Source organism: Flavobacterium gilvum, from assembly GCF_001761465.1.
Classification (GTDB): Bacteria; Bacteroidota; Bacteroidia; order Flavobacteriales; family Flavobacteriaceae; genus Flavobacterium; species Flavobacterium gilvum.
Genome location: NZ_CP017479.1, coordinates 1,094,597 through 1,152,267, shown reverse-complemented (window position 1 = coordinate 1,152,267; position 57,671 = coordinate 1,094,597). Strand labels below are relative to the sequence as shown.

Annotated in this window: 39 protein-coding genes and 1 pseudogene (2 of these 40 running past the window's edge); 18 read left to right on the top strand and 22 right to left on the bottom strand. The window is 35.3% G+C overall.

All coding sequences use genetic code 11. From position 1 onward, the window contains the following. Together EM308_RS04905 and EM308_RS04900 are read right to left on the bottom strand one after the other, a co-directional pair. Positions 1-74: the beginning of a TM2 domain-containing protein gene (locus EM308_RS04905; RefSeq protein ID WP_035641422.1), read on the bottom strand. It extends 205 nt beyond the left edge of the window; only the first 74 of its 279 coding nucleotides appear in the window; the start codon lies at positions 72-74; the stop codon falls past the left edge of the window. Positions 75-391: 317 nt separating this feature from the next. Then, positions 392-1,342, bottom strand: a complete 951-nt coding sequence (locus EM308_RS04900; protein WP_035641424.1) for a 2-hydroxyacid dehydrogenase — start codon at positions 1,340-1,342, stop codon at positions 392-394. Positions 1,343-1,537: 195 nt separating this feature from the next. Between EM308_RS04900 and nhaA the strand changes: the two genes are divergently transcribed. From nhaA to EM308_RS04870, 6 genes are all read left to right on the top strand, one after another. Further along, positions 1,538-2,686 carry a Na+/H+ antiporter NhaA gene (gene nhaA / locus EM308_RS04895; RefSeq protein WP_035641411.1) on the top strand — a complete coding sequence of 383 codons (1,149 nt, stop codon included), beginning with the start codon at positions 1,538-1,540 and terminating at the stop codon, positions 2,684-2,686. 159 nt (positions 2,687-2,845) lie between these two features. Beyond that, positions 2,846-3,742, top strand: a complete 897-nt coding sequence (locus tag EM308_RS04890; RefSeq protein ID WP_070261789.1) for a hypothetical protein — start codon at positions 2,846-2,848, stop codon at positions 3,740-3,742. Positions 3,743-3,821: 79 nt separating this feature from the next. Continuing rightward, positions 3,822-4,640: a hypothetical protein gene (locus tag EM308_RS04885; RefSeq protein WP_035637922.1), complete on the top strand. Its 819-nt coding sequence runs from the start codon at positions 3,822-3,824 to the stop codon at positions 4,638-4,640. A 303-nt stretch (positions 4,641-4,943) separates the two neighbouring features. Then, positions 4,944-5,837, top strand: a complete 894-nt coding sequence (locus tag EM308_RS04880; RefSeq protein ID WP_070261788.1) for a hypothetical protein — start codon at positions 4,944-4,946, stop codon at positions 5,835-5,837. 79 nt (positions 5,838-5,916) lie between these two features. Beyond that, on the top strand, positions 5,917-6,738 hold the full coding sequence (locus EM308_RS04875; RefSeq protein WP_156101401.1) for a hypothetical protein: 822 nt from the start codon (positions 5,917-5,919) through the stop codon (positions 6,736-6,738). Positions 6,739-7,010: 272 nt separating this feature from the next. Continuing rightward, positions 7,011-7,529 (top strand): outer membrane beta-barrel protein, encoded by a 519-nt coding sequence (locus tag EM308_RS04870; protein ID WP_035640850.1) that lies wholly within the window; start codon positions 7,011-7,013, stop codon positions 7,527-7,529. Positions 7,530-7,613: 84 nt separating this feature from the next. Here EM308_RS04870 and EM308_RS04865 read toward each other — a convergent pair whose 3' ends face one another. The 3 genes from EM308_RS04865 to EM308_RS04855 form a co-directional block, all read right to left on the bottom strand. Continuing rightward, a complete protein-coding gene (locus tag EM308_RS04865; RefSeq protein WP_070261787.1) occupies positions 7,614-8,069 on the bottom strand; it encodes a hypothetical protein in 456 nt (151 codons plus the stop codon). Between the two features lie 243 nt (positions 8,070-8,312). Further along, a complete protein-coding gene (locus EM308_RS04860) occupies positions 8,313-8,852 on the bottom strand; it encodes a DMP19 family protein (RefSeq protein ID WP_035640845.1) in 540 nt (179 codons plus the stop codon). A 97-nt stretch (positions 8,853-8,949) separates the two neighbouring features. Further along, positions 8,950-9,870, bottom strand: coding sequence for a hypothetical protein (locus EM308_RS04855; RefSeq protein WP_035640842.1), 921 nt, complete (start codon positions 9,868-9,870; stop codon positions 8,950-8,952). Positions 9,871-10,095: 225 nt separating this feature from the next. Here EM308_RS04855 and metG point away from each other — a divergent pair, with 225 nt between their 5' ends. From metG to EM308_RS04820, 7 genes are all read left to right on the top strand, one after another. Beyond that, complete coding sequence (gene metG / locus EM308_RS04850; RefSeq protein ID WP_035641232.1) at positions 10,096-12,156, top strand: methionine--tRNA ligase; 2,061 nt, start codon at positions 10,096-10,098, stop codon at positions 12,154-12,156. Between the two features lie 285 nt (positions 12,157-12,441). Then, on the top strand, positions 12,442-13,809 hold the full coding sequence (locus EM308_RS04845) for an AAA family ATPase (protein WP_051877615.1): 1,368 nt from the start codon (positions 12,442-12,444) through the stop codon (positions 13,807-13,809). After that, positions 13,810-14,496, top strand: a complete 687-nt coding sequence (locus EM308_RS04840; RefSeq protein ID WP_035633421.1) for an RloB family protein — start codon at positions 13,810-13,812, stop codon at positions 14,494-14,496. Positions 14,497-14,522: 26 nt separating this feature from the next. After that, entirely contained in the window at positions 14,523-15,404 is an 882-nt protein-coding gene (locus EM308_RS04835) for a DMT family transporter (RefSeq protein WP_035633419.1), read from the top strand. A gap of 81 nt (positions 15,405-15,485) precedes the next feature. After that, a complete protein-coding gene (locus EM308_RS04830; protein WP_035633417.1) occupies positions 15,486-16,193 on the top strand; it encodes an HAD family hydrolase in 708 nt (235 codons plus the stop codon). A 102-nt stretch (positions 16,194-16,295) separates the two neighbouring features. After that, positions 16,296-16,925, top strand: a complete 630-nt coding sequence (locus tag EM308_RS04825; RefSeq protein ID WP_035633414.1) for a chloramphenicol acetyltransferase — start codon at positions 16,296-16,298, stop codon at positions 16,923-16,925. A 70-nt stretch (positions 16,926-16,995) separates the two neighbouring features. Beyond that, on the top strand, positions 16,996-18,384 hold the full coding sequence (locus EM308_RS04820) for a hypothetical protein (protein WP_035633412.1): 1,389 nt from the start codon (positions 16,996-16,998) through the stop codon (positions 18,382-18,384). Positions 18,385-18,535: 151 nt separating this feature from the next. On the opposite strand, the gene EM308_RS04815 is transcribed toward EM308_RS04820, so the two are convergent. Next, the gene (locus EM308_RS04815; RefSeq protein ID WP_197056102.1) at positions 18,536-19,069 is read right to left on the bottom strand and encodes a PsbP-related protein; all 534 of its coding nucleotides are present in this window, start codon (positions 19,067-19,069) and stop codon (positions 18,536-18,538) included. A 23-nt stretch (positions 19,070-19,092) separates the two neighbouring features. After that, positions 19,093-19,674: an LOG family protein gene (locus EM308_RS04810; RefSeq protein ID WP_035633406.1), complete on the bottom strand. Its 582-nt coding sequence runs from the start codon at positions 19,672-19,674 to the stop codon at positions 19,093-19,095. A gap of 609 nt (positions 19,675-20,283) precedes the next feature. On the opposite strand from EM308_RS04810, the gene EM308_RS04800 reads away from it, so the two are divergent. Then, positions 20,284-20,679 carry a hypothetical protein gene (locus EM308_RS04800; RefSeq protein WP_035633401.1) on the top strand — a complete coding sequence of 132 codons (396 nt, stop codon included), beginning with the start codon at positions 20,284-20,286 and terminating at the stop codon, positions 20,677-20,679. A 97-nt stretch (positions 20,680-20,776) separates the two neighbouring features. Here EM308_RS04800 and EM308_RS04795 read toward each other — a convergent pair. The 3 genes and pseudogenes from EM308_RS04795 to EM308_RS04785 all read right to left on the bottom strand — a co-directional run bounded on the left by EM308_RS04795 (position 20,777) and on the right by EM308_RS04785 (position 23,318). Continuing rightward, positions 20,777-21,429: pseudogene (locus tag EM308_RS04795) on the bottom strand (HD domain-containing protein). 154 nt (positions 21,430-21,583) lie between these two features. Further along, positions 21,584-22,570: an acyl-ACP desaturase gene (locus EM308_RS04790; RefSeq protein ID WP_035633396.1), complete on the bottom strand. Its 987-nt coding sequence runs from the start codon at positions 22,568-22,570 to the stop codon at positions 21,584-21,586. 13 nt (positions 22,571-22,583) lie between these two features. Next, entirely contained in the window at positions 22,584-23,318 is a 735-nt protein-coding gene (locus EM308_RS04785) for a lysophospholipid acyltransferase family protein (protein ID WP_035633394.1), read from the bottom strand. 245 nt (positions 23,319-23,563) lie between these two features. On the opposite strand from EM308_RS04785, the gene EM308_RS04780 reads away from it, so the two are divergent. The 3 genes from EM308_RS04780 (at position 23,564) to EM308_RS04770 (ending at position 26,503) form a co-directional block, all read left to right on the top strand. Beyond that, positions 23,564-23,944, top strand: a complete 381-nt coding sequence (locus EM308_RS04780; RefSeq protein ID WP_035633391.1) for a ribonuclease P protein component — start codon at positions 23,564-23,566, stop codon at positions 23,942-23,944. A 91-nt stretch (positions 23,945-24,035) separates the two neighbouring features. Next, entirely contained in the window at positions 24,036-24,863 is an 828-nt protein-coding gene (locus tag EM308_RS04775) for a DUF4349 domain-containing protein (RefSeq protein ID WP_035633389.1), read from the top strand. A 2-nt stretch (positions 24,864-24,865) separates the two neighbouring features. Then, positions 24,866-26,503, top strand: coding sequence for a S41 family peptidase (locus EM308_RS04770; protein ID WP_035633424.1), 1,638 nt, complete (start codon positions 24,866-24,868; stop codon positions 26,501-26,503). A gap of 199 nt (positions 26,504-26,702) precedes the next feature. Here EM308_RS04770 and EM308_RS04765 read toward each other — a convergent pair whose 3' ends face one another. The 12 genes from EM308_RS04765 to EM308_RS04710 form a co-directional block, all read right to left on the bottom strand. After that, a complete protein-coding gene (locus EM308_RS04765) occupies positions 26,703-27,149 on the bottom strand; it encodes a GNAT family N-acetyltransferase (protein WP_035633387.1) in 447 nt (148 codons plus the stop codon). 10 nt (positions 27,150-27,159) lie between these two features. Beyond that, positions 27,160-28,137, bottom strand: a complete 978-nt coding sequence (locus tag EM308_RS04760; protein WP_035633384.1) for a DUF4837 family protein — start codon at positions 28,135-28,137, stop codon at positions 27,160-27,162. Positions 28,138-28,225: 88 nt separating this feature from the next. Continuing rightward, complete coding sequence (locus tag EM308_RS04755) at positions 28,226-30,274, bottom strand: LysM peptidoglycan-binding domain-containing protein (RefSeq protein WP_035633381.1); 2,049 nt, start codon at positions 30,272-30,274, stop codon at positions 28,226-28,228. Between the two features lie 469 nt (positions 30,275-30,743). After that, positions 30,744-31,931 carry a phosphoglycerate kinase gene (locus tag EM308_RS04750; RefSeq protein ID WP_070261786.1) on the bottom strand — a complete coding sequence of 396 codons (1,188 nt, stop codon included), beginning with the start codon at positions 31,929-31,931 and terminating at the stop codon, positions 30,744-30,746. A gap of 566 nt (positions 31,932-32,497) precedes the next feature. After that, entirely contained in the window at positions 32,498-32,728 is a 231-nt protein-coding gene (locus EM308_RS04745) for a hypothetical protein (RefSeq protein WP_070261785.1), read from the bottom strand. Positions 32,729-32,740: 12 nt separating this feature from the next. Continuing rightward, positions 32,741-34,576, bottom strand: a complete 1,836-nt coding sequence (locus EM308_RS04740; protein ID WP_035635473.1) for a hypothetical protein — start codon at positions 34,574-34,576, stop codon at positions 32,741-32,743. Between the two features lie 217 nt (positions 34,577-34,793). Beyond that, positions 34,794-35,756, bottom strand: a complete 963-nt coding sequence (locus EM308_RS04735) for a PorP/SprF family type IX secretion system membrane protein (protein WP_035635475.1) — start codon at positions 35,754-35,756, stop codon at positions 34,794-34,796. Positions 35,757-35,791: 35 nt separating this feature from the next. Next, the gene (locus EM308_RS04730; RefSeq protein WP_197056116.1) at positions 35,792-49,774 is read right to left on the bottom strand and encodes a T9SS type B sorting domain-containing protein; all 13,983 of its coding nucleotides are present in this window, start codon (positions 49,772-49,774) and stop codon (positions 35,792-35,794) included. Between the two features lie 313 nt (positions 49,775-50,087). Further along, on the bottom strand, positions 50,088-53,102 hold the full coding sequence (locus EM308_RS04725) for a PorP/SprF family type IX secretion system membrane protein (protein ID WP_035635480.1): 3,015 nt from the start codon (positions 53,100-53,102) through the stop codon (positions 50,088-50,090). A gap of 124 nt (positions 53,103-53,226) precedes the next feature. Then, positions 53,227-54,720, bottom strand: coding sequence for a T9SS type B sorting domain-containing protein (locus tag EM308_RS04720; RefSeq protein WP_035635483.1), 1,494 nt, complete (start codon positions 54,718-54,720; stop codon positions 53,227-53,229). Positions 54,721-54,954: 234 nt separating this feature from the next. After that, a complete protein-coding gene (locus EM308_RS04715; RefSeq protein WP_035635486.1) occupies positions 54,955-56,244 on the bottom strand; it encodes a hypothetical protein in 1,290 nt (429 codons plus the stop codon). Positions 56,245-56,363: 119 nt separating this feature from the next. After that, the gene (locus EM308_RS04710; protein WP_035635531.1) at positions 56,364-56,810 is read right to left on the bottom strand and encodes a hypothetical protein; all 447 of its coding nucleotides are present in this window, start codon (positions 56,808-56,810) and stop codon (positions 56,364-56,366) included. Positions 56,811-57,212: 402 nt separating this feature from the next. Here EM308_RS04710 and EM308_RS04705 point away from each other — a divergent pair, with 402 nt between their 5' ends. After that, a protein-coding gene (locus tag EM308_RS04705) for a DNA polymerase III subunit (RefSeq protein ID WP_035635488.1) crosses the window boundary here: on the top strand, positions 57,213-57,671 show its beginning. It continues 678 nt past the right edge of the window; only the first 459 of its 1,137 coding nucleotides appear in the window; it begins with the start codon at positions 57,213-57,215; its stop codon lies beyond the right edge, outside the window.

Below are 57,671 nucleotides of genomic sequence, written 5' to 3'. Positions count from 1 at the left end.
CCCGCTAATATTTTTTTGTTTTCCTGAGGAATTGGCTGTGGGTTATTCCAATTTTCTGTTTTTGAATTCTCCATAATTAAAATTTATATATGTTTATTAATTTAATAAGTTACTTTAAAATCTCTGCAATATTACAACCTAACCCACAAAACCCATGTAGTAAAATGATTTAAAAAAAAGTAGAAATAATTCTACAAAAATTTATGCTTTTCAAATTCAATTAACAGACTAAGCTTTAGAAACGATAAACTGTTACAATGTACCAAAACGAGCAAATCCATTCAGACATTTTCCAACTCATTTAAACCAGTCATTTTCATTAATCAATGAACGACTAATTTATAAAAAAATCTCAACATATTAATTTTTAAACAATTAAAATCTTACAACTTTACATTTTCCCATACAAAGCCTTAATTTTATCGACAATTACTTGAGCCAATCGTTCATGGCTTTCATAAGTCCAACCGGCAATATGTGGAGTCAAGATCACTTTTCGGCCATCGAGTAAATATTGAAAAGCGTCTGGCGTGTTTTTATCTTTAAAAAGCGTCTCAAAAGACAATTTTTCGTATTCCAAAACGTCTAGCCCAGCACCAAGAACTTTTCCGGATTCCATGGCGGTAACCAAATCGGCGGTGATGATATTCTTACCTCTCGATGTATTGATAATCCAGATGTCTTTTGCGAAAGCGTTTATAAAATCCAGATTCACCATCTTATCCGTTTCTGGAGTCCAAGGAATGTGCAGACTCAACACGTCGGTTTTTTGTTGTAACTCTTGTAACGAAACCTGTCTGGCATTGGCATCGCCTACATTTTCTTTGATATCGTAACACAAGACTTCTACATCAAAACCGCGGAGTTTTTTGGCAAATGCTTTTCCCATATTACCATAACCGATAACCCCAACGGTTTTTCCGTCTAGTTCGTAACCACGATTTTTTTCTCGGTTCCACTCCCCGCAACGAATCTCGCTGTCGGCAATATTCAACTTGTTGAACAAAGACAATATCATTCCCAAAGTATGCTCGCCAACCGCATTACAATTTCCTTCGGGAGCGGCAATCAATGCAATATTCTTGGATGTCGCATAATCGCAATCAATGCTTTCCAGTCCGGCGCCGACGCGGGCAATGAATTGCAAATTGGTAGCTTTGTCCAGAAACTGTTTATCGATTTTAAATCGGCTTCGAATCACTATGCCGTTGTAATCCTGAATTTTGGCTTCAATTTCCTGTTTAGTAGAAGTAAAATCGGCGTGATTAATAAAACCGGCTTGTTCCAACTGTTCCCAAAGTAAGGGATGGTTGCTGTCAATATGAAGAATTTTGATGTCCATAAATAGAATTCCTAATTTTTTTAGTATTTCAAAATTAATTAAAAAATACGGTTTACGGATTGAAACCTATATAAATTAGCTAATGAGTCAATGTGCCAATGAGTAAATTAATAAATGAATTAATAGGCAAATTAGTAACTTAGCCAATTGATAAATTATCAAATTGGCACATTGACTCATTAGCAAATTAAAAAAATGAAACTAACCCAAACATTTACAGCCTTTTTTCAGAGCGAAAAAGCGGGTGGTCTACTTCTCCTTTTTGCAACAGTTATATCTTTATTGCTGGCTAATTCATTTTTCCAAACAGAATATATCTCTTTTTGGGAAACCGAAATTGGTCATCATTCCATTACACATTGGATTAATGATGGATTAATGACGATCTTTTTTTTACTAATCGGATTGGAACTGGAGCGCGAAATCTATCACGGTGAATTGGCTAGTATCAAAAACGCAGCTCTGCCTATTTTTGGGGCATTAGGAGGTATGATAATCCCAGCCGGTATTTATTTGGCACTAAATTATGGCACGATAACACAAAACGGAGCCGGAATCCCGATGGCTACCGACATTGCATTTGCCATTGGCATTTTGTCTTTATTGGGCAACCGAATTCCAGCCTCATTAAAAGTATTTCTGACCGCACTTGCTGTAATTGATGATTTGGGGGCGATCTTGGTTATTGCATTGTTTTACACCCAAACCATTTCTTTTGTGAACCTCTTTATTGCATTTGCCATTATGGGATTATTGTTTATCCTGAATCGTCGCAAAGTTCACCTTTTGACTCCATACTTAATTGGTGGTGCTTTTATGTGGTATTTTATGCTAAACTCCGGTGTGCACGCAACAATTACTGGCGTATTGCTTGCCTTTGTTATTCCGTTTGGCGATGGTGGAAAAAAAACCTCATCTTATCGATTACAACACTTTTTACACAAACCTGTGGCTTTTATTATTCTGCCTTTATTTGCTGTCGCCAATACCTGCATCGCCATAAATACAGACTGGCATGAAGGGTTGAGCCATGAAAATTCAATCGGGATTATTTTGGGTCTTGTGTTGGGAAAACCATTAGGAATTTGGCTTTTTTCCCTACTTGCGGTAAGCTTGGGCATTTGCACGTTGCCAAAAGATTTAAAATGGAAAAACATTTTGGGTGCAGGAATGCTCGGCGGAATAGGTTTCACAATGTCAATTTTCATCACGCTCCTTGCCTTCAAAAATGATGGCGAAGATGTTATAACCTTTTCCAAAATCGCTATTCTAGTTGCATCTTTTCTATCAGGAACATTTGGTTTTTTATGGCTAAAACTGACTTTTAAAACTCCGAAAAACTAAATTCAATTCATTTTTGAAAATGTAAAAAACACCTTTATTCTATTATTTTTAATTTGAAAAAAAATAAAAAAGTATGTAGTAAAATATTGATAATGAATCGCATGGTTTTAAAAAAAACGTTAATTTTATAGTTCAACTAATCTAAAAAATTAAGAAATCATGAAACGTTTTATCTTAGCATCAATAATCGCTTTCGGTTTTGCATCCTGTTCGAGTAATAATGATGATGATTCTTCCCAAAATGTATTAAGAACAACAAAAGTAGAAACTAGTTTTGGAAATTCTTTTTTACAGCCAGTCGTAAATAACACTGGTAAAAATGTTGTAAGGGGAACAATCCCAGTTGCAATCGACCAGATAACAGTCATAGCAACAAACACAACGACACCATCTTTTCCTCCCAGTACAACAGTATTTGATTTAGTTGCAAATGGCACTGCTGGAGCAGAACAAAAATATTTTATCGACGGCATTGCATCTGGAACCAATTCATTTACCGCAAATGCTATCACAAATGGACCCAAAGTATCAAGCGAAACAGTAACTGATGATGCTACAGCAAAGAATATCTTTGCTGCAAATAAAGCCACAATTCCCTATGCTAAATATACTGCGACTACAAGTGCCCAAATTGTGTTCACTTCACCTAAAGTTGTGACATTCAACATGGGGACATCAAATGGAAAACTAAATACTTATGTTTATACAGGTCCAACACTATCTGCAATTAACCGTAAAGTTACCGTAAAATCGCAGAAATTTAATGCAGATGGCACTCCAATCAATGTAACTCCACAAACTTATGACATTACCGGTTCCAATTCCTTTGTTAGTAGCTGGTCTGACGAATTGGCAATTGCGGGGAGTTACCGTCTTTTGGATATTAGCGTTTATGCCCCAGATGGCATAACTGTCGAAACGACAACCACTCAGAAAATAATCATTAAAGCATCTACTACGGTAAACACTACTATTGCTATCACCAAAGATGGGATAACAACAAGTGAAGACGAAGCCACATTTGTTTTCCCTGCCTGGATAGTTGAAGGAGAATAATAAAAAAGTAATACTGATGAGAGTTCAATACTCGAAACCCACATCCACTTGTGGGTCTGTTACAATAACAAAAAATTCTATGAAACAAATTGCAACCTTTTTTTTGTTTCTGGCATCGATGTTGGCGTTTCAATCTTGCACCAATGACGAGATGCAGGAAGAAACACTAAAAACAACTTCTGTTGTAATAACAACGCATAGCTCCTATCTTACCGCCAAGAATGTAAATGATCCTTTTCTTTATGGCAATATAAAAGACATTACCGTAACGGCAACGCAAATCACAACTGGATATAAGGCAAATACCGTATTCACTATTTCAAATAATCCAAATGACTTTTCTACCTATAGAATTGACCTCGTACAGGAAGGAATAAATACATTTACAGCCAATGCCACATCGGTAACACAACCGGTTGTTCCAGGTTATTCAAGTGTACCAAGAAATGATTCAAATTCGAAGATTTGGAATACAATTGATGCCAAAGTTGCAAATCCTCCTTATGCAACTTACTCCGGTTTTAAGGGAGAAACTGTTATTAATCACAATATTCCCACCACATTGAGTATTGACATGAATACCAATAACGGTCGTTTCATAGCTTATTTTAGAGGAAGTCCAAGACCTTTTGAAACAACCGTGACCCCATATATTGATGAAGTCCCTCAAGCAGAATTTGTAATTACCAGCGTGAATGATTTCTATTGGATATGGAATGATTCTGATTGCGTTGCTGGAAAAACAGTACGATTTCACTGTATAGAACGAAACAACGGAGGCAATATCAAGAGTGTTGTTGATATTCCCAATGTAACTATCAAAAGTCATACAACAAGCAAATTTGCTTATGATATCGATGAAACGGGTGATACTTTTACAAGCATACCACGAATTTAAAAAACTCATAACTTTTGTTTTTCCTTGTTTCTTGCATTCCGGTTACTATGTCTAATTTTTAGCAATCCAAACAATCATTAATTATTATAAGTGCGTCATTTTTTTTGTTCAAAAGTGACTCTCTTTAATAATACCCAAACTCGACAGCTTGTATTTGTTTGAAATAGTGCAAATTACAAATGTTTTCCTTTTTAAATTTTATTTTTTTCATCAGTGTTTTGGCACGAAAATTGAAATGGGGTTTTGTTCAAAAAAAACCTTGGTTTCTAACTTTCATTAGAAGTCTTCTAAAAAACACAAATTATGAAAAAAATTATTGCTGCAGCTTTCACAATTCTTAGCATTGCATCCTGTTCAAGTGACGAGAGTTCATTAGAGGAAACACCAGTTGCAAAAACAACAAAAGTAGAAGTCAGTTTTGGCAATTCCTTCTTGCAGCCAAACAGCACGACAAGAAAAAATGTCGAAAGAGGATTAATTCCTGTAGCAATTGATCAAATAACGGTAGTTGCAACAAACACAACTACACCCGCATTTCCAATTAGTACCACAGTATTTGATTTAGTTGCAAATGGCACAGCTGGAGCTGACAAAAAATTCTTTATTGAAGACATTGCTTCTGGGATCAATTCATTTACAGCAACTGCATTTACAAATGGCCAAAAAATAGTAAGCGAGACTATAAATGATGATGTTACTGCAAAGAATATCTTCAATGCCAATAAATCGGCAACACCTTATGCAAAATATACTGCGACCACTAGCGCAGATATAATTTTTACCAAGCCAAAGGCAATATCATTCAATATGGGAACATCGAATGGAAAACTAAATGCGTATGTCTATACAGGCCCAACTATAACAGCCACTAACCGTAAAGTCACTGTAAAAGCACAGACATTTAACGCTGACAATACTCCAATCAATACAAATCCACAAACGTATGACATTACTGGTGCAAAATCCTTTGTTGGTAGTTGGTCCAACGAATTAGCCGTTGTTGGGAATTACCTTGTTTTAGACATTACCGTTTATGCAGCAGATAATACAACTCCAGAAATGACAACCACTCAGAGAATAACCGTCAAAGCATCAACTACAATAAACACAACTATAGCTATTACCGTAGACGGAATAACAACAAGCGAAAACGAAGCCATGTTTAATTTCCCTGACTGGATAGTTGAAGGTGAATAATATAAAAGTAATACTGACGAGAGTTCAATACTCGAAACTCACATTCAGTTGTGGGTCTATTACAATAACGAGAAATTCTATGAAACAATTTGCAAACATTTTTTTGTTTCTAGCAATTATGCAACTGTTTCAATTCTGTACCAATGATGAATTTGAAGAATCATCAACATTAAAAACAACCTCGGTAGAAATAACTACAAATAGCTCATTTCTTTTGACCAAAGGGGTAAATGACCCACTACTTTTTGGTGACATAAAAGACATTACAGTAACTGCCCGACAAATCACAACTGGATATGAAGCAAATACTGTTTTCGTCATTTCGAATAATCCTGATGATGTATCAACCTACAGAATAGATTTAGTTCAGGAAGGAATAAATACTTTCACAGCCAATGCCACATCCGTAACGCCACCAGTCGCTCCAGGTTTTTCAAGTACACCGCGAAATACTGTAAATTCTGAAGTTTGGGATACGATTGATGCTCAAGTTGAAAATCCGCCCTATGCTACTTACTCCGGTTTCAAAGACGAAACATTAATTGACACCGATACTCCAATCAAATTAAACATTCCGATGAATACCAATAACGGTAGATTTATTGCTTATTTCAGAGGTAGTGCAAAAAATTTTGAAATTACAATAACACCTTATATCGATGAAGTTGCCCAAGCAGAATTTGTTGTTACCAATGTTAATGATTTTTATTGGATTTGGAATGATGACGATTGTGTTGCGGGAAAGAACATCCGATTTGAATGCATAACACGAAATAATGGCGACAATATAAAAAGTACTACAAACATTCCCAATGTAACCATCAAAAGCCATACAACAAGTAAGTTTGCTTATGATATTCCAGAATCTGGCGACACCTATACAACCATACCTCGCAATTAACTGCATCTATAACTGTCTTTGAAATTACCCCAAAAAAAGTTAAACCATAAAGTCATTTTTTTTTGTACCAAAAACTAATAATTTTAGATCAGTCTGATTGCACTTTAAAACACTCAGAGACAAGTTTTTTTTTTCAATTAATAAAAAAAATTAGAGTAAAATCCATTGGTAAATTACACTATGAAAACCCTTTTTTATCCAAAAAATTTGAAAAAAAATTACAATAAAACGATATTTCTACGTTTAACGTTGTAACCTAAAATTAAAAATTTATGAAAAAGTTTATTCTAATGATCGCCTTTGGCATACTTTCAACCGGTGCTTTTGCACAAGCTCCACTTGGCGAAGGCAACACACAATTGAACGCAGGTGTAGGATTTTCAGGATGGGGAGTTCCAGTTTATGTAGGTCTGGATTATGGAATTGCCAAAGATTGGACTCTTGGTGGACAATTTTCTTTTCAAACAGATGATGATCCATACCACTATAATGGCAATGATTATCATTATGATTCTTCTGCAATAGGAATTGGAGGTAATATTAATTACCATTTCAACAGTATATTACACATGCCGAGCAACTTTGATTTCTATGGCGGATTGAGTTTAACATACTATATCTGGAATTACTCTGACTATGGCAATTACCCACATCCTGACCACGATTCATTGGGGCTTGGACTTCAAATTGGTGGTCGTTATTTCTTTACCAAGTCATTTGGAATCAATTTGGAATTTGGCGGAAACACAGTAAACAGCGGCGGTAAATTTGGATTAACTTTCAGACTTTAATACTGCTTCAAAATATAAATTTTCAAAAACCATCTGAGAAATCAGGTGGTTTTTTCATTGAGGAATATTCGATTTCCAAAAAAATCATTTGATTCTTCTAAAGGTAACATTGTATGATTTGTTCTCCAAACCGTCAACATAAACACCAATTAGCAAATCTTTTTCGGCGTCATAATTTAATGACAAACTATAACCCGGTTTATCGTCTTGTCTATAGATGAAAAAGATTCTCAAAACATCCGAAGAATCAGTCCAACCTGCTTTTTCTACAAAAATCAATTTTGAATTCGAATAATTAAATTCCAATCCCCCGTTTTTCAAAAGTTTCGTGATATGCAATTCAATGTTTGTATCATCTCTTTGCCAATTCCCTCTAATTAAGTTTTTATCTTGTTCAAATGACTGCAAAAACTTTAGCGAATAACTGAAAACAAACGATGAATTCGGATTTTTTTCATCCGCCAGAAGCGAAAAAGGAATCACAAGAAATCCCAAAACAAGGAATAAAAACCGGCTAGTTAAAAAAGTAATTATTTGCATGTCCCCAATATTTTTAAGTTAAACGATAAATAACAATCGGGGCAAACAAAACAACTAAAGCTTTTATTTTTAAACCATAAAGGTATTTCTTTTTTAGTTAAGTTAATCTAAAAAAATGATTAATCAACAGTATTACAGTTAATTACAAAAAAAACAACCGCAAGGTTCGCAAAGAATTACGCAAAGCTTTGCTAACTTTGCGTAATTCTTTGCGAACCTTGCGGTTAAAATTAATATCCCAAACTATTCTCTCTTAATCTCGTGCCCCACAAATTCCTCTAGAGTGGCAAACATTTCATCTACAGAAAGCACTTCAAAATCGGGATGCGATTTTAGGAAATTAGCATTCAAAGTAACTAAGTTTTCGTCTATTTCGAAGAAAATGTCGCTGTTGAGCAAATCTCTCGTTGGGTTTACGCCTTCCAATTTGCCTTTAAGGAATTTGTTGAGTTTTACGCTGCTCATTAGTTTTACTTTTTTGGATAGTTGTTGAAACAATTCCAAATGGTTGTAGGCACCGATTAATGCCAAACCTTCTTCCAATAATTCGTTCAACTCAGCATTCCAACCGGAATGATGCACAAATTGAGCAAAGTTTCCGGCAACATATTGAGAGTAATAATAATCAAGATAATAACTCGTCAAAGCATCTTCGTGAATGAGTTCGTCATCCACTCCTTCTTCGCGCATCAGGTTTATAACCGATATATTGGAATGAATCACATCCTGAAGATTTTCACTGTTGAAAGCTGTTTCTGAAACTATTATTTTGCCGAATTCCATTTTGAATTTTCTTTTAAAAAGTTGGATTGCAAATTTCGGTGAAAATAATGAAGGATGGAAATGTTTTTTGGCACAAATAATTAGACTTTACAGATTTTCAATTATAATCTTTTAAAAATCTGTATGTATCGTCATTTTTAAAGGAATAAATCCTGCCATTGTATTTAATTCTTTCAACCTCTTTCATGAATTTTACTGGTTCAACCTTAGCTTTGATTCCTTTTTCTTTATCTTCCTCAACTTCATCTTCGTAGGAAAAAGTTTTAGCCACATTCAAATCATAAAATCCATTTGCTTTTTTATTAGAAACACTAATAATTGTCTCTAAGGTTTCCATTTGAAAAGTTCCGCCACCATTAGATTCTCCTTGAGTTTTTCGCATAGGATATTCATATAATATCTTTTTAATCTTATTATCAACTAATGCAATCAATGTGAATTTTTGATCAGACCATAAGGTTACACGACTATCTGTGCTAGACTCAGTAGATAATGCAACCGCACCTGTTGTCTCATTGAGTTGAATTAATTTCTTAAAAATATATGTCTTATATATTTTTAGTCCTTCGTGTTCATAAATACCCAAATTATTATCTGTTTCTTTATCAATAATATTACCATTATATTTATCAACAAACACGTATATTCTTTCGAGAAAATCTCCAAGCTCGTCTTCTTCAACTCCTGAGGACTGTTTTACATTTTTGTTAATATAAGCTACTACAAAGAAGGCTGTTTTATCATTATAACTAACAGAACTTGTTCCGTCAATTTGTATATCCTCATAATTAATTTTCAAATTGGCTGCCACTTTTGCCAACAAAACCTTATCCAATTCTTCTGAAAATTCGTGATTTTGTTTATAGTCATAAATTGTAGTTTCAACCTCTTTGACTCTGGGTTCTTTTAAATTGGCAACGATTGTATCTTGCTTTTTTTCTAAATCAATTGGTTTTTCCTTTTTCCCGCAAGAAATCAAAAACAATATTGCTCCAATAGTTAAAATGTAATTTTTCATAGTGAATCTTTTTCAGGAATTAAATTCAATTTTCAAATATAGCTTTTTCTTACAATATTAAATCTCAGAAATAAAATTGTTCTTGAAAATTGAAATTCCATAGCCCCGATAGTAGTGGAAATCCTTATTGTTTTTTCTTTAAAAACAATAAGATTGCAACGTATAGCGGGAAATAGCTCCAAATAAAATTCTATTGCTTATTTTTGCACTCTATAAAATTGAATTATGTTACAAAATCCAGAAAGATATACGATTACGGCGGCTTTGCCTTACACGAACGGACCGATACACATTGGGCATTTGGCGGGAGTTTATGTTCCAGCCGATATTTATTCGCGTTACTTGCGCTTGCAGGGAAAAGATGTTGCTTTTATTTGCGGAAGCGACGAACACGGGGTTGCTATTTCGATGAAAGCCAAAAAAGAAGGAGTTACACCTCAGGAAGTAATAGATAAATACGACGGCATTATCCGTAAATCATTCTCTGATTTTGGAATTGCTTTTGACAATTATTCCAGAACTTCGGCAAAGATTCACCACGAAACGGCTTCGGAGTTTTTTAGAACATTGTATGACAATGGTGATTTTATCGAGGAAACAACCGAGCAATTATATGACCCAAAAGCCAATCAATTTCTAGCAGATCGTTTTGTAATTGGGACTTGCCCAAAATGCAGCAACGAAGAAGCTTATGGCGACCAATGCGAAAAATGTGGTTCTACTCTGAACGCCACCGACTTAATCAATCCAAAATCGACCATTACGGGCGAAACTCCTGTTTTGAAATCGACTAAACACTGGTTTTTGCCTTTGGATCGTTATTCGGATTTCTTGAATGAATGGATTCTTGTTGGACATAAAAATGACTGGAAACCGAATGTTTACGGCCAAGTAAAGTCTTGGATTGACGGCGGACTGGAGCCTCGTGCGGTAACTCGTGACCTGGATTGGGGAATTGATGTTCCGGTTGAAGGAGCCGAAGGAAAAAAATTATATGTGTGGTTTGACGCGCCAATCGGTTATATTTCGTCTACCAAAGAATGGGCTGCACGCGAAGGAAAAGACTGGACGCCTTACTGGAAAGACAAAGGAACAAAATTGGTTCACTTCATCGGGAAAGACAATATTGTGTTTCACTGCGTGATTTTTCCTGCGATGCTAAAAGCTGAAGGAAGTTATATTTTGCCGGACAATGTTCCTGCGAATGAATTCCTGAATTTGGAAGGAAATAAATTATCAACTTCCAAAAACTGGGCGGTTTGGTTGCACGAATATTTGGAAGAATTTCCAAACCAGCAGGATGTTTTGCGTTATGCCTTGACATCAAATGCGCCGGAAACTAAAGACAACGATTTTACTTGGAAAGATTTCCAAGCCAGAAATAACAATGAATTGGTTGCCATTTTTGGAAACTTTATCAATCGTGTGGTGGTATTGACCAATAAATATTATAACGGAATTGTACCTCAACCGAATGAATTTTCAGAAGTCGACGAGCAAACTTTAACCGAATTAAAAGCTTATCCAGCAGTGATTTCGAGTTCTATTGAAAGATACCGTTTCCGCGAAGCATTGGGTGAATTAATGAATGTGGCTCGTTTGGGTAACAAATATCTGGCTGACGAAGAGCCTTGGAAAATGGTTAAAACCGACCCTGCCCGTGTACAGACACAGATGTATGTTGCGTTGCAAATTGCAGCTGCATTGAGTGTTTTATGTGAACCGTTTTTACCGTTTACTGCTGCGAAATTAGTAAAGACATTGCAGTGCAACGGATCGACAGATTGGAATGATATTGCCACAAATTCGGATTTATTACCTGCAGGACACCAAATTGGCGAAGCCGAATTACTTTTCAGTAAAATTGAAGACGAAGAAATCCAAAAACAAATAGACAAACTACAAGCTACAAAAACAGCCAATGATGCTGAAAACAAAAAGGCGGAACCGCAAAAAGATATAATCCAGTTTGAGGATTTTGCCAAAATGGATATCCGTGTAGGAACAATTCTGGAAGCCGAAAAAATGCCGAAAGCCAACAAATTACTGATTCTAAAAGTAGATACAGGAATTGACGTTCGCACCATAGTTTCGGGAATTGCCGAGAATTTTAAACCGGAAGATATTATCGGGAAACGAGTTACTGTTCTTGTGAATCTGGCACCACGAAACCTTCGTGGCGTAGAAAGTCAGGGAATGATTCTGATGACCACCAATGCCGAAGGGAAACTAGTTTTTGTAAATCCAGATGCTGATGGCGTTGGGAATGGGGAAACGATAAATTAAATTAAACCGCAGATTCGCAAATTATTCGCTTTTTTATTTTAAACTAAAATCTGCGACTCGAGCGATAGCGAACTGGCGAAGCAATTTGCGGTAAAACAACAAATGAAAATAGTTTACGTGAATCGGTTAAATTTTTTAATTGGTTCACGTTTTTTCATTTAATTTTTTTGAATAAAAAACAATAGTTAATATTTTCGAAAAAATCGTGTAAAAATTTTTTTTAACGTTCAAATATTTGTTATTTTATCCTGTGAAAATAATTTTAACGAAAAAATCGTAAAAACCATGCTGATCCGTTTTGTTGTTAGTAATTTTTTATCTTTTAAAGAAGATACTGAGTTCAATATGCTGAAGAGTAAAGGTAATGGTTCTCGTAAGTTAACGAATCATATCATTAAAACAAATTCCGGCATTGAAGTCCTCAAAAACGCTGCAATCTATGGAGCAAATGCTGCAGGTAAAAGCAACTTAATTAAAGCCATTCTCTATTTAAAACACATTATATTTGGAGAAGACAATAAAATTCTTGCGCCACAAAGCAAAAGATTCAGAATTGACAATTCCTACAAAAACAAGCCTACTACTTTTAGAATTGAGCTTGAATTTGAAGGAAAACACTATGATTATGCAATTGAAATTTTTAAAGGAAAAATAAAACAGGAATGGCTTTATTTAATAAACTCAATCACGGATGATAGCGAAGAATTAATTTACAAAAGAGACAATCTTAATGTAGTTTTTGGGGAATATCTTAAAAATTCAAAAGATATTGAATATGCCCAGAAACACCTTTTAAAAACATTGCAAGAAAACCAAACAGTATTGGATGCTTGTTTTGCAACGATTGAAGACAACGACATACTCAATAAATTGTACATCGCATTTTCAAAAATAAACATTGTATTACCTGAATCTAAAAGTGTTTTTTATTCGGAATCAATTTTAACAGGCAAACTGTCTTCCGAATTTGCTAAAAACTTATTAATAAAAAGCAAAACAGGAATTGAAGATTTAATTATACATGAAATAAATGCTGATAATTTTTTCAGTTATTCTCAGGAAGATTTTAAAAGAGAATTAATTGACGAATTGGAAAGTTTAATTGAAGAAAACAAACCCGGAAAAAATAATGCATGTATTCCATTTGAAATCAACAGGCAAATAAATGTCTTTAGAAAAAAAAAGGGGAAATACACAGTATCAATATTAAGAGCGAAACACGATAATTCTGAAGAATTGTTTGATTTTGATGAAGAATCTGACGGAACAAATAGGCTATTTGAATTATCTCCTGCATTTGAAGATTTATTAATTGAAGATGATCATATTTATATTATTGATGAATTAGAAAGAAGTATGCATCCAATTTTAGCAAAAGAATTATTAAAATTATATTCTGAAAATTCTAAATCTAAAAGTCAATTAATTTTTACCACACACGAAAGTCATTTACTTGACGATAATTTATTGCGCAGAGATGAAATTTGGTTTACGGAAAAAAAATCTAATGGAAGTACTGAATTATATCCATTAAGCAATTTTAATCCTCGTGGAGATAAAGTTTTAGAAAGAGGTTACCTAGAGGGACGTTACGGCGGAATCCCTTTTTTAGGGGATTTTTCAAAATTACTTATTGGCGAAAATCAGATATAAATGGACCGTAAGAGATATACATTAGATGATTACAATAAGAAAGAATCATTTCTAGATGCAACAAGATTTTTCATTGTTTACGAAGGAGAAGATAAAGAACCAAAATATTTCGGAACCTTTAATAATTTATTTTTTGAACCAAAAAAAGCCAGTATTCTACATGTTTTTGAAAAAGATACTAATGTCATAGGTTCTCAACCAAAAAAATTAATTGAAAGAGCAAAATCTTTCATCGAAAACCCTCCTAATTACCTACCTGTAACCCCATCAGCTGAAGACAAGTTTAGGTTTGTACTTGATGTTGATCAGCATCCAAAAGAAGAATATCCTGAGTTAAAACAATATTGTGAAAGTCTAATCGATGCTGATTTATTTATAAGCAATTACTGCTTTGAAATATGGCTTTTATTTCATTTGGATGAACCAGAAAACATTTCATGTACAACCAGTAAAGAATCAAAAACAGAGCTTGGAACAAAACATACCTATTCTAAAATCAAGAATTACCCAAAAGGTTATTTAACTTCTGATTATATCTTAAAAGCAATTAAAAGAGCTGAAAAAGCAGATATAAACAAAGAAGATTACTTCCCTTCAGAAAAATCCACAAAAGTATATTTATTAATGAAGGAACTTTTAAAATATTCTTTAATTAACACTCAAGTTATAGATCCAAAAATTGTATAAACACAATAAAACTTGAAACTTATTAAATGAAAATCACCAAACCAAGATTGGCCTTAATCTGCGGAATACTTTGTATCTCGATTTTTCCAATCTTGATAAAATTGCGTTTGGCACCCGGATTGATTTCGGCGTTTTACCGAATGACGTTTGCTATAATATTATTATTGCCTTACGTTCTTTTGAGCGGAAAATTCAAACTTCCAAATTTAAAATTAACACTTTTGGCAGCGCTTTGCGGAATATTATTTTCCTCAGATGTTGCCGTTTGGAACATCGCCATTCAGGATTCAAGTGCGACACAGGCTTCGTTGCTTACCAATTTATCTCCGGTTTGGGTGGGAATTGGTTCTTTTCTGTTTTTAAAATCAAAACCGGCAATCAATTTCTGGATTGGAACAATTGTAGCCTTATTTGGAATGGCCATTTTTGTAGGCTTTGAGTTTTTCATCGAAATGAATTTTAATCAGGCATTTCTATTCGCTGTTTTATCCGGAATCTTATACTCGATTTATCTTTTGGTCAGCAAAAATGTCCTTTCAGAGGTTGATGTCTTATCATTTATGACCATTAGTCTAAGTGCGTCGAGCATCTATTTGGGAATTCTTTGCTATAGCCTAAACGAACCTTTCACGGGCTTTTCGAATACTGGTTGGCTTGTATTGGTTCTTCAGGCGGTAATTTGCCAATTGTGTGCTTGGCTTTCGGTTAGTTACGCTATAAAACACATGCGGGCAACAAGAGTTTCACTTAGTTTATTGAGCCAAGCCGTAATAACTGCTGTCTTGGCTTGGTTCTTTTTGGAAGAAAAAATAACTTTACAAATGATTTTCGGAGGTATTGTTTTACTCTTCGGAATCCGAATTACTTTTTACAAAAAGACTATTACGCTTAAAAAGTTCTTTTCGTAATTGATTAAAAATAATTAACCGCAGATGCGCAGATTTATTTCCTCAAGAATATAAATCAACTATTAAACTCAAATTATAACCATGCTAAACAATAAAATTCCCAATTTAAAAGTAATTGCTTTTGACGCCGATGACACTTTATTTGTCAACGAACCTTATTTTCAGGAAACTGAAGAAAAATTTTGTGGCCTAATGCGGGATTATTTGTCGCATCAAGACATTTCCCAAGAACTCTTTAGAATTGAAATAGACAATTTGAAAATCTACGGATACGGAATCAAAGCTTATATTCTCTCGATGATTGAAGCTGCGATGAAAATTTCCAACAACACTATTTCGGTTGAAGTCATCGAAAAAATTATTGAATACGGAAAAGAATTACTCGATAAACCAATCGAATTATTAGATGGTGTTGAAGAAACTTTACAAACCTTGCACGGAAAATACAAATTGGTTGTTGCCACCAAAGGTGATTTGCTCGATCAACGCAGAAAATTACACAATTCTGGTTTGGGCAAATACTTTCACCATATTGAAGTCATGTCGGACAAACAAGAACAAGATTATGCCGACTTGTTAAAACGTTTGGAAATAAAGCCCGAAGAATTTTTCATGATTGGAAACTCACTAAAATCGGATGTATTGCCGGTTTTGGCACTTGGCGGTTACGCAGTTCATATTCCGTTTCATACGACTTGGGCACACGAAAAAATTGACCATAAAGTAGAACACAAAAATTTTGCAGCATTCGAAAAAATAACAGACATTTTACCGTTATTGGGAACATAAAACCTTCTTAAAACAGTCAAACCCTAGTTAAAATACTTTTTATTTAGTATTTTAGCTAGGTCTTTTTTTGCAACCTTCCCAACAAACACCAAAAAACATAAAATGAAAAAACTTTTAGATCTTGACAATTGGAACCGAAAAGAGCATTTTCTTTTTTTTAAGCAAATGCAGGAACCTTTTTTCGGCGCAACAGTAACAATAGATTGCACCAAAGCATACGATACCGCCAAAAGTCTGGGCACTTCTTTTTTCATTTATTATTTACATAAAACCCTAGTGGCAGTCAACGCTTTCGAAAGTTTCAAATACCGAATGGAGAATACCCATATTTTCATTTACGACCGGATTGACGGTTCGGCAACGATAAGCCGCGCTGATGGGACTTTTGCATTTTCATTGATAGAATATCATCCGGATTATGCTATTTTTGAACAAAATGCAATTGCTGAAATCGAGCGAATTCAAGGCACTACCGGTTTATTCACAAGAGAATTTAAAGACGACAACCTCATTCATTTTTCGGCGATTCCTTGGCTAAATTTTACTTCGCTGTCACACGCCCGAAATATGACTTACCCTGATAGTTGTCCAAAAATTTCATTTGGAAAAATGACCGTATCCAAAAAAGGAAAAAGAAAAATGGCAATGTCAATACATGCCCACCACGGACTTATGGACGCTATGCATGTGGGTCAAATGGTAGATTATTTTCAGGAAATTATGAATCAGTAAATTGAAAAACATAAAAACGGAACAGTTTTTGCAAATTCTTTCAAAACAACCTTATATTCAGTAAGTAACCATGAAAAAAATACTTCTTTTTTTTATTCTTATACAATGCAATTCCCTTTTGAGTCAAACGGTTTTGGCAACTGCTCCTCTGGAATTCAAAAAATCCAAAGACTACAGACAAGTCATTAATGCCGAAAACACGAGCACGCATGAAGTATTTGTATTTGCTTCAGACAAAGAAACACTTACCATTCTAAAATACAATTCGGCGCTATTCCTGACCAATCAGTTTTCACTGCCAAGACCCGACACTAACTATAAATTATTATCGGGATATAGCTTTAATGGCAATGGGAATCCAACACTTTATTGGTCTAATGCCGATTTTACCAAAATATTGGCTGTTCAATATGATTTGGACACCAAAACCAATATTGCTCAGATAAGTTACGAGCAACAATTTTTCAATCAAACTATTATTACGCAATTCCAGGCAAACGATACATTTTATATACTTACTCAAAAACACTTTGAAGAAAAATTGATGCTGTATGTTTTTAAAGATGGTAAAAAAGAAGAAAAAACTCTTGATTTTGGCTCTTTCAAATTCAAAAACAGCAAAAATCAACCGGTATCATTCAGCAAAATTCTGGAAGTTTTACCTATCGAAAAAATAGAAACCAATCAATTTAATCCATTATTCAAAGGTTCCGAAAAAACAAAACTTTACGCCCTGAAAAACCGATTGTTGCTCACGCTCGATCATGACGACAACGAAACTCAAGCATTTGATATTGATCTTGCTACTTTTGAAATTAAGGAAAAACATTTCCATAAAAGCCAAACCAAGAATTATGTAAGCTTGTCTAATTCCTATTATCATGAAGGCAAAATTTATCAGATAAAAGTCAATGCCGAAGAATTATTGTTTGAGATAAAGGACTATAATACAGGTGACTCTATCAAAAGTATCACTACGGCCAAAACATCGGCAATCCCATACAAGACTTCCCCGCTATGGCTACAATTGGAAGGGCAAAGACCAAAGGAAATAAAAAATACAGAGAAATTTTTGCATCAATTGGTTTATTTGGAAGTTGGATTAACCGTTTACAAAACACCCAAAGCCATCTTGATTACTATGGGAGGAACAGGAAATATTCAATTTACAGATGTTGCCAATACATTTTCTAGCAATGACCCTAGTGTTAGTGATTTAATGTATCATTACATCCCGACGACGGCTTATTTCGAAAGTCTTTTTGATAAAAAATTAGAAAACAACAGGCAAGATCAGGAACCGCTTGCAGTCGATTTTATTTCCCGTTTTACTCAAGAAAATCCCGATATAACCTTAGTCAACGTTATGCGTTACAATAACTACTACATTCTGGGGTATTATGACAATGATAACAAAGAATATGTCATGCGCAAATTCATTGATGGTTTTGATCGTTAATGCCACTTGGATTATAAATCGAGAACAACTTCCCCTCTTTTAAAGAGGGGTGCCCAAAGGGCGGGGTGTTTTACGACGTGTTTACTTTAAAAAAGGTGAAGTTTACCGCCCCGCCCTTCGGGCACCCCTCCAGAGGAGGGGAATTATGGTATTATTCCAATCCAAAACTGTTCATTACTTTTTCGATGGATTTTCGATGGTTTTCAAATTCATCTTTTTTTGCCGAAAAAGTCAATACATAAGCTTTATCGTTTTTCACGAAATCGTATTGCAAAAACTTCAAATCAAAACCATTCATTTTGGTCTCAAAAATTAAAATATGGTATTCCTGTCCATTTTCATTTTTTCTGACGCTCTCAATGAGTTTTCCGTTTGCTTCAATTTGTTTTTCCGAAAGAGTTATGAATTGGTTCAAATCATACTTTAAAACTCCAAGGTTCTGAATTATTAAATTGATGTTTTCCGAAAAATCATCTCCGGGGGCAGTTGGCGTAAACAAATAAAATTCGGTTCCATTCCTTCCGCTTTCATCGAGTCTAAAAGAGGAATCATATTGAATAGAATATCCCTTTCCGCTTAATTCCTTCGTGTCTTTATCCGGTTGCGAAATAGACTTTTTTTCGTTTTTTTGACATCCAACAATTGCAATCATTACAGCAATCAGTACTAAAAATTTATATTTCATTTGATTTGGTTTGTCAATCGCCATTAAATATTTTCTTTACTAATCCATTTTCCCACCGTAGGAGGAACATAATTTGTCATTTTATCCAAAAGTTCGTCTATGGAATCACTCACCAAAAGCATTTGCTGATTTGCTTCTTTCAAAAGTCCCTTATTCACCATCGTTTGTATAAAAACAATCAAAGCATCAAAATACCCGTCAATGTTTAAAAGTGCAATCGGTTTTTTATGCAGTCCGAGTTGCGCCCAAGTCAGCATTTCGAAAAGTTCGTCCATCGTTCCAAAACCGCCCGGCAGCGCAATTACGCCGTCACAAAGGTCATTCATTTTGGTTTTTCGTTCATGCATAGTATCAACCAAAATCAATTCGGTAAGTTGCTTATGCGCTATTTCTTTTGACCTCAAAAAATTTGGCAAAACCCCGATTGCTTTTCCACCATGATTCAAAACACCATCGGCAACAGCACCCATAAGTCCAACATTGGCTCCGCCATACACCAATTCAATATTTCGTTTCGCTAATATTTCACCCAGCAAAGTTGCCTGCGAAGTATAGATTTCTTCGGTTCCAGAACTAGAACCACAGAATACAGTTATTCGTTTCATTTATTTATAGCGATTAAAATGTTTTAGCCGTTGTGATTAAATTTTTTATCTTGAATTAAATAAAAAAGCAATCCTGCATTTACAAATATCGTTATTACAAACACAGAATTGACAAGCAGGTTTCCATCTTCAGGTGTTAAAAATAAAAAAAGTAGAAATGATAAACTTATCAGAACCAAAGCACAGACAAAAAACTGCACAATGATTTTGTACCTATTTTCATTTCCCAACCTATGAAAAATTGTGATTGCGGGTAAAGTCACAATACTAAACAACAATGACCAAACCCCTGCATTATCAGCGCTCGGATCAGGGAAAAACAAAGATTTTATTGTAAAAACCACAATGAATAATCCCAAAATAATTCGGTAAGCCAAAGAAAATAGTTGATATCGTTTTGTCATACATTAAAAGGTCTTATCGTGATATTGGATTGTGACTCTTAACTTAAATATGTATTACAAAAAATCACATTTCTATTAAAATCAAATATACGCATTATTCATCAATAGCCCTTTGCCTTTGAAATTGATTATCTCAAGCAAAAAGCACATTGTTTCCTTTCAAAAAGGTATTTTTGTACTTCAATAATACCAAAAAATAAAACCTATGTCTTTTCAACCTGTTTTTGATGAATTTTGGGAAAAAGTAAAAGAAAGCATCACCAATAAAACTTACGCCAAACTAACTTTGGCCAAAACCATTGGTGATACTGATTTGAAAAATATTTATGTGCGTCCGGTTTTGAATGATGGGATTTTTAGTCTTTCGGTTATAGCGCGATACAAAACAGAGGAAATTGAAAGTTTTCATTCGCTTGACGAAGCCTATATAATTCTGAGTTCCTATATGAATAATCCTTTCCTGACGGCACTTTTGTTCACCACAGATAATGACATCACTTTCAAAATCAACAAAAAACGCGCAGGAAGTATTATTGAACAAGCTCCGACTTTTAAGAGCCCTTCGGATGTGATTCTGGAAATGAAGGAAAAGGGAATGTAGAATGTCGGTTACATTGTAGAGACGTTGCAATGCAACGTCTGATTGAATGCAACGTCTAGATTGCGGTTCGTTGTGGAGACGTTGCAATGCAACGTCTCTACAATTCCCCTTCCCATTCAGCATAAAACTGTGCCAGAAATTCCTGCATGAAATGATGTCTTTGCTGTGCAATTTCTTTACCAGTTTGGGTATTCATCTTATCTTTCAGCAGCAACAACTTTTCATAAAAATGGTTGATGGTAGGCGCTTGACTGTTTTTGTACTCTTCCTTGGTCATATTCAATTTGGGGCAATATTCGGATCGTACATCGCTCGATTCTTGAATCCGCCATAATTAAACGCTCGGGCAATTCCAATGGCTCCTATGGCATCCAAACGGTCCGCATCCTGAACGATATCCAATTCGATGGACGAGAACGCCTTTTTGTTATTTCCGCCTTTAAAAGAGATGTTATTGATGATTTGGACAACATGAGAAATCGTTTCTTCAGAAGCGTTTTGACTTTCCAAAAACTCACGAGCTACTTTTGGCCCCACTGCCTCGTCACCTCCGTGAAATTTACTATCGGCGATATCGTGAAGCAAAGCACCCAACTTTACGACAGTTTCGTCACATTGTTCTCCGCTTGCAATCAATAATGCATTCTTATACACTCTTTGAATATGAAACCAATCGTGTCCTCCTTCGGCATTGGCTAATTTTTCTTTTACAAAAAGAATAGTTTTATTAATTAAATCAGGATTATTCATATGTTTTTCTTTTTATAAAAAAAGCTGATTTTTAAAGCCTAAACCTTAAAAATCAGCAATATTATTTTAATTTAAAAATTCAATTACAATAGCAAAAAATCAATTTTAATGGCAATTTCAAAAAATCTAAAATCTGAATTCTGCAATCTCAAATCTACAATCTTGCTGGTTCTACCCATTTGAATTGGAATGACTCTTGAGGAATAACCAATCGCTCTGAAATTTTTGCCATTCTGGATGGTAATTTCATCAGATAATCTCTTGCTTTTTCGGCCTCGGCTGTTAAACCTGTAACTTTATCGATTTCCCATTTATCAATTAATTTCTGCAAAATATCAACGTAATCATTGGCCGTATAAACTCCAATTCTTTGTGCAGAATCTGAAAAATGTTCAAAAGCCGAGCTGATTTTTTGTCCCGATTCTCTTAGGAAATGCGCTGGCATCACAATTTTTTGTTTCATCATGTATTGGAAAGCCAACATCATTTCGCTTGGATCCAATTTGAAAATTTCGGTCACAAAATGGCTGTAAGCGTGGTGGTGACGCATTTCGTCTCCGGCAACCATTTTACACATTTTGGACAACTTTTTATCTCCATACGATTTAGCCAATTGAGAAACTCTGTTGTGGGAAACATAAGTTGCCAATTCCTGAAAACTCGTATAAACAAAGTTTTTATACGGATCACGACCTGTTCCAATATCAAAACCATCATTGATTAAATGCTGTGTGGTCATTTCGATTTCACGCATATTCACACGTCCAGACAAGTACAAATATTTATTCAATAAATCTCCGTGACGGTTCTCCTCGCCCGTCCATTCTCGCACCCATTTTGACCATGCGTTTCTTCCTTCATTATCGACACCTTCAAGCTCCATCAACCAGTTTTCATAAGTTGGCAAAGCCTCTTCGGTAATCATATCACCAACCATGGCTACCCAAAAATCATACGGTAAATCTTTGGATATTTCTCGCAATTCTCTTACTTCTTCAAGAAAATTATCACTTTCTGAATTAGGCAAAAAGTCAGAAGGTTGCCATATCTTCTCTACAGGAATCAGATACTGCTCCATAAATCCTTCTACTTTGTTTTCCAGAAATTGCATCACTTCCAGACGAATATTTTTTATAGACATTATATATAGGTTATTAAATTTTTACTCCGTTTTTGACTGACGATTCAGTCTTTTGCATTATTTCGTTAAACTCAAAATCCTTAACTGCAAATGCATCATGAATTTCTAAGCTGATGTGGCTTCCTAAACCATAAGGAAAAGTTCCATATCGTAATAGTTTCCATGAATTATTGATACTGATGGGAACCACATAAGCCGAGGGGGTATTTTTGCATAAAATTTTCAAACCTGTTTGCGCAAATTCTTTTGGTATTCCGTTGCGACTTCTTGTTCCTTCAGGAAAAATTACCGCCGAACGTTTATGTTTTTCAATATAATCGGCTATTTTTTTGATAGTCGGTATGGCTTGTTTTGGATCCTTACGGTCAATTAATACCGAACCTCCGTGACGTAAATTAAAAGACACACTTGGTACTCCCTTTCCTAATTCTTTTTTGCTGACAAATTTGGGATGATATCTTCTCAAAAACCAAATTATCGCAATAATATCATATAAACTCTGATGGTTTGCAACAAAAATAACAGGCACACCCTTTGGTACACTTTCTGCATTTTTGCAACTAAACGTTGTTCCCAACAAAAGAACAATTTTTAGCAATATAAAATTTAAGTAATCAACACTTTTTTTATGTGCTTGATAACCAAATACGTGCAAACAAATCCATTGAATAGGATGAAATACCACTAAAGTCAAGAGTACTAATATTAGTACAATTAAAGATAGAGGGTACGAAATTAACTTTTGCATACTATTAAATTTGCCACAAAAGTAAGAAATATATTTTTAGCACTATTTATAACCCCTGCAATTAATCTTTTTAAATGTATTAACATGTAAAACAGAAAGTTACAAAAAAAATATCATTTATTAATCGAATAAAAATGAAACTTTTCGCCCGATTGAAAATCCAATTTCATTCTGAACAGCTTGTTGCATGACCACACATTAATTGTACCTTTGTTACTAATTATAACTACGTATATTTATTTAAAATGAGCTTCACCTATCCCAGAAATGAAAAACTAAAAAGTAAAATTTCCATTGGATTGTTATTTACCGAGGGCAAATCGGTTTCAAAATATCCATTGCGGTTGGTTTACAATCCAGGGACTTTTGGCGAAGGCGAAAAAATAAAAATAGGCGTTTCGGTTTCCAAAAAATATTTTAAAAAAGCAGTTGACCGAAACTATTTCAAACGCGTACTTCGGGAAACATACAGGCTCAACAAGCATTTGTTGATTGATAATCTGGATCAGCCGTATTCTTTTATGTTTTTTTACCAAAGCAAAGACCGTTTGTCTTTTGAGGAAATCAACACCAAAACCATACAGTTGTTTGAGAAATTTCTTTTACAGATAAAAAAAGAAGAATAACTGTTTGAAACATTTTCTTTCTAAAGCTATCCAACTTCAGCTTAGTTTGTTTTCGAAATTAATTTTGTATTTTTAAAAATAAATTAGCCTCATGAAATCAAAATTAATAATTACCCTTTTATTTTTCGCTGTATTAAGTTGCAAAAAAGCCGAGGCAGAATCTTCTTCAGATTTAGCAATTTCAATGGCAAAATTGCCTCCAAAAAAAGAGATTGCCGAAGTAGGCAGTAATTCGGCATTCACAAATGATGAAAAGAAAATCATAGAACAAAAAATAATTCGCAACGGTAATCTTAGATTTGAAACCGATAATTTAGAATCCACTTACGAACAAATAAAAACTGCCGTAAAAAAAGGAAAGGCCTTCATACAAAACGATAGTGAAGGGAAAGATTATTCCTCTATTTACAGAAGAATAACGGTTAGAATCCCAAGTGAAAATTTTGATTCTTTTATAAAAGACTTTTCGACCGGAGTTGCTTATTTTGACAATAAAGAAATCAGCTCACAAGATGTAACCGAAGAATATATCGACATTGATGCCCGATTAAAAACCAAAAAAAAACTAGAAAACAGGTATCTTGAACTTTTGGCAAAAGCCACCAAAATGTCTGAAATGCTAGCCATTGAAGCACAGCTTTCGGCAATTCGAGAAGAAATAGAAGCCAAAGAAGGACAATTGAGATACATGCAAAATCAAGTTTCTTTGAGCACTGTTACCATAGAATTCTATAAAACAATTGCCCAGGAAAGCGGCGTAACCATTTCCTATGGAGCCAAAGTGTGGAATGCATTCAAATCTGGGTTTTATGGTATTTCAAGCTTCTTTTTGGGATTATTAGAAATTTGGCCCTTTATTATTATAGCAATAGCGCTATTTTATTTTATAAGAAAACGATTCAAGAAAAAAAACAAATAATCATGCGTAACTTTTTCCAAAAAAAATACATAATTCCAGTTGTTGCTTCTGCCTTTTTATTTGTGGGTGTCAGTTTCAAAGACGACTATTTTGAGATTGCCAAACAGTTGGAGATTTTCACAACGCTATTCAAGGAATTGAACAAAAATTATGTCGATGAGACCACTCCAGCCGAGTTGATGAACAACGCCATCAAAGGAATGTTGGCTTCGCTTGATCCCTATACCGTTTATTTTAACGAGCAGGAAGTCATCAAATTCAAAATCAACAATACGGGCGAGTACACCGGAATTGGCGCACTAATAACCCGAAAAGACGATAAACTGATTATAAAAGAACCGTATAAAAATTTCCCCGCCGACAAAGCGGGACTCAAAGCCGGTGACGAAATTATACAGATAGGCGATACGCCTTTGGCCGATTTCAAAGACGATGCTTCGCAATTATTAAAAGGTTCCAAAAACACTAGAATCGACATCAAATACATTCGTCAAGGAAAAACCAATTCTACTGTAATTGTATTAGACGAAGTCGAAATCAAATCGGTTCCATATTTTGCCAAAATTGATGACAAAACTGGTTATATCGTGCTAGACCACTTCAACCGAAAAGCCTCTTCAGAAACCAAGGAGGCATTGGAACAACTAAAAAGAGATGGTGCCGAAAGAATCGTTTTGGATTTAAGAGGAAATCCCGGCGGATTATTGAACGAAGCAGTAAATATCTGCAATCTTTTTGTTCCAAAAAATGAGATTATTGTAACGACAAAATCCAAAATAGAAAAACACAACAACACTTATAAAACATCCAAAGACCCTATAGACACTACAATTCCTTTGGTTATTTTGGTTAACGGCCGAAGTGCTTCAGCCTCCGAAATTGTTTCGGGAGCTTTGCAGGATTTAGATCGCGCGGTTGTTTTGGGAAGCCGCAGTTTTGGAAAAGGTTTAGTACAAAGACCTGTTGAATTAACTTATGGCACCCAACTGAAAGTGACCATTTCCCGCTATTACACGCCTTCCGGCAGATGTATTCAAGCGTTGGATTATGCCCATAAAGACAAAAACGGCGTTGCCATCAGGACCGAAGCCAAGAATTACAACGCTTTTAAAACTCGAAAAGGGAGAACTGTTTATGATGGTGGCGGTATTCAGCCAGATATCGAAATGGAAGAAACCAAAACTAGTCCGATTGCGAATGCGCTGTTGAAAAACGATGGCATTTTTAATTATGCCACTTACTATTATTATAAAAATCCGAATTTGGGAACTAAAATTCCGGCAATCACCGATACGGATTATGCCGATTTCAAACAATTTCTAAAAAGCCAAAAAATCACTTTTGACACAGAAACCGAAGTCGCTCTGAAAAACACTTTGGCGACAGCCAAAAAAGAGAAATTAGATGAATCTATCGCTGTGGAATATCAGCAATTATTGACTTCGCTTCAAAAATCAGAAAACGCATTATTAGATAAAAACCAAAAGGAAATTAAAGGTTTATTGCTTGACGAAATCATAAAACGTTATCAATATCAGGAAGGGCTTTATAATTATTACATCAAAAACAACCCCGAAATAAAGAAAGCAGTAAGCATTTTGAACACGACGGCGGAGTATAACTCAATTTTGAAAATTTGATTGGAATGTAAATTAAAGCTTAATGTTTCTATATTTTGTTTGAAAAAAACCAAAATACGCAATGGCACACAGATGACACAGATTAAACGGATTCATACTGATTTTTCATTATTTTAAAGAACAAAATCTGTGATAATCCGTTTAATCTGTGTCATCTGTGTCATCTGTGTTCCATTCAGTAATCAGTGGTAAAAACAAATCATTCTCTCACCATTTCGATATGCGGAATATCGTCCTCGAGATACATTTCGCTAGATTGTACAAAACCGAGACTTTCGTAGAATTTTTTCAGATATAACTGTGCGCCAATAGTTATTTGGCTTTCGTCAAAGTGTTCCTGAATACCATCAATTGCTTTCTTCATCAATTCCTGCCCCCATTTTCGGTTTCTATAGTCAGAATCTACTACCACTCTCCCAATTGATGCGTTGTCAAAAGTAATTCCGGGTTTAAAAAGTCGGGCGTGAGCCACAATTTTTCCGTCAAAAGCCCCAAAAAGATGCAAAGCGACCTTATCCTTACCATCAGGATCAAGATAAACGCAATTTTGCTCCACTACAAAGATTCTGCTTCGCAATTGAAGTATATCATATAACTCATCTGCCGATAATGCCTCAAAAGCCTTTATTTTCCATTCTATAGCCATTGCTACTGTATTATTTTGTTTCAGTAATTTTTACCCCTTTCAAAATAGACTCCAATTCATGCATATAATCTCTTCTTTCCTGAGAGGGAATATAACAAAATCCTTCAAGGTAAATTATTCTGTTTCTCTCGGAATCCATTATGAGATAATTTAAAAAAGGACCAAACATAAAGCTGTTTTTTAATCTCCAAGTGCCTCTGGTTTCGTAAGTTAACTTGTCGTTCAGATTGGTTTTCAAAAGATAAAGCGGATAAGACATATCAACGTACATATTTGAGTCAGGAACGGTACCTTTAATATAAACAGTCCCAATAGAATCCTGAATCTTTATGACCCGACTTAACATATCGCCGCCATGACTGAAATTTTTCATAGGAAATTGGGTAACCAAGATGCTTGTACTACCGCTGGAAATTTCTTTTTTTAACCATACAAAGTTCTCATTCTTAACACTAAAAGAATATCCTTTTGGTACTTTCAAATCCAATTGAAATTGATTTTGGATTGTTTTGGAAACGACAACGGAATCTTTCAATAATTCCTGATGAGCCAAAATTTCTCCTTTTTTAATTATTTCAATAATCCCTGGTGAATGTTTATCGATTAGTTCCAAAAGTGCCGTCACTGATTTTCCGGTAATATGAAATATATTTTGCGGACTGGCATATTGGTTTTTTTGTAGCCAAAAATGATTTTCAGCTCCTTTTTTTACAACAATAATAGTTCTGCTTTTGGTTACAAAACCCTCCATAACATCTGTTGGATATTGATTGATGTCAAAAATAGGTTCTTCCTTTGGCAAACCTTCAACTGGACCGGCAAATTTATTTCTTATACTATCACCAACAATCCCGTTCCACAACTGATCATCAATAACGATTGATATAGAATTGATTTTTCCGGTTGAGTGTCTGGAAAAATTGTCCTTATTCTTAGAACAAGAAAAGAAAACTGAGACGAAGAGAAATAAAAAGAAAATTTTATTCATATCAAAAAGTCTGAATACAGTTGAACCCGAATTCTACACTGAAAAAACAGTGTAGAATTCGGGTTCAAATATACTGCAGTTTATTTAATTATCCTTTTATTTTCAATCCCATTCCAGGTTTTAAATCATCTCCGGTGATATTGTTCCATTTTTTTAAATCAGACACTGTAACCCCAGGATATTTTTTTGAAATACTAAACAAAGAATCTCCTTTTTGTACCAAATAATTAATTTCCTTTTGGGAAGCTGAAAGATTATCTTTTTTCTTGAAAGAATCAACAGATGCATTGTTGGTATTGATAGCCACTGCATTTTTGGCAACCACTAATGAATTTCCAACCGAAATACTATTGGAACTTAAATTATTCCATTGCTTTAAATCAGTCAAAGAAGCACCAAATTTTCTGGCAATAATGAAAAGGTTATCGCCTTTTTGCACTTCGTATTGAATATCTTTCAATTCAGGCGCAGGAACAACTGCCACCTCAGTTTCTGTACTTACAATCGGAGCTGAAATTTGTAGTGAATCACCCAATCTGATATTTTGTGAAGTCAAGTGATTCCATTCTTTAATTTCGGCTACAGTAGCATTGTATTTTTTTGCAATACTATTCAAATTATCACCTTTCTGAACTACATATAAATTTGGTGTATTCTCAGCAACAAGTGTATCTTCTTTTTTATCTAAAGCAGCTTTACTTTCTTTAGCTTTATTGATGGCATTCTCATTGGCAACCGCAACTTTGCTTTTATAACTACTTAATGCTGATTGTATAATATTTGTTTCCGATTCTTTTTCAGAGATTATTTTCAAAGATTTTCCGGCTGCAATCGAATTCCCTCTGATGCCGTTCCATTCCTTCAAATCGTTAAGCGCGATACCATTTCTTTTTGCAATATCCCCAAGGTTTTCACCACGTTTCACTTTATAATACCTCACTTTACCTTTAAAAGTCATGGCAATAGCTGAAGAATCTATATCAATGGATGGTTTTCTGCCCGTATTAACCTTTTCTCTTTTACCTGCTTCATAATCTACATAAGCATAAATTTTATCTTCATTCGAAGTAAAAACTGCAACTTTGCAAGAAGGCAATGTCAAGTAGTGATTTTTATCTTCATAACTCGGAATTACATTCCGCTTATAGGAAGGATTTAGCGCCTGAAGCTGCTCAACGGGAATATCCAGCAAATCTGAAATTTGAGCAAAAGACATCTCTTTTTTTACCATTACCGTATCGGTGGCAAAATGCTTCACTAAGGCTTTTTTGGGAACAATACCATGCTCTTTGTGGTATTCATAAATGTACATGGTGGCAAGGAAAGCAGGAACATATCCTTGTGTTTCTTTAGGAAGGTATTTTTTGATATTCCAAAAATTCTGCTGTCCACCCGATCGGCGAATTGCTTTGGTTACATTTCCCGGACCAGAATTATACGAGGCCAGAACCAAGTCCCAATCGTTGAAAACGGCATACATATTTGTTAGATATTGAGCTGCTGCTTCAGAAGATTTTAAAGGATCCGAACGCTCGTCAACATAAGAATCAATACTTAAATTATATTGTTTACCAGTGCCATACATAAATTGCCACAATCCGGTAGCCCCTACTCTTGAAACTGCTTTTGGATTCAGCGCCGACTCTACTACAGCTAGATACTTTATTTCCAAAGGCACATTTTGTTTCGACAATGCATCTTCAAAAAGTGGAAAATAATATTCAGCAACCGCCATTTGGTTGGCAAAAGCCTTTCGCCTGTTTTTAAGGAAGGATTTAATTAAATTTTCTAATCCTTGATTGTATTCAATATTAAAAGGAGATTTAGCATCCATCGCTGCCAATCTTTTCTTCAACAAATCGGTTGGTAATTCCTGATCAATATCCTTATCAATGTTTACAGTATTGATTTCATTATCTACATCATTATAAATATCCAAAATGCTGCTTATCTGATTCATCCACAAACTGTCGGCTTTAACAGTATGATCATAGGAAACGAAGGATTTTTTTATGGAATCTAAATAAGAAAGAGGCTTTTCTTCATTGACTATCTCTGTCTTCCCCACAGTTCCCTGCGAGAAAACAGTTAAGGAAAAAAAAAGAAAAAACGATAATGTGGTATTTTTTAATCTCATAATTATAATTTCTGACCGACCGTATCAACCATTTACAAATCAGCTGGTTACAAATAAGGAAATGCAAACTTAGGCGTATTATTCTAACTTGAATTAAAATAAATGTTAAAAATACAAAAAAAATCGACATTTAAACAAATTTTAAAAATTGTGTAAGTAAATTATATCAAACAAAACTCGAAATTGATAATTATACTTTATAAAATTTTCAAAAAATTTAAAAAAAGACAAGTTAAACAGCAACCTATTATTCTTAAAACATTAAGAATAGTCTTAAGACTATTTTAAAAAGAAGAAATGTTAGAAAAAATCACATTTACTAACATCTAGTTTTATCTTTAACGTAATTTATTATAAAATAGTATATTATATAAAAAAAACCTTTAGTTACGCATGATGTAACTAAAGGTTAAAGTATTTGTAAAAATAAAATCAGCTCCTTTAACAAAGAGAGATTTTAAAATTTTATTTATTCTAAAATTGCTGCAATTCCAGGCAAAGTTCTTCCTTCCAACATTTCCAACATGGCACCACCTCCGGTAGAAACGTAACTCATTTTTTCTTCGAAGCCAAATTGTTTTACTGCCGCAACAGAATCTCCTCCCCCTACAAGTGAGAAAGCACCATTTTCTGTAGAAGCCGCTATGTAATTTCCAAGTGCAATAGTTCCTTTTGCAAATGTTTCCATTTCAAAAACTCCAAGAGGTCCGTTCCAAAGAATAGTTTTGGAATCCATAATCACTTTTTCAAAATTTGCCAATGATTTTGGACCTGCGTCAAGACCTTGCCATCCGTCTGGAATTTCTCTTACATCCACAACTTGAGTATCGGCAGTATTTGAAAAGTCATTAGCTGCAACAACATCAACAGGAATATGGATTTGAACTCCTTTTTCTTTGGCTTGTTTCAAAATATCTAAAGCTAAATCTAATTTATCAAGCTCACAAATTGATTCACCTACATTACCACCCAAAGCTTTGATGAACGTAAATGTCATTCCGCCACCAATAATCATGTGATCAACTTTGTCCAAAATATTCTCGATAACCGTAATTTTTGAAGACACTTTTGATCCTCCAAGAACAGCTGTAACTGGTTTTTCGCTGTTTTTCAAAACCTTGTTCAAGCTTTCAATTTCTTTTGCCAATAAAGTTCCGAAACATTTGTTTTCTGGGAAAAACTGTGCAATAATTGTAGTCGAAGCGTGCGCTCTGTGAGCCGTCCCGAAAGCATCATTTACATAAATATCACCCAATGAAGCCAATTCTTTTGCAAAAGCAACATCTCCAGCTTCTTCTTCATCATGAAAACGTAAATTTTCTAACAATAAAACTTGTCCTGGTTTTAAGTTTTTGGCTGCTTCCTGAGCTTCTGCACCAACACAGTTTGAAGCAAATTGAACAGGCACTCCCAAAATATCAGAAGTTGTTTTTAGGATGTGTTTCAACGAATATTTATCCTGAGCTCCTTTTGGTCTACCTAAGTGTGACATTAAGATTACACTTCCACCTTGAGCCAAAATTGTATCTATAGTAGGTTTTGCAGCTTCGATACGAGTAGTATCGGTTACATTAAAATTTTCGTCTAAAGGAACATTAAAATCTACTCTTATTATTGCCTTTTTATTATTAAAATCAAAATTATTCAAAGTCTTCATAGTGCTATTTTTTTAGTGTTTTTGAAAGAATAGCAAAGATATAACTTTTAAATAAGTATTAAATTTATAAATTCTAAAAAAATTGTGAAATTATCAACGAAAACGATGTAAATATAGAATTTGCGTAAAAAGTTAAATAAATAGTTGTTAGTAATTGGTGATTAGCGTTCTGAAAAAATAACTAATTCGAGCTACCAATAGAGAGATTGTTTGCTTTTGCAAAAAAAAATAAAAATGAATGCATTCTAACAAAATGGTTTTGGCAATTTCCTTTTTCACTAATAACTATTTAAAAAAGCAGTTTTAGAAGTGTTCTAAAACTGCTTTTTGAGATTATTATCATTCTTCACTAAATCTTACGGGCCCAACAATACTAACTTGCTTCATAAAGATTTTAAAACAACCTATGTCTTTATTATCAATTACATATACAATTTTTTTTGGATAATAAAAAGATCCTATCATTTCAGCTATGTATAGAGTTCCATACTTTTTTATAAAATTGTAATTTAAAATAATGTCTTTATTTTTTTTTAGAAATTTTTTGTTTACTTTTCTAACATTATTTAAAGTTTTAAGATTCGTAAACTGAAAAGATTGTTGTCCATTGGAATAATCAAAAAATAAGTATCATACTTTTTGTCTTTATTACGACTTGTTTCAATATGATGAATTTGCTTTATTTTATCTTTTTTAAAATAAATATAAATAGTATCTGCTTTCTTAATTTTTTCTAAATCTTGAGCTCCAATTTTACCAAAAAAGCATAAACATAATAAAAAGTATATCGTTTTCATTATTATTTGAATTTAAGGATGAATGTTAAATTGACCAACACGAATATATTCTATAAAACTTTGCATTAAAAGTTGGTTGTTTGTAATAGTGGGTGTTGGGACTCCATTGACCACTTGAACTGAACCTATTTCACTTTGAAAAAAAGAACAGTTTTGTAAACCATTCAATGACAAATTATGATAATAATCATTCCAAACAAAAGGGGTTCCAGGAGAGCTACTATAAGGGATATGTACATTTACATCGTTTAACATTACTAAATTGTTTTCTGGTGTTACTAATGAATCTTTTACTTGAGACAATATGGTAACCATAGTAGGTAGCATAAAATTATAAATAAAATCGTGTTGGTTTGTATTAGAAGAGTTAAAACCATTGTAATATTGGTTTATACAATCATATATTTCTAAATTATTAACACTTGGAATACTCATCCCAATACTCGGCTCGCATAATTTGATATTCAAAAATGCATGAATGCCTTCATGAATAATTGTTTTGGCAATGGTCATCTTATTATTGTTTAGTAAAAAAGCGCGTGTAATAGTAATTGTAGTATTAATTGGGTTATTTATATCTGTTATAGTTTCCGCTGGTCCTCCATGTACAGTGTTGCCAATTACAAACTTCACATTAAATCTTGAATTACTAGCAAACAAATCAACAAAAAGCTTTTTAAACTCTGGGGATTTTTCCAATTCATCGTACACATCATTAAATTTTTTACCTTCGGGTGTTGCGCTATTAATTGCTAATTTATCAATATTCATTGGAGAATTAAGGGAAGAATAAAGATCAATTTTAAGATTGGGGTTTGCTACAATTTGAGAAATCACTTTTTCTGGTACTACCTTTGCATCATACGGAATTCCTGGAACGTAATTTTCTTCCATAAAATTCTCAATTGCAATTCTATTGGGACGGTAGCGTGCCCATTCTATCTCTGCACCTGTCAATCCGTAATAATTGGTGAAACGTTGAAACGTTGACGGATCATCAAATAAATTGGGCTGCACCGTTGCTGTCGAGCTGTACGATCCTCCCGAGGTTACATTAGGATCGGGCACTGTAGAGCTATATGATTGGGCATCGCCCACCCAACCCCAGGTATTACCGAAACTACTACCTGTACTTATGCAATCTATATAAGTTTCCGCACGATAACCATACCAAACTTTCTTTAACGTTGTACAATACACTCCATAAAAATGTTCACCCCATGGACAATACGTTTGGCAAAAATATCTTGTTTCTGTACACATCAGTGCAGTTGATTTGGCAGTTGTAGATGATTTTGCTGTTTTACCTCCCTTGTAAAAATCTTTTAACTCTTCTAGATTTCCTTTATTTTCCGTGCGGCGTGCGGTTCCATCAAAAGGAATCACTATGCCTTTTTTCAGACTGTCCAGATAGCGTTGCGAATATTCATAGTACACGATAAAACCACTTACGGTACCATCAATATGTTTTTCGACAACGAGGTTTTCAAAATGTTTTGGGATTTCTTCGTCATTTTTAATCATAAAAGTGTAGGATGTACCAACTTTGGACTCCATTTTGTTACCCGAAGAAAAATCGATTACAAAATCGTCCTTGTCCAATGCTCCTTTTTTGGTAACGGCTTTTTTGGCTGTTTCAAATGTTTCATGAAGCTTAAAAACACCTGAGATTTCTTCAAATTGTTTGTCTTTGGACAATTCATCCATGGATAAGTTATCGATTTTGGCTTTTGAGGGCTGATCTGTGCTTTGTTCTGGAGAATTCTCGTTTTGTAAATTTTCTTTTTCACACGCTACTAGTGTAAATAAGACCAAGGCTAAGTACGGAAGTAATTTTTGCTTTAACATAATAAACTGAGTGTTAATTTAATAAAAACATGTTTTTAGAGCAAGTTTTCACAATAGACTCACCTTAAACATGTTACATTTCTGTCAAATATAATTAATTGTTTGACATACAACAGTTTTTTCTTATATTTTAACACACAGAAATAAAAAAAAAATTACAATTTTTAAATTATCAACTTGAATTAATTCTTATCAGCCAATCTCAATTCACCAATCACTAATCATGAACAGGACTTTCGGTACAAGGACAGTTACTAACGCCTTGTAGGAATCTAAATCCTATGGTCAAAGAGTGCGTCCCAGAATTTGTAGAGACCAAGTTTTCGTCCAATGTCACTTGATACGAATAACCCATCGAAAAATAGCCTTTTGTAAATCCAACCATAGGCCCAACTCCAAGAGGTTTCCCAATTTGGTCGTTCAAAAAACGATACGTTGCCCCAACCCACCAATAATCTTCATATCTATTGAATTTTCGGTATTTGATGTTTAAATCGGTATTGGAACGGCCGTCACTTTGAAATAATTGATAAAAGGCAGAAGGTTCCAATTCAACTCTATTTGGAAGACTAATTATGTATCCTGTGTACAATTGGTAATTGGTAAGTAAATTTGGTTCCACTTTGGTTGATGCAAAATCAATATCCTTCTTCAAAATATTAGTTGCTGTTCCACTCAGGTAGAAATTTCTATTTCGGTACAAAAGCCCCACCTCAAAGTTGTTATTTGAAGTAGAGCGGTTATCCGTAATTCCTGCATCTGGAGGGAGATTGCTGTAATCCGGAAGATCGATTCGGAATGAATTATAAATATACGAAAGACCGAAAGAAAGATATTGCTTTGTATAATAATCTAAAATAATATGATGGGCAAAGGTAAGCTTACCCCCGGCCTGCTTGGTATTTCCATTGGAATCATTATACAATGTCATCCCAACTCCAGATTGACTCATCACCCTGAAATCGGCATACAAAGCCTGACTCTGAGGTGAATCTTCGACACCTACCCATTGTTTGTACCCATTAAGGTTAATTCTAAAGTTATCCCCTATCCCTGCATAACTTGGTGAAATCACAAAAGGATTATCGGCCAAATATTGTGTAGCCACTGGAACATTCAACTCTTGGCTGTAACTTGCGGTTACAGCCAAAAGGAAAATGCTTATTAGTATTTTTTTCATCTTAATTTTTTCTTTTAGGATAACTGCCCTTCTTCTTATCTATATAGCGTGAAATGGCCAACAAATTCTCGGTCGTCTTGAGCATGTCTCAATTTGAGTATATACCAGTAATCACCCATTGGCAACTCTGTACCGTTATATTTACCATCCCAAGATTGTCCGGCTCCAAAGACACCAACCTGGCGTCCGTAACGATCATACACTATGAATTTGATGTCCGGATAATTTTCAGTATTTGTTGGTTTCCAGTTATCATTACTACCGTCACCATTTGGTGTAAATATCGGCGGAATTGTGATGTCGATAAACTCAAAGTATTTTGTTGCCGATACAGAACAACCATAACTATCGGTTACAGTCACCGTATAATCTCCCGAGTGGAAATAAATATACTTATTATTTGACCCTATCGATTCACCATTTACCGTAAATTGGTAAACACCAGAACCTCCTGTCACGGTAGCCACAATCTCATTTAAACCTCCAAGATTAATAGAAATAGTTAAAGGATCAACTTGGTCAATTACAAATGGTAACGTTGCATCTACACAGCCATTTTTATGCTGTACCATTACAAAATGATTTCCAGGAGCCAAGTTTGTAAATACGTTACTGCTTTGCGGCGTACCAGTACTATCCAAAGAGTAGGTAACATCAGCCGGATTGTTACTATCGTCAATATGTACAGTAACCTTGTTGGCTGGCGCATTATTAACACAATCATTAGATATTGAAGCCACTGGATCAAGGGTAACTGCTGGATTCAATAATTCATCAAAAGTGAACTCACATAAATTAGCATCTTTTATAATTACCGTATGCTTACCTCCCGAAAGACCTGTGAAAGAAACCCTATTTGGAACAAATGTATCACCATCTATACTAGTACTGTATGGCGCAGTTCCTCCGGCAACAGTAATTGCAAATTCACCTGTTTTTTCTCCAGAACATAATTCTTGTTTGATTGATAATGGATCCACAATTGCGGTAATAGGAGCTGGTTCTGTAATATCGAAATCATAAACGTGATTACAACCATTAACATCCTGTATAATTGCTTGATAATGTCCTACAACTAAATTCAGGAATGTTCCGTTGTCCAAGAATTTATCCAAATCAGGGCTTATAGCATATTTAATAACGCCTGTACCACCTGAACCTGTAAGTACCACTTTACCATCCCCATTACCGTTACAAGTCACATTAGTCACAGCAGCGGTGTAAGTTAAAGCCGAGTTTGGCTGAGTAATGGTTATTGTTTTACGTAATGTACAATCTCCACTGGTTACCATTACCGTATAATTACCTGCTGGCAATTGTGTAAAATGTCCAGGTGTAAGTTGAGTCGGTGCTGCTGGTAACGCATTACCAGAACCATCTAATAATGTGTAAACGTAATTACCAGAACCTCCTTTGGCGGAAGCCGTTATTTCACCGTCATTATCCCCCAAACAGTTGATGTATGGATTGTTATTTTCAAAAGTAAAATCTAATTGTTCCAATGGAATAACGTCGATAGAATTTGAAACGGCATTTGAACAACCATTAGCATCTCTGACATAATAAACATAATTCGCAGGTACTGTGGTAAACGGCACATTGATTATTATTGTACTTGCAAATGGAACTGACACAGATGAAGGATTCGTGAAATTTGGATCAGTACTATATCTATAAGGTCCGGTACCGCCAGCTGCCGACAAAGTAAGACTTGCTGGACTCAAACAAGTTTGAGCTAGGGTTTTAACCAAATTGGCCGTTACAACAGTAGGCTGTTTAATCACCACGGTATTTGTGTTAACAGAACAACTCCAAGTATCGGAAACTATTACCTTGTAACTGCCTGCTCCCAAATTGGTAAACATATTAGAACTTTGAGGTCCATTTAGTGTAATCGTTCCGTTTGGATAAGTCGCCTCTAAAGTATATTTATAAACTCCAGAACCTCCAACAGGTTGTTGTACCGTTATGGTTGCATTGGTATCACCAAAACAAGCCAACATTGGTTTATCAACTATTATTGTAGCTGCAATTGGAGTTGGATTAACCAAATTCACTTGAACCTGATCTTCACATCCTTTACTGTCTCTTACACTTACCGTATAAAGACCCGCTGTCAAATTAGAGAAATTACTTTGCGAAGAGTATGCAACATTTACTGGTCCAGCTAATGCGAAGTCATAACCTCCCGGCCATCCACCAGTGGCAGTAGCTGAAATAGTTCCGTCATTACCCGCACAAGTTATCGGAGTGTGAGTTTCACTTATTTTCAATGCAGCTGTAGGTTGGCTAATTGTAAATACTTTTGAAACAGAACAATAAGGACTGTTAGTTAAAGTGGCAGTAATTATATAAGTCCCCGCAGCCAAACCATTCAGCGTAAGTGGCCCCGCTGTTGCTGAATTACCATTAGTTGTAGTTCCATTTGGAGCAACCAAAGTATAACTAAATGGTCCTGCTTGATCTGGCATCGTTCTGTCAACAATCGTAACATTAGCACTTCCATTGGTTCCTCCAAAACAAGTTACATCAACAATGTTGTCAATAGTAAGATCAAAAGTATTTGGTTCATTTACATAATGCACATCTTGAATACTACATCCTGTAGCAGGATTAGTTACTGTAATTATATAATTTCCAACAGGTAATCCGGTGAATATACCATTGTTATTACTTTGGTTATAAGGATTTCCTGCTGTACCTGCAACAGTATAGTTTAATACTGCCGGTGTGCCTCCTGTAGTCGCAACTGTCACAGTAATGTCTTCAGGATTATTACAAGTAATAGCTTTATTAATGACAATATTAATTTTATCAAGAGAAATAAATGGAGCAATTGTAATAGTTCCCGAAGCACTTCCAGAACAACCTTTGTCGTCATAAACAGTAACAGTATAACTACCTCCGGCTAAATCAGTCTCAGTATAAACATTGCTAGATCCTCTTTGAACAGATACACCGCCTTTAAAGAACTCGTAAATTGAATATGTTCCTGAACCACCACTAGGGCTTACAGTGATAGTAGCAAAATTCGTTGCGTTTGAACCAGATGTACATCCAAACTGTACCGGTGTAGGTGTTGGAACTGTAATTATTCCTGGTTCTGTTACAGGGATAGTTTTTGTATCGGTACAACCTCTTCCAGAAGTAACCACTACAGTATAATTTCCAGCTGCAAGACCACTGAATATTGGTGAAGACTGAGAAGGTCTTGTCACTGTTACTCCTCCTAGAGTCATTCCATTCAATACATAAGTATAAACTGGATTATCATTTACACCAGGTGCTGGTGTAGCCATAGTCGCAGTAATTGTACCATCATTTCCTCCATTACAAGTAACAGGAGTTGGAAACACAGCAAAATTGGTAATAGGGGTTGCCGTTGGAATAATAACTGTCACTTGTGCCTCACACATGTCGGTTGTTCCAATGTCTTGAACATAGAACGTGTGACTTCCTGGAGCAAGACCAGAGAATGTATTACTTGTTGTATATGTTCCTGTGCTCTCAAGTTTATATCTGTAATTAGCAGATGCAGAACCTCCAATTGCAGTAAGAGTTACAACACCATCTGCAGAATTACAAGTTGGCAAAGTAGTCACTACACCTTGAACTTGAAGAGGATCCAAAATCGTGAATGGAAATGCAGTTGCGCTTACACATTTGTTTGCATCACGAACCAATACCGTATAATTGCCTGGAGTTGTAACAGTAAACACATTACTTGCCTGATAACCAGATCCAATATTATATTCAAGTGCACTTACTCCAGTTGCTACTACAGTTATTGTATAAGTGCCTGCTACTGAAGCACAATTACTGAAATCAACTTTTGTAACTGCCGGCAATGGGTCAATCGCCAAAGTTAAAGGAGCTTGGGTTTCACAAGCATTTGCATCTTTTACATACACTGTCCAATTTAAACCTAAAGTAACATCTAAAACGGCTGAAGCATTTGAAGAATAATCTGTAGCTACTGGAGCAGGACTTGTACTCAATGCATAGGCATAAGTATAATTTGGTGTTCCTCCAGTAGCCACTGATGACACCTGTGCACCAAAATGACAATTGGCATTGACATCGAGATGAGGAATCACAGATAATGACAGTGTTGGTTGTTTTACCTCCACTTGAGCTGTAGCTTTACAATTTGTAATCGCATCTGTAACTTCAATTTCGTAAATACCAATTCCAACATTAGAAAGAGTCACTTTGTTACCAGAAACAACAGGTGTTCCTGAACCTTGTAACATTATAACTGTAAATCCTCCTGCATTGTTATCAACTGTGAATTCAACGGCACCGTTTGTAACCGGAGTTGCCTCATTACAAGTTACATCTTTAGTGACTTGACCAGATACTGTGATTCTTGTAACATCATCAATCTTAAGTGTTTTTTCAAAAGAACAACCATTTACATCAGTCACTTTAATCAAATAAGTACCAGCTCCTAAACCTGCAAATGTGTCCGAACTACCATTATCTAAAGGATTTGGTAAAACAATTTCGTATTTAGCAATTGGCGTGTAGCCTCCTACTACTGTAACTTTGACATCTCTTGTTGGGTTTGCACAAGTTATAGGTAAAACTGTAAAAGTTAAATCTGTAATTTTTTTATACGGTGCTACATCCACAGTAGAATCATAAGTACAACCATTAGCATCTATAACATAATAATGAATAGTTTGTGGTAATGTTGATCCATTATCATTTACCAATAGAGTATTCGCGTCATAATAAGGAGCAGTAGGAGAAGGATCAAATTTGTATTTGTAAGGTCCCGTACCCGTTAACACCCCTGCAATATTATCTATATTAACAGTTACAACGGTTTGTGGTACATTGTTAGCATTACAAGAATAAGGCGGTGCCGTAGCTGTAGCTGTCAATTTTAAAGGTTCAGTAATTGTAATTGAAGCAGTATTAACTTTACATAACCTAGCATTACGAACCGTAACGACATAATTTCCTGCTGGTAAACCTGTAAAGGTATTATCTGTTTGTTCTGTTACGCCATTGTCTAAACTAAATTTATACGGTCCTTCTCCCGAAGTTACTTCCACAAAAATAGTTCCATTAGAATCACCATTACAAGTAATATTCGTAGTTATTGGTGTTGCCAAAACTGTTGGTGGAATAGGATCCAAAACTATACTGGTAGTAACTTCACAAACTACCCCATTGTATGCATTTTTTACTTTAAAATAGTAAGTTCCAGCTAATGCTGCCGGATACACATTAGTAGCCATTGGACTCCAAGTTCCTCCAGCATCTGTAGAAACTTCATAAGTATAAACAGCAGGCAAAGTTGTATTCCCCCCTGTTGATGTTAAAGTAATTTTTGCATCCGGACTTAATGTACAATCCAATACTTTGGTTAATTCTGCAGATAACTCTAACTTAGGATATACGATATAATTAATATTAGCGGTACAACCATTTCCATCCTTAATTACCAAATTATAAGTATCCGCAGCGTTGAAAGTAAAACTTGGTGTAGATTGAAAAGCACTTCCATTTACACTATAGGTTTCTGTTCCTGTCAAAGATGCATCTACAGTTCCAGAAAAAGTAATCGTAAATGGACTACTACCATCATAACAAATTGATGTTAGTGGTGGTGCAACCGTTGGAGCGTCATCTTCTTTCAGGGTAACAGCAGAATTCACACTACAACCGTAAGCATCTTTTACATAGGCAGTATAATCTCCTGCATCTGCATTAAAACTATTCGTCGTCAACCATCCACTATCGATAGCAGGATTGGTTATACCTACCAATTTATATTCATAAGGTCCAGTCCCATATAATGGTTGTACTGTAATCACCCCAGATTTAGGATTACAATTGGCATCTTTAAGTACATTAACGGCAAGATCTAATTGACGTGCAGATTTCTTAATTTCAAAAGGTATCGCTGTTTTACAACCATTTTTAGATCCTCCATGTTCAACCAAAAGCACATAATATTGTCCTGCAATTAATGAACTTGGAGTCGTAGCCGTAAAATCTATTGGGGGTGGAAGAGTAGCAAACGTTTCGGTTTGAACTGTTCCGATAGAAGCATTTGTTTGTGCATTATACACCTGATAATCTACACTTGTTGCTGTTGAACTATAACCAGTAACTTTCATTGTTACACTACCATCATTGCCAGGAATAAGACAGCTCACATTATTTGGTGTTAATGCAGCAGTAAGTCCAGAACTAGCTGGGATTGGCATATCGGCGGTATTAATATAATAGCAAAGCGTATCCTCATCGTAAACTACAAAGGAATACGTTAGCCCTGGAGTCAATCCTGTAAAATTATGCGAAAGAGTACCGTTATTTGGAGATACTAAATTTGAAGAATATGGTACAGTATTACTATCCATTATCCCAAATTTATACTTATTCCCAGGTACAGCTACTCCAACAGTAACGGTAGCATTTCCTCCTGAAATACAATCAGGCTGTCCAAGAGCGATATTAATTTTTAAATCATCTGGTGGTGATGTCATTGGAATGTACTTTGTCAAACTACATCCATTAGCATCTGTTACAGTAACAGTGTAAATACCAAACTTATTTATTACATATGATATGTCTCCATTTGGCAATGTAGTATAAGCTGGAATTGCATCTCCATAATTATTAGAAATCGTATAGGTAAAAGGAGCTGTTCCTCCTGTAACACTTTCAACTGTAATTGATCCAACTGGACTAGAACACGTAATTCCAACTTTAGTCAAGTTAAAATCAATTTTGGCCTTTCCATCAATATGTATAGTATTACTACCAGTACATTGCTTTGCATCTTTTATAATAATGGTATAATCACCCTCACCTAAACCAGTAAAATCAGGAGAACTTTGAAAAGTAACACCATTGTCAATACTATATTGATAAGGGGCTTGTCCTTTACTAGGGTCGATAACTGCATGTATCGCAGCCGTTTGATCTCCATTACATTTAATAAATTCTGTTTGAGTAATGCTCGTAATAACTGGATCAACTTTAGCTGTTATAGCAATTGCAGTCGTTGTACTTGCTGAACATAAATTTCCAGTTGTATCCGTAATTGTAAAAGTATAGTTTCCGGCAGCTGTAGGTGTGAAAACATTACCCGAAAAACTTCCCGTCGTGGGATTACTTGCATAACTGTAGGTTCCACTACCACCAACTGCAGTCAAAGTAATTTTAGCATCTTCATTACCTACTTCACAGGTAATATTTTTATTTAAAACAGCTGTTAATGTTAATTTTGGCGCCACAGTTATCACATTGCTATCCCATGTACAACCATTAGCATCTTTCACTTTTATTGTATAATCTCCCGCAGCAGTAACTACAAAAGTATTCGTAGGCTGATATGAACTTCCTCCGTTAATACTATAAGATAAAGGTGCTTTCCCTCCGGTTACAGTAGCTGTAATGGTATAACTACCAACCCCTAAACATTGATTTATTGCTGATGCTATAACCGTTGGTGCAGTATCAGTATCAATAACAACATCTATCTTGAAAGTACATCCTTTGGCATCTTTAACCCATACATCCCAATTTTTATTAATGCTAGGATCCAAATTTTTCACATTTACGGATACATAATCAATTAGTATTGGTGCCACACCGTCTTGTTTGTAAGCATAGGTATAAGGTGATGTTCCACTTCCTACTACAGGAGTAACGGTCACTTTAGCCGTTTGTGTAAAACAGTTAGCATTTACAACAGTTGCATTAGCTGATAAAGCGGCTGTTGGCTCATCTATAATTACCGATGTTGAAGAAGTACATAAGGTAGTTTCATCTGTAAAAACAACTAAATAAGTTCCTTTCGGAAGGCCTGTTAAATTAAATGAAGCCGCTGTTTGACCTGTAACAGGAGTTGCACCATTCACACTATAACTATAGGTAGAAGTAGTGGCGAATCCGCTTACATCATAATGAATAGCTCCTGTACTGGATCCGTAACAATCTACATCACTCAATTTGCTAGCAGTTACCGCAATATTAACTAATGGTTTTACGGTATAAAAATCAATCGCATAACACCCATTGGTATCAATTACTTTAAAAGTATAAGTACCTGCTGACAATCCAGTGAAAACACCCGTTGTATTTGTTGCAGAAGCTACAGGAGCAGTTATTTGGTAAGTAAGTGTACCTACACCTGTTCCTGCAGTAGTTTTAACCGTTACTGTACTTGAAGTAGCTGCTGGCGCACAATTGATAGCTGTTCCTGTTATACTCGAAATTACTGGTGGATTCAGTTTGTAAATTATAATATCTGTTCCTGCTTGAATACAACCATTTGCATCTTTAACAGAATATTTTATCGTTTGGTCTGTGCCATTATCGTTAACAGTCAATGTATTGGTATTTGTATATCCTCCTCCATTAAAACTGTATTGATAAGGAGCTGTTCCAGTTGTAGGAACATTAATTGTTACAACCGCAGATTGTTTAGTATTTGTAGGACTACAACTTAAACTCGTCGCTGAAGCACTAACTAATAAAGCAGTAGGTTCTGTAATCACTATAGTTCCTTTTGGAGAACTAACACAACCTTTACTATCTGTAACAGTAAATTCGTAGGTTCCTGCCAATAAATTTTTATATAAACCAGGAGTAGTTGTCGAAATAACTGGCCCTCCCAATTTATTAAAGGTATATATATAGCCTCCTGAGCCTCCATTACCAATTAATTGTACCTGCCCATCGGTGCCTAAATTACAACTTACATTTGTTGGATTAGCAGTCACTGTCGGATTAGAAATGGTTGCAACAGTTGCTTTAGTCGTTACAGTACAATTCTTAGCATCAGTAATCACAAAAGTATAATCTCCAGCTGTAGTAGCATCATAACTTATTGTTCCAGCTGTTAGTAATGGAGAAGCCGCGGCAACACCATTCACAGTATAATTGTAAGGTGCTGTTCCACCTGAAACAGCTACGGCAATAGTAGCATCTTTTGGGGCTGAACAACTTAATTCCCCAACACTATTTACAATCGCCTTTAAAACAGGTGCTATAATAATATTTGAAATTGTACTTGTACAACTTTTGGCATCAGTAACCGTAATAATATAAGTTCCTGGCAATACGTCAAAAGTATTCCCAACAGGAGCTACGTTTGGAGAAATAGAATATGAAAATGGAGCAGTTCCCCCTGTTACATTAACCGTTAATTTTACTTTTGTGATTCCATCATAACAAAGAGAAGCACTTGGATCCAAACTTGCCGTTAAAGTTGGTGGAGCCACCACATTTACCGCAGCACCTACAGAGGTAATACAACCATTGGCATCTTTTGCAAAAACAGTATAGTTTCCTGCTGCAACATTGTTAAATTGTGTATTTGTCTGATAAGGTTGAACTACTGCTCCTCCTGTTGTATTTCTTAATTCGAATTCATAAGCCGGTGTACCTCCTCCAGCTGAAGCTGTTATCGTTGCACCTGTGGTACAAGTAGGTAGAGTTGTCACAGAAGCATTTACAGTTAGCGCTGTAGGTGCTTTTATTGTTACAGGAGTCAATGTCAAAGGACAGGCGCCTGCTGCATTATATCTCAATAATGGAGTGTACGTATTAGCAGCCAATCCGGTAATGGTAACTGGAGAAGCTGTTTTATGAACCCAAGTTGATCCACCATTAATAGAATAGTCAAAACCATAAGCTGGATCAAAATTTTGTACCGCAATAGTAAATTCACCATTATTGGCTCCAGCACAAGTAATGTCTTTAAATCCTGTAACCGACCCAGAAAATGCTTTACCAGTAGGAACCACAAATGGGAAATCTACCTGAGTAATACAAGATTTTGGGAGTTGGTAAACTCTGATATCGTCTATAACGGCATCATTACCATTGTAAGCGATGCTTCCCGAACGAATCTTAAAAGTCAAACTTGTGTTAGGTCCTGGATTTAATGACAACGATTTTAGATTCCATTTTTCATTTTTTGGAATTATTCCTGTCGATTGCGAAGCAACTACCACTCCGGCAGGATCTACTAATTCAATTATGAAATCACAATCTGCATTAGTCATATAGCTTCTCAATAAATTACCAAGGTACAAATCAACTTTTACTGGCTGATTAGGAATAACATCAACGATTGGTTTACTATATAATACGCCATAATTACCTGCCGCAGAACCAATATTTACCAATAAATATCTTCCATTGGAATTAGTACCATTAGAAGTGTGATCTTTATAATGATACCAAGCAGGACTGCTGCTTGTATCATCCGATCTCCAAAAGAAACTTGCAACAGAATATTGATTATCTTCGACTGATCTTGTACCACATGCCCAAGGTGATGCAACATGCTGGTCATTGAAACAATATGCGCTTGCAATTCCTGAAGTTGTAGTTGGTGAACCACTACCAAAATCTTCGTTTAATAAATTACTATACGTGGGTACACTAACTAAATTGTAAGTAACACTTACTGTGTGCGATCCCGATGGAATATTTACAAAAACATTTGGGGGTGAGTTCGTATTAACAGCTCCATCCAATAAATAACCATATTGATAATTTGCGCTTCCAGGGTTAGTTATTGTTGCTGTTGTATTTGCTGTACCATCACAATTATAAACTGGACTGGCTACTGCAATGGTAGGGGCCACCGGTTTAGGATCAAGGACAACGTTGGGCATTGGGTAAATACATCCATTAGCATCCTTTATATACAAAGTATAGGTACCCGGTAACATATCGGCTTCGTTTGTAGTTACCCATGTTGCTTGATTGTCAAAACTATACAGGTATGGAGCAACCCCTCCCTGTGGATTGGTAATACGTAATTTACCCCCTTGTCCTGAAAGTGAACAACCTGCCAGTTCAGATACTCCAGCAGAAGCCGTTACTGCAGAACTAGGTCCGGTTAAAGTGACTGTTGGTTTTGTATCATAACAATAATTCACACCATCCAGAGTGAATCTTATCATTGGAGCATAAACGGTATTGGCTACAAGATTAGAAAAAACAGGATTATTAGAATACGTAGTCCCTCCATCAATACTATATGATAAGGTATAACCTCCAGCATTAGAAGTCACATTAAATTGAATCACTCCACTAGCATCACCATAACACAATACATTAGTTGTTTGGATTGCAAAGACAGGAGCAGGAGTTGCTGCTGCTGTAGCCGAAGTAGTTGCTCTACAGTTATTACTGTCCTCAACGGTTATATTATAAATCCCTCCCGCCGGAAGTGGATTTGTTACTGCAACTTTTGGGTTATTTTGAAAATTAGTAGTGCTGTTTATATAATAAATATAAGGAGCAGTTCCCCCTACAGGATATATTGTTATTTCTCCATCGGTACAGGTTAAGGGCTTTGTAAGTGTTGCGGTTGCTGTAAGTTGAGGAGGATTAATTATATCAATGTTTTGAGAATAATCACAACCGTCATCTGTCCAAACCCTCACGGTGTATGTTCCTGGATTCAAATTGGAAAAAGTAAAATCATTTGCATTTAACGGACCTGCAGCGTTAACTTGCGTAGCTCCCTGAGATATACTAAAGTAATATTGAGGCAAGACATTATTGGCCTGCAAAATAACACTTCCTTTTCCTCCGTCACAAAGCGGTTGCTTAACATTTACACTGACCTGATATATCCTATTTAAAATTTGAACATTAAGAACTTTAAACAAACAGGCGTTTGTTACCCCTACCTCTCTAATATAAACATTATGAAGACCGGCCGATACATTATTAAAAATATTACTCGCCTGATAGGTTCCCGTACCGCCATTGTCTAAGCTGTACTCATAACCAGATGCAGGAATACCATTAACTGTAATTTGTCCCGTGGTGTTACAGGTAATATCTTTGGATACAACTGTTGGATTTAGGAGGTTTTGGAAAACATTAAAATAAAATACGCTAAAACAACCTCCAGTATAATTTATCGTAAGCCTGAATTGCCCCGCTGTATTTGCTTTATAATCAGGCCCAGTTCCTACTTGAGACCAACTACAGGATGCATTTTCATTGGCACAAACTGTAGTACTGGTCGCAGCCAGACAAGTTCCGTTTTCATTTAATTTTTCCCAAATAATGGATGTCGCATCTGTAATACCCGTCTTAATGTCTCGGAAATCATTTGCTCCGCAAAGAAATAGATTCGGCAACAATTTTCCGTTGATAGTACATGTGGTTACAGAACCTGCATAAGGTGCCTGTGCATAAGGAATAACAGGATTCGAAACTGTATTCCCGAAAGGAACAACTGTTATTTCTTGGTCTATTGGCAAACACGTTGTTAAACTAGTAGCATGAACATAATAAGTGCCTGTCTGAGTGGCTGTGTAAGTTGGACCAGTTCCTATTGAAGATCCACCCAAAGTTTTTGACCAAACATAACTGTCATAACCATTTGGGGCAGTAAGTATGACACTGTTATTACATAAAACAACTTTTTTGGTGAATTTACAATTGTCTATTTTGACCAAAAAATTGGTAGGTGTAGCAGATCCAAAATCACATCCTGTTGAAGAAAAACTATCCGAACTAAATGTGTTTGTATTAATAACACCTTTATAAGTAGCAACAGCTTGATTCTTTATTTCATTGGAACAAGCATCAGTCAACATATTACAATCAGGCACCACTTGTGCTTTTATTCGAATGGTAAATGCTGCAGGTTTACCAACTATCACTGAAGCATCTGGAACTTTAAAAATAATTGTCTTCGTAATAGGATCGTAACTTTGTACCGTTACACCACCGGCATTTGTCAAATCTAAATCGGCAGGATAATTAAATATAATGTTTTTAGGAAGCACATCCTTTATGGTCATTCCGGTAACATTATCATTCCCTAGATTTTGATAATTGATTTCATAATACAAATAATCACCCAAAGTAACATTAGTACCGCCAATATCGGTACCTGTTGAACTCCTTACTAATTTGGTAAGTTTAATATCGGGGGCAATTATATCAACTGCATATGCACCAAAAAAAGCAAAAACGGGATCGGCTTGTCCTGGAGCTACTTGTAACGTAAAACTAGTTGTAGTCTGATTGTGATCAATATACTCGGGGTCTGCTCCCTTTACCTCCAGCATTCCAGTATCATATCCTAAAGTATTACTACCTGAAGGATTCCTAGGAGAAGAAACTCCATTGAAATTTTCAATCGAAGAATTAAAAAACTCATTTGCCGGTCTCAAAGGAGTTACTACTTGTTTTGTTTCAAACTCCAGTTTAGTTCCACCTTGAGGTCTATCACCATCTAATGCTGCATAGGCAAATTGCAAATCGACACCACCAGATGGTGGTGTTCTGAATCCAGCAACAGGAATTGTTTCCGTATGACCTTTGTATATATGGCTAAATCCATCAAAGACATTAAACGATTTCATATTAAGACTTGGATCTTCATAAACCACAAAAAGAGTCCAACCTGCTGATAATCCAGTTGAACCATTAGAACCTGTACTTGAAAGCACATCAGCTACTGTATATGTTCCTGTTAAACTTGGCAAACTAGCCAACAAACTGGTTACGTCTGCATAACAGGCATAGGGAGTATTGTTATCTGGCGCTATAGGTGTTGAAATCGCATCATAAACCACTGTCCCGTTTATATTATTATATGTTGTGGCTCCAGGCAATTTTAACTTTACTGTATTTATGTTCGCCCTGCTACCATCCGTGGATTTCAACATAGCCCCCCAATATAAAGCTGCATAGGTTATTCTGTAACAAGTGGTAGGGCTCCCATTTTTTTGATTTGGTACCACAAGATCTGCACTACTTGAACTGAAAGTAGAGGCATCTCCATCAATATCTATATACTGCATAGATATGTCTTCGTTGGATTTTGTATCGTCATTAAAAGGATTATTATCTTTCCCTAGGATGTTATTTCCTATTACAAGCATTTTCCCTTTTAAATCCACTTTTTTCCTAACAGTGAAAGGCTTCAGCGTCTGTCCAACTGAAGTTAAAGCCAAAAAAAGAAATAAAACAGCACAAACTGCTTTTGAAAAAGTAGGTTTTTTCATGTTTTTTATATTTGTATATTTCTCCTTAACGAATCTATTCATTGGGGTCTGAACAAATTCACAGAAAAAAATATTTTTTATTTAAATGTTTTTTTAATTAATGTTTTCAAAAAATGGTCTTTCCATTTAAAAAAATAATTCTCAAAATGATATTTCTAAAATGTTATCGTGTTGTAATACCTTTCAAAACAATTATCTACAATAATATTTATACTACAAATAATAACTTAAAAAGTTAAAATTAAACATTTTAAAATAATATCAAAATGCATCCGAATTATTTTGTGGCAGACCATACAAACACTATGCCACCTTACTTCTGAATTTTGACAATTACCATTTTTTCATTATACGGTTTCTTCCCTTTTTCTCCCAGTGCTTGTGTTGCTTCATCCAGATTATCAAACATCGCCTCGTAAATAAAATATTTACTGGAGTTGGCATCAAAAAAGAAATTCACATCTCTCTGCCCTGCAGCTACTGTTTTTGTAACAAATGCATCCCTTTTTGAAACATCATTATGAACTGCCAAAATCACATAATAACCACTATTAATTTTGTTGTTTTTAATAATCTGCATGTTGGACTGACTTTCTCCAAAATCAAAATCCTCCGACTTTAATGGTGTACTACTAGTTTTAGTAGTTTCTTTTATTCGTTTTAAAGTAGCCAAATCTTGAGCTGTACGATCTTGCTCGGTAAGAGAATTGGCTCGTTTTATTCTACGTTTTTTCTCAATTTCTGTCTGTACTTTAATTTGTTCCAATGAGTTTAATAAAAGCGCATTAGATCGTTCCGCTTTGGCTTGTTCTGCTTTTAAGTTCTCAATCGTTTTCAAATAATTTTGGTTAATCAAATCATTTTTCGGAGTCTTTTTAAGTCTCTCGTTATAAAGCCTGTTAAATTCTTCTAGCGATGCAGTTTGCGCGCGATTAACCTCGGCTATCTGAGCTTTAATAGCTTCTAATTCTGCATTTTCTCCAGCAGTACTTTTAAATTCGACTGTTTTTTCTTTAACGATACCCTGTTCACTTAAATCATTCTCTTCTTTTAATTCCTTCAGGGCTTTTTCTTTATTCGCGACAGTGGCATCCAAACGGCTTAACAACTGTTGCTGTTTTCTTTTAGATTCTTCAATTGTACTAGATAAATTATCCATTGTTTTTCCGTACTCATCTTTTGGCATAGCATCGGCTTTGGCTTTGGCAAGAGCCTCAACAGCCAATTTTGCAGCGGCGGCAGCTTCTATTTTATCTTGTTCTGCTTGAGCGGCAGCGGCGGCATCAGCTTTGGCTTTTTTCTCAGCTGCCAATTTTGAGGCGGCTTCAGCATCGGCTTTAGCTTTATTTTCAGCAGCCAATTTTACAGCAGCTTCGGCATCGGCTTTGGCCTTATTATCAGCAGCCAACTTAGCGGCAGCTGCATCTGCTTTGGCTTTAGCTTTATTCTCTGCAGCCAATTTGTCAGCGGCTTCGGCATCAGCTTTTGCTTTATTCTCTGCAGCCAATTTCGCGGCAGCGGCATCTGCTTTAGCTTTCTTTTCTGCAGCTGTCTTAGCGGCAGCTTCGGCATCAGCTTTTGCTTTATTTTCAGCAGCCAATTTTGCAGCAGCTTCGGCATCGGCTTTGGCCTTATTATCAGCAGCCAACTTAGCGGCAGCTGCATCTGCTTTGGCTTTAGCTTTATTCTCTGCAGCCAATTTGTCAGCGGCTTCGGCATCAGCTTTTGCTTTATTCTCTGCAGCCAATTTTGCAGCAGCTTCGGCATCGGCTTTGGCCTTATTATCAGCAGCCAACTTAGCGACAGCTGCATCTGCTTTGGCTTTAGCTTTATTCTCTGCGGCCAGTTTGTCTGCGGCTTCGGCATCTGCTTTAGCTTTATTTTCGGCAGCCAATTTCGCGGCAGCGGCATCTGCTTTAGCTTTCTTTTCTGAAGCTGTCTTAGCAGCAGCTTCGGCGTCAGCTTTTGCTTTATTTTCAGCAGCCAATTTTGTAGCAGCTTCGGCATCGGCTTTGGCCTTATTATCAGCAGCCAACTTAGCAGCAGCTGCATCTGCTTTAGCTTTATTTTCGGCTGCAATCTTGGCAGAAGCATCAGCATCTGCTTTTGCCTTAGCATCAGCAGCCAATTTTGTTTTAGAAACTGGTTCTGGTTTTTTATTGGCTGAAGCCAATGCAGCGGCATCTGCTTTTGCTTTTGCATCAGCAACCAATTTTGCTTTTTTGGCTTGTTCAACAGCATCGGCTTTGGCTTTTGCATCTGCGACTAATTTTGCTCTATTTTCGGCAATTTTCTGTTGTTGAGCAGCACGAGCATCAGCAGTAGTTTTGGCATCAGTATTAGGCTTTGTGGCTGGAGTATTTCGTACCGGAGCAGGTTCTATCAGAGCACCTTCCTCTTCTTCGTCTCCCCAATCAAAGTTTTTGCTTTTAAATTTATAGGCCAACACAACAATATGGGAAGCTCCCAACTCTGAAATATCACCCAATCCCATCCCATAGGAATATTCAAGAGCAATTTTTGGGGTAATATTAATTCCGAATCCTGCGGTTATTCCCATAACAGAATGATATCCTGCTTGAGCCCAAATTCCTGTTGGAACAGCAAACATAGCCGAACCCGAAAAAATTGTTTTATCCTTAGTCACCTCGGTTTTGACTATACCGGAAAATTTACTTCTGTCAAAAAAACCATAAGAGTCAACAAAACCTGTGTACATTACGTGACCTTCAATTCCTTTATTCGGATCGTCTTTTAACATTCCGGATTGAAAACTATAAGTAACCAAATTATTAAACGCCAAACCAAAATCCAAAAAAGCGGTCCCGTAATTGATTCCGGGATTGATGGTCATTAATGTGTTGGAAGGAATATTTTCTAACGAAGGATCAGGGTAATTTGAAATAACTTTGGAATTATTTATACCACTTTGATAAGCACCAACATTGATACCGAAAGTCAAATTACTGTCTTCTTGCAATAAAATATTATGGGCGAAATTGGCAACCAATCCTGTAGTTTGAAGCACGCCCTGAGTTTGTCTAAAAACGCCCAAAGCAATCCCTTCATTCTCTCTAAAACGGCCAGAATAACTCAACAAATAGGTTGATGGGGCATTTTCAAATCCTGCCCATTGTGTTTTATTAAACAATGTCAGGTAAGCACTTTGCTGTCTGACAAAACTAAAAGTTGGATTAATGACAAATGAATTGAATTTCAAAGAGTTTCCCGGTGGAATTACGAATGAAACAACCCCGTTTTCCTGCTGAGCATAGAAAACAGAAATTGAGCAATAAAAAAAGAAAACGCTTAGTAAATTTTTTTTCATATATCCAAAATATATTTGTTGGCGATTATATATTTTATGCCTCGCTAGTTTGCTACCGTTCGGGTCGCCTTTATTTCTATTTGTTCTAGTTTATACAAACCTTCTTTTAGTACTAATATTGATATTATTTCAAAAGAGTTATCGACCCCTTTTGTACAGATTCTCCCGGTGGTGTAATTATATAATAAAAAACAGGATTGAAATTAAATTCGATGTCAGTTTGTGGCCATCCATTATAATTATCATAGTTATCTGTTTGATAAACAATTTTACCCAAAGAATTTAAAATCATAATATGAGTTTTCGTTCCTGCCAAATACTTATCAGGAATAATCCAAGTATCATTGATACCATCCCCATTTGGCGATACAATATTTGAAATTTTTGGAACATTCAAATTCACTTTATATGCCACTTGAAAAGAGAATTCATCTGTAATTGCACATCCTGATGTTTGAGAAACAGTTCCTTTATAATTTCCTTGTTCGGTAATATTCAAAGAGCTTTTATCTTCTCCCTGCAAAGCGCCACCATTTAAATACCATTGATAACTAGGTGATGAAGCGGTTGTGGTTATAGAAACAGAAAGTGTTTCTCCTTCTATAATGTAATTAACTTTGTCTAAATCTGCTCCAGAAATACTACTATTGGTTGTAAGTACCTTTAAATCTATTGTACCGGTAGATTTACATCCGCCAAAATCCACATCGCAAGTATAAATCCCAGCTACACTCGTTTGATAGGTTTGGGAATTAGCACCATTAATAAGAACATTATCTTTTCTCCATACATAAGAATTACCGCCAGTAACGGTCAATGTGGTATTTCCCAAAGAAGAGCAGAAAGGATTTCCCCCACTCGAAGTAATAACAGCACCCGAACCAGATGCTCCTGTAACTTTTACGATCTGAGAGTGAGTATTGAGATCACTACATGGACCATAATCAATTTCGACATAATAATCTCCCGGAGCATTAACCAACAAAGTGCTTTTGGTTTGATTTGCCACAACATTACCATCTTTATACCATTTGTATTTTAATTGGGGGTATTGTAAAGGCGAAGGCGCGGCATTATCTATAGCAAGCGTTACACTTCCGCCAACACAAAAACTTAGAGAATTACTCTTATTGTTTATATAAAATGGTCCGGAAAAAGATAAAAAATGAATCGGGAAAGAAGGTTTTGAATCGCTTGAATTAAAAGCATTACTTCTGATTCCACTTGCACTTTCGACTTTTAATTGATAAACATCCGACCCAACTAAATCGAAAGGCACTTCAAAAGTAAGTGTTTTATCCGTTGGGGTATCAGCCGGCGTATTTGGCCCGTTGGGAATAATTTTTGGTTTAATGATTGTAGAAAAGTTGTCACTTGAAAGCAAAACTATAAATGTTTCGGTAGCCGCAAAACCACTAATTTTAAAAGGCACTTCGTATCTATTGTACCCATTTGGGTAGTCAACACTTGGTATGTTGGCACAGATTCTAGGATATCCCAATCTTTGAGGAAAAATTGTACTTTGAGCAAACAGAGAACTTGTTATAGGGGACACCAACAACATCCAAAAAAACATAAATGTACCAAAACGAAAAAAGGAAGTAGTTTTGCTATTCATAGGTTGATATTTAAGCTATCCAAGAGAGGCATTTGCAATTGCTTTGACTATTTGTCCCGATAATAATCACAAATTATCATTGAACTTTCTAGCAGATTGACGGGTAAACATTTCAACTAAAGTAATTTATGAAACACAACTGTTTTAGCGTGTCTTTAAGTAATAAAATGAAAGCCAAACCTTGCCAATGTTTAGGTCTAACTTTCATTTTATTAATTCAAAAGAATTATAAATTTATTTAGCTGCTGCTGTGAATTTTGAAAGTGCTAATCTAAAATCAGGTCTTCTTGGATTTGCAAAATCATTAAACGTTTCTAAGTTTGTAGTTTTGGAATACAAATTAAAAAATGCACTATCGCCATAATAACTTTCTAAATCTTCATTTTCAGTAGAACCTTCAGAGAAGATATTTCCGTTACAGAAATTCAGATACATTTCTTCAATTCTGATTTTCTTAAGATTTTTATTGTTGATTTCGATATTCCGATCAAGTACAACAGCTGGACTAAATCCTGAAATTACGCTTTTTCTCAAAACCAAAGAAGAATTTTCTCCCACAAACAAACCTTCTTTTACAAGACCTGCCTTAATATCTTCATCAATATGATCACTGTCATTTGCAAAAGTTAAATTTGTGGCTGTAACAAGAGTTTGCTTTTTGGTGAAATCAACTTCTTCTTTTTTAGAATAAGAAGAAACATCCAAACAACGAGATCCGCTGCTGGCAGTCAGATAAGAAGATCTAACCGCTAATGAATTATCGATTTTGGCCTGTGCTCCAAAAGTAAATTTATAATCTATTCCGTTAGATTTGTAAGAAATCATTTTGGACATTATAGGCTCACCCCCAAGAACTTCAAACGAGTCTCCTGCGGCATAGCTCACCATAATGTTTTCCAAGATTGTTTTGTTACCAATTCCTCCCAATAAAAGAGCATTAAAACCTTCTGAGGAACCTCTAACCTTTTTACCGGCAAATTCAATTCTTACAAACTTCAAAACACCTGAAGAACTCGCTGGATTTTGACCTCCATAGGTAGTCAAACTTGGGTCTAAGTCATAATTTACAGAAGAATAACTTCCAAACTTATTAATAGGAGCGTCACCAAGGATAATAACTCCTCCCCAATCTCCTGCTTTTTTTATTGATTTGTTTGAAGTAAAGACAATAGGATCTGTCTCCATTCCTTCAGCAATTATCTGAGCTCCTTTAGTTATTACCAAAGTACCTTTGGAATCTCCATCTCCAATAATCACTGTACCTGGTTCAATCGTAAGAACCGCATTATTGGTTACATACACATTGCCTTGTAGGATATAAACTTCTTTTTTTACCAGCTTAGTATTTTGGGTAATGTTACCAGCTAAAATTTGCGTTGGTTCACCATAATCAACTTTGCTAGGTTTAAATTCAGTCCAATTATTCAGCCAATTGCTTGACCCAATAATTCCTTTCTCTTGTTGTGCATTTACACTGCACACAGTCGTAAGGAAAACACATATAATAAGTAATATGTTTTTCATAGGTTTGGGGGTATTAAATTATTTTTTGTAACTCCGTAGGGAAAGAGTTTACTACCTCATTAAAGAGTGAAAGTTCAAACTTAGCTTAAGACTATAAAATCTTTACTAAAAAAACCTTATTATTGCTGCTCAACTTCATGCAATGACTTCAATGTTTGCTCATAGAACAAAATCATAGTCACCAATTGATTTTTATCTGAATAAGGAAGCATTTTTCTCAAGAAATTCACAGTAATCTCAAGGTATGTTTGAGTTGCTTCTGTTTCCAAATCCAATGCTTTTCTGTTATCTGAATCATCTGGAATCCCCAAATCAGACATAGTAACACCTGGTTTGGTTGCCAACGCGATATGTGGCATAATTTTAACCATCACCTTCATTCGCTCAATATACAATTCCACCAATTCCCCTTTTGACATCGCTTTTAACGTCTTGTCATCATAGTAGGTACGTATCGCTGCACTTGTGCTAACGATACTTTTTGGCATATTTGGTTTTGACTGAGCTAAGCCTTTGGAGGTTAAGGCTAACATAACTATACTGAAAAATATAATTTTCCCTTTCATAAATTGGTTTTGATTAATTAGTAAAACAAAAATATGCATTTATATTTAATTTCCAAGCCAAACAACAAAAATTAAAGCCGAATTTTCCTTAAATTTGAAAGAAAAAACTTCTTTAAGCATTGGAAACACAGCATTTTATCGATATAAAGTGCATTTAAAAAAAATTGAGGGAAGTTGGAATTTAACAATTATAGTGGTATTTTACTTATTTAAAAATATAAGCATAAACTTATATTGTTCATAAAACAAAAAAATAATACAGAAGTTATTAACCGTTTATTGTTAAAAAAAAGTTGTTACGAGTCAATTTCTTATTGTATTATTTCAAATTATAAAATTCACTCTAAACCAAACTTTGTAACAAAAATTTTTGAAACTATCATTTTCTTATATCTTTGCTTAATGGAATTTACAAAAATTTTAGGGCAGGAATACATTAAAAACCACTTAATTCAAAGTGCTGATTTAGGCAGAATACCACATGCTCAATTATTTGTTGGTCCCGAAGGAAGTGGCACTCTAGCCATGGCAATCGCTTATGCTCACCACGTATTATGTAATACAAATGGGGGGCTAAATGAATCCTGTAGCATTAAATTTCAAAAATTATCCCATCCTGATTTACATTTTATTTACCCAACTATCACTACCGACGAAGTTAAAGTAAAACCAAAAAGCATAGATTTCATCGCAGATTGGAGAGAATTTGTTTTAGAAAATGCTTACGCTGGACTATTCGATTGGTACGCTAAATTAGGCGTTCAAAATAAACAAGGAGAAATTCGGGTTGATGATGCACAGGAAATCTTAAAATCTCTTTCATTAAAATCATACGAGGGAGGTTACAAAATAATGATTATC

What these genes read in the sequence shown, in the direction of transcription:
- EM308_RS04810 (WP_035633406.1), bottom strand. Translation starts at nt 19,674, where the DNA reads ATGAAACGAATAACTGTATTCTGTGGTTCTAGTTCTGGAACCGAAGAA.
- EM308_RS04835 (WP_035633419.1), top strand. Translation starts at nt 14,523, where the DNA reads ATGAAAATCACCAAACCAAGATTGGCCTTAATCTGCGGAATACTTTGT.
- EM308_RS04885 (WP_035637922.1), top strand. Translation starts at nt 3,822, where the DNA reads ATGAAACAAATTGCAACCTTTTTTTTGTTTCTGGCATCGATGTTGGCG.
- EM308_RS04790 (WP_035633396.1), bottom strand. Translation starts at nt 22,570, where the DNA reads ATGTCTATAAAAAATATTCGTCTGGAAGTGATGCAATTTCTGGAAAAC.
- EM308_RS04855 (WP_035640842.1), bottom strand. Translation starts at nt 9,870, where the DNA reads ATGAAAAATTACATTTTAACTATTGGAGCAATATTGTTTTTGATTTCT.
- EM308_RS04860 (WP_035640845.1), bottom strand. Translation starts at nt 8,852, where the DNA reads ATGGAATTCGGCAAAATAATAGTTTCAGAAACAGCTTTCAACAGTGAA.
- EM308_RS04715 (WP_035635486.1), bottom strand. Translation starts at nt 56,244, where the DNA reads ATGAAAAACATATTACTTATTATATGTGTTTTCCTTACGACTGTGTGC.
- EM308_RS04825 (WP_035633414.1), top strand. Translation starts at nt 16,296, where the DNA reads ATGAAAAAACTTTTAGATCTTGACAATTGGAACCGAAAAGAGCATTTT.
- EM308_RS04800 (WP_035633401.1), top strand. Translation starts at nt 20,284, where the DNA reads ATGTCTTTTCAACCTGTTTTTGATGAATTTTGGGAAAAAGTAAAAGAA.
- nhaA (WP_035641411.1), top strand. Translation starts at nt 1,538, where the DNA reads ATGAAACTAACCCAAACATTTACAGCCTTTTTTCAGAGCGAAAAAGCG.
- EM308_RS04830 (WP_035633417.1), top strand. Translation starts at nt 15,486, where the DNA reads ATGCTAAACAATAAAATTCCCAATTTAAAAGTAATTGCTTTTGACGCC.
- metG (WP_035641232.1), top strand. Translation starts at nt 10,096, where the DNA reads ATGTTACAAAATCCAGAAAGATATACGATTACGGCGGCTTTGCCTTAC.
- EM308_RS04890 (WP_070261789.1), top strand. Translation starts at nt 2,846, where the DNA reads ATGAAACGTTTTATCTTAGCATCAATAATCGCTTTCGGTTTTGCATCC.
- EM308_RS04775 (WP_035633389.1), top strand. Translation starts at nt 24,036, where the DNA reads ATGAAATCAAAATTAATAATTACCCTTTTATTTTTCGCTGTATTAAGT.
- EM308_RS04785 (WP_035633394.1), bottom strand. Translation starts at nt 23,318, where the DNA reads ATGCAAAAGTTAATTTCGTACCCTCTATCTTTAATTGTACTAATATTA.
- EM308_RS04720 (WP_035635483.1), bottom strand. Translation starts at nt 54,720, where the DNA reads ATGAATAGCAAAACTACTTCCTTTTTTCGTTTTGGTACATTTATGTTT.
- EM308_RS04780 (WP_035633391.1), top strand. Translation starts at nt 23,564, where the DNA reads ATGAGCTTCACCTATCCCAGAAATGAAAAACTAAAAAGTAAAATTTCC.
- EM308_RS04765 (WP_035633387.1), bottom strand. Translation starts at nt 27,149, where the DNA reads ATGGCTATAGAATGGAAAATAAAGGCTTTTGAGGCATTATCGGCAGAT.
- EM308_RS04815 (WP_197056102.1), bottom strand. Translation starts at nt 19,069, where the DNA reads ATGAAATATAAATTTTTAGTACTGATTGCTGTAATGATTGCAATTGTT.
- EM308_RS04845 (WP_051877615.1), top strand. Translation starts at nt 12,442, where the DNA reads ATGCTGATCCGTTTTGTTGTTAGTAATTTTTTATCTTTTAAAGAAGAT.
- EM308_RS04900 (WP_035641424.1), bottom strand. Translation starts at nt 1,342, where the DNA reads ATGGACATCAAAATTCTTCATATTGACAGCAACCATCCCTTACTTTGG.
- EM308_RS04760 (WP_035633384.1), bottom strand. Translation starts at nt 28,137, where the DNA reads ATGAATAAAATTTTCTTTTTATTTCTCTTCGTCTCAGTTTTCTTTTCT.
- EM308_RS04735 (WP_035635475.1), bottom strand. Translation starts at nt 35,756, where the DNA reads ATGAAAAAAATACTAATAAGCATTTTCCTTTTGGCTGTAACCGCAAGT.
- EM308_RS04875 (WP_156101401.1), top strand. Translation starts at nt 5,917, where the DNA reads ATGAAACAATTTGCAAACATTTTTTTGTTTCTAGCAATTATGCAACTG.
- EM308_RS04770 (WP_035633424.1), top strand. Translation starts at nt 24,866, where the DNA reads ATGCGTAACTTTTTCCAAAAAAAATACATAATTCCAGTTGTTGCTTCT.
- EM308_RS04820 (WP_035633412.1), top strand. Translation starts at nt 16,996, where the DNA reads ATGAAAAAAATACTTCTTTTTTTTATTCTTATACAATGCAATTCCCTT.
- EM308_RS04730 (WP_197056116.1), bottom strand. Translation starts at nt 49,774, where the DNA reads ATGAAAAAACCTACTTTTTCAAAAGCAGTTTGTGCTGTTTTATTTCTT.
- EM308_RS04725 (WP_035635480.1), bottom strand. Translation starts at nt 53,102, where the DNA reads ATGAAAAAAAATTTACTAAGCGTTTTCTTTTTTTATTGCTCAATTTCT.
- EM308_RS04880 (WP_070261788.1), top strand. Translation starts at nt 4,944, where the DNA reads ATGAAAAAAATTATTGCTGCAGCTTTCACAATTCTTAGCATTGCATCC.
- EM308_RS04840 (WP_035633421.1), top strand. Translation starts at nt 13,810, where the DNA reads ATGGACCGTAAGAGATATACATTAGATGATTACAATAAGAAAGAATCA.
- EM308_RS04710 (WP_035635531.1), bottom strand. Translation starts at nt 56,810, where the DNA reads ATGAAAGGGAAAATTATATTTTTCAGTATAGTTATGTTAGCCTTAACC.
- EM308_RS04750 (WP_070261786.1), bottom strand. Translation starts at nt 31,931, where the DNA reads ATGAAGACTTTGAATAATTTTGATTTTAATAATAAAAAGGCAATAATA.
- EM308_RS04745 (WP_070261785.1), bottom strand. Translation starts at nt 32,728, where the DNA reads ATGAAAACGATATACTTTTTATTATGTTTATGCTTTTTTGGTAAAATT.
- EM308_RS04870 (WP_035640850.1), top strand. Translation starts at nt 7,011, where the DNA reads ATGAAAAAGTTTATTCTAATGATCGCCTTTGGCATACTTTCAACCGGT.
- EM308_RS04740 (WP_035635473.1), bottom strand. Translation starts at nt 34,576, where the DNA reads ATGTTAAAGCAAAAATTACTTCCGTACTTAGCCTTGGTCTTATTTACA.
- EM308_RS04755 (WP_035633381.1), bottom strand. Translation starts at nt 30,274, where the DNA reads ATGAGATTAAAAAATACCACATTATCGTTTTTTCTTTTTTTTTCCTTA.
- EM308_RS04865 (WP_070261787.1), bottom strand. Translation starts at nt 8,069, where the DNA reads ATGCAAATAATTACTTTTTTAACTAGCCGGTTTTTATTCCTTGTTTTG.